Below are 42,756 nucleotides of genomic sequence, written 5' to 3'. Positions count from 1 at the left end.
GCTTGCCATTGACCAAAAGTTTTGTCACCTGTTGCTTCATTCGTTGTCACTGTTCGTGTAAAGGTGACTGTGTCTACATTGTCTGGGGCTGCTTCTTTGCCATCTTCATACACATAATGGATCATTCGCTTGACTTCTTTGGTTTCCGTAGATTCGACCATCTTTGGCGAGTACATGACAAATTCTTCAATATCTTCTGAATCGGCCTTTACGTCCATGACTTCATCGATAAATTCCCTATCTGTAAAGTAGTTGGCTATCTCTGGACTCTTGACTAAGTCAAAGGTTGTATCATCATCTCTTGCTTGCCATTCACCGAATGTTTCTTCGCCAGTGGCTAGATTCGTTGTCACTTCTCGAGTAAATTCAACTGTATCTACGTGATCTGGAGCAGCTTCCGTACCGTCTTCATGCAAATAGTGAATGATTCGTGCGACAATTTTACTTTCTTCCTTGGTTTCTATCAAGGGACTATAGATATACGTGACCGTTTGCGGAACTTTGCTAAAGACAACCTTCTCATCCCCATGGACTTCCTTCAATGTATAGTTAGGAATATCTTCAGGAACAACTTCAACTGTATCGCCAATATTTCCGCCAGTCAGTACATTAGGCGGCAATAATTCCTTACCATCTTCATCTAAGTAATTGACTGTGACTGGTGCTCCTTCAATAAACCAAGGCTGCCATACATAGGTATCAGCCATCGTCGCGCCATCATAGGTCAACACTAGTTCCTCTGACTTCAATATGTGTTCACCATATGGCGCATCTACGGTACCTGTCCCTACATTTTGCCAGTAACCGGTATAATAACTTGAATGGAATCCGTACATCCCACTTGGGTCAACCAAGTTCACCGGATAGGAATTGCCTGGCCAATTGTTCCACCCAACAAAACTGAATTTTGGTCCTAATTTTAATTCTCTTAGATAGCGTACATTTGCTAAAAACTGGTTCATCCCGGCACCTAAAGAATTTATGACACCGGTGCTATCAAAATTCGATAAATCTAATGTAGATCCGCTATAGCCATAAAACATACTATTCATCGTGGTTGCTTGACTCGTATCAAGATAAGTCAGTCCCACAATCTCATTCAATTGAGAGGGCACGGTGCCGTAGTGGGAGTAACTCTCAAACAACCCTGCTACATCTGCTGGCAAAATGACTGGCGCTGTGAGAACAACTTTTTTTATGACCATATTTTTAAGTTCTTCCGTTAAAGGAATCACTTGATCCACCGCAGTTGTCAATGTACCTGCTCCTACAGTCAAAACCCCTTCAATATCTAATGTTGCTGGCGCAGTCCCCCACATACCCGTCCACAATATATTTTCTGCTAGCGCAGATTTTACTTCCTGACTCTCATCAGCCGCCATACTGCTTTCTGTGTCTTCTTCTGTACTGGCGTTTTCTGCAGACTGTTCTGTTCGCTGATCAGGTTCCGTTTCTTCTACTTGAGTTGTCTCGACTGTTTCTTGTTCAACTGCTTTTTCTTTGCTCCCCGTTTCAGAAGTGGTCGTTTCCTCCGTTACTGCTGGTTCGGAAACTTGCTGTTCAGAAAGATTCTCACTCGTACTCAGTGTTGCTTCCTCTATCTCTGAAGTGCTGATTGTTTCGGCCGCAGCAGGGATGCTAACAACTGCTTGTGTGACAATTGGGCTTCCCAAAATAAACACTGACGAACTAACAAGAAGACGCGACAATAGTTCTTGCTTCGCTGATTTTTTCATTACTGTTCCCTCTTTCAATTTAAGTGAATAAGCGCAGCGATACTCTCCCCAATGCAAAAAAGCTGCCCGTTGACAACTACTTCTTACTTCTATGTAATACGTTCGTTGTTCTCATTCCTTATGCCTGCATTATTACATGGTTCTCGGATCAGGACACGACAATAAACGGCTTGAAAAATACAAAAAAAGTCCTATTTTATAAAAAGAAAATAAAGGAATATGAAGGGGGCGATCGCTAAAAGTGTATACAAAATACAATAAATAACACGTTATTGTCAGACTACACTCTATTTTTAACTCTTTCTTCTCAATAACTTACCACACTGATGGGAGTTCTGTGATTCTAAAAAAGATGTGTTAGATTAAAAAAAGAGGACTGATTCCTCAGCCCCCTTTTGCTTTGTCTGCTTTTTAATCAATGAAGCGTAAGCAACACCGTTATTCAAGAAAACACTGGCTTACCATTACTTTTGCCGATAGGTAACCATAAAGAAACGTTCCGTTTTTCTAAAATGCTCTCTTTATCGCACTATCCCTTAAAAGCTATCGCATCAATTTGAAAAAGAATCCCCACCTCGCCAGAATGAGCAAATTCTGTCTGAATCGATTTTCTAACAGGAAATTTCCCATGGAAGGTTTCTTTTAAAATCTTTTCCATAATCGGAATATCAAAAATATTTTTGAAAAGTACATCCATCTTTACCACATCTGCTAGTGCCAAATCCACCAATTTTAATCGCTCTTCTAATTGCTTCAGTGCTCCTACAATCTGCTTTTCGATCGGCTCGCCAATATTTCCCACGCAATAGCCAACAAAAACAAAATTTCCTGCTTCGATCACGCCCGAAAGCGCCCATTCCTCATTAATATCGTAACGTTTTATCATTTTCTTCTTTACTCCTTTTGCGTTTGAGCCATTTTTTTCACTACTTTTATAAAAAAAACTTCTATGCCTATGTTTTGCCAAAACACAGGAAATTCAATGATTACCGCAAATGAATGTTTCGTTTTTCAACCAAAAGAAAAACTCCTAGGACTACCATCATGATGGAAAGAGCCATTCCTACAGAAAACTCATCACGACTTCCAAAATGAAGAATCTGCCAAAGCCTTGTCAGCTGCTTTACATTTGCGGCTTTTACGATCAGCTGTAAAAGATAATAGAGGAAAAACAATAGGGCAGTGACACCGAATGCTTTTGCTGCCGTGTAGCAAACAAGCGCTTTTTCTTGTTCATCTTTCGTTTGGACAAAGGCATAGTATACCCAATAGCCCCCATATATTGATGTAAGAATAGACACTGTTACGATAAAATACTTTGTAAAAATATACCCTGCTTCCCCGATACTCATACCCATTCCTTCTCTTCTAGTACATTTAGTGTTCATTTTATGATGCTCTTCTACTTTGGCTCATATTTAACAGCTTATTGATTTTTTCTTTATTGCTTCAGCCAGCCTTTATTTACGGCATCATCTATAAGTTTTCTAACATAGTCCCAAACTTCTGGCATAATTTCTTTGATGACCTCGTTTCGTTTTAATTCGCGTTCAACATCAATGTTATTTTCTATCCAGGTATTCCCGTCAAAGTAGTATATCTGCAAGACAGGCTGTAACCTATCGATAGCCGATGCATATTTTGCTTCTACGGTTGCCATTTCCTCAAACTCTTCTCACAAAGCCATAAATTCATCATATTGTTCACTCGGTAATGTAGAAAATAAACTTGTAGCTGCTTCCCGTTCTCGCTGTACTTTATCCAGGTACCCAGCTTCATCATAACAATAGGTATCACCTGCTTCGATTTCTACCATGTCATGAATAATTAACATTTTGAGTACTCGCAACAAATCCACTTGCCCTTCGGTTGCGACATGTTCTGCAAGCAATAGTGCACATAATGTCAAATGCCAGGTGTGCTCTGCATCATTTTCTCGTTGGTTTCTATCATAGATTAGTGTCGATTGTCTAAGGATGGATTTAAGCTTGTCAGCTTCGACAATAAACTGGATCCTTTTTTCTATTGCATTCATTTGTGACCTCCACTTATTTGTTAAATGAATTTATATCAAAGGTACAGCTTTTTTCCACAGTGCCTCCAAAGTTGCATAAAAAGACTGCAGCCTTTTCTTTTGGTAAAACAATTACTCCTGCACAAACCTTAATGGAGTCTCCCTTCAAACTTCCTACAACACTTTTTTCTCACGAATGATCTTTGTTGATACTTAAACTACTCCACGGAAAAATGCAATGAATGGGGCGTAGGCGCGATCAATGTCAGTCCACATCTTTCTTTAAAATAGGTTTTGCTATCTTGTTTCGCCACTTGCAAAATTTCTGCTTCAGCAAAAGGGACCACATTGTCACTCCCCCGCAATTCACTGCATTCCAAAATAATCAAAATCTCTGCTTCTAATGTATTGATTCTCGCATACTGTTCAAAAAAGTTCTCGTGATTGATTTCTTGGATCGCTCGTTTGATTTCGAAGCAATTGGCAAGAATCTTTTCTTTGAGTTCTGGAAACTCTTCCTTGAAAAAAAGCCGCTCCGTTTCTTCCATGTAGAAGTTTAAATATTCTTCCATTGAATGGATCTTAAATGCTGACTCCATCTTTAGCCCTCCTGTTCTATTGATTGGTGAATCTTATGTAAAATCCTGTTTATATGTTTATCGTTGTAACGAATACGTCGATGCGTACTCTATGGAAATATTGATAGGAAATCGACCTTTAGGCTGAAATCACTAGCATTACGTTAAATAGAGGATTCGAACACTTTTTTTTCCCTTCGCTTTTTCGTAAAACGTTTCTGTTGACCGAGATCTTTATGCCTGCATTATTACATGTTTTTTAGGAAAGGAGACGCCAATCATTTGTTTGTTAGAAGCAAATAAAGTCCTGTTAGATACCTTCGGGTTGGATCGTATCAATTTTAGTTTCATAAAAGTAAACAAGCCCAAGAGCCGATTGAGCGATTGACAAACTACATAGGAAATCTGAGAAACGCTGTGCAAAACTTTTCGCTTCCCACTATAAAAAGGGAGGATTCTCTGGTTTTGAGAATCCCCCTTTTTTTCATACTGTGAAATTCACAGTTTTACGTATGTTTTTGACTAAACTCATTCTGGAACTTTTCAACTGCTTCAATCAGTTCAAGCCAGCGATCCCCCGTTGGAAAACTATTCCATTTAAAAAATTGGACGTTGGGGTTTTGGTCAATAAAAGCTTGCCGATTGACGGGGTAATCTGTCACGACAAAATCGGGATTTTCGGAAACAAATGAAAGTGTGTAACCGAACCAGCGTTTCAATCGTTCCTTTTGTCTGATTTCTTGGATTTTTCCGAATTTTGATTCGTGAAAAATACGAACCGTAGAACGATCAATTTTCGCTACCAGAGAAAGAAGCATACTATATTGAAAAAGCAAGCGATTGTTCGCTTCATACATGGTTGCAAAAATTGGTGATTGTTGCGCTAACGATTGGTACATCTCCTGAACAAGCGGAAAAATCTTAGGAAAGACACGGCGATAATCTTTGTCCGTGGTGCTTTTTCCAAAGGCATCGATCTTATTTTTCGATGCAAAAAGAAGCGAAACCGAATGAATATTCAAGGCATTGACCAACAAATAATCAATATTGCTTTCAGAAACGAGAAAAACTTTCTGAGCGTTTTCCGCAAATAGCCTTGCTGCAGCGATGGCTTGAGGAGAAAAATAAGCCCCAATTGTTAGCTGACTAGGAATCTCTTCAGGTAAGTACGTCGTCATGACAGAAAACATATAATACAAGAAGAGAAATTCTGTTTCTGGAAGCCCATTTAGAATCAAATTGTTTCTTAGCAATGGCTTGATCAGCTCTTCTTTAAATTCTTCAAAGGAAATCGTCAGATGCCTCATCTCCCTCATCTCTTGAGGAATCTCTTTTACAGGAAAGCCTCTTTTAAAACGATAAATACTCAATGCCAGCAATTGCACAAATTTCTCCTGATCAATCCCGCGATAAAAACTGGGATAACTTGTCAACTTTTTCTTCAATGTACTGACACTTTGTTTCGTCAATCCACTATAACGCGCGTTCGTTGCATCATAGATCTGCCAATACATGATGTGGAAAAAATGCCGAATGCGGTATTCTTCGCCCACAAAAAGCGGTTTTCTTTTTAGGTTCAATCGAATGTGATAATTTTCAAGAATCGTTTCTACTTCCTTTAGTTTTCTTTGAACCGTGCGATTGCTGACATAATGTTGTTGGGCGGTTTCTTCCAGCGACACATATTTATCACTGAAGAGTCTGTCTAAAATTTGAAATGGCATGCTTTCTGCTAGCATGACCGAATAAAGCTTAGACAAAAGAAAATTCGGCGCAAAATAAAGCGTCATCTCTCTACCTTCATGCAACGCAATCTCAAAATAAGGATACGCCTTTTGCAAATCGAGTGCTCGCTCAAAAACTAAGACGATTCTTCGTTTTGATAAGTTAGTCTTTTCAGCAAGGTCATTTAGTTTTTCACGCTCCACCGCCTGCTCAAAAAAATGCGCAAACAATTCATAAACATCTTGGTCTAATTTAGTTAAAAGAAATTTATACATAATAATACCTCTTAACTTTATTTTTAAGGTAATTATACTCCTTTCACGATCTATTTTCATTCAGTGTGAACTCATTGATTACTTATTTCATTTTATAAGAAGTTGTCTCTGAAACTATCACCTTCTGAATCATTTAGGATAAGCAAAAGCATGGCTACAACTACTTAGAACTACGAGTTACTGCATCTGGAGAGCATTGCTCTTTCTAACAGCTGGTTTAAGACGACAAAACAGTCCAAACCGCAATTTATCAAAAAATTATTTTATAATAATAAAAGTAAAAAAACGTATATTTTGCTACGATAATAAGAGAGTCGGTTTTTAGGAGTATTTACAATCGAATAGTTAGGTAGCCTTTGAGCATTTCAACAATTCCAAAAGCTTTTACTTTCTATCAATTACGCTTATATAAAGTTGAAAATTAGTACAGTTATTTTTAAAGTATCTTCGCCATAATCAAGCTAACTTCTTACATTATTTAAAAAGAATGGGGGGACAGGTGTTCATGCTTCGCTGAATGAACTGAAATCAATGAAAATATCAAAAAAAATAGTATGGTCAAGTGTTGCTAGTATTCTCGTTCTAATTTTAATAGGTCTCGCTGTCTTTTTCTCCCCTAGTAATAAAGCTGGGATCGTTGTCTCAAATGACTTTGGAAAGATCACCGTTCCGTTGCGAATAAATAGAACCTATTTAACTCAAACAAACACTGTCTTCTATCAGCCTGAAATACGCTCAGCCAAAACAGCTCTGGAGGAGGCGAATTTATTAGGAGAAAGTACACTTTCGATAAAAATCGGTGAGGAAGAAAAAGAAATTGTTTCTTATATTGATGCCAATGTTAAGAACTTCTCTCTAGAACTAAACGTGATAGACTATGACAAAACAACAGGAAAATTAGTCTTGACTATTGCCTATCGGGATGGATTGAATGATGAATTCAAGAACGTAACATTCGAAAGATAACTGATAAAAATCTCATATTCTCGCTCATAATTAAATAGGGTTAAACAAAGAGTATCCAGAAAATAATCAATTCTGGATACTCTTTCCTCTCTATTGAAAAGCTTTTAATTTTCAGTTTTTCTTTTTCGTCTCAAAATTACTACGAAAGAAAACAGAACAGTGATGACTCCCAAAAAGCCCATGATTCGTTGACCTGTAAGTTGTTCTCCTGTTGCAGGCAACTTATTTTTTGATTTGGTTTGTTTGTTTGTTTGCTTGCTGTTATTTCCTGAGCTATTCCCGTTCTCTTCTTCCGGCGTCTTGTTTTCTGATTCTGGTGTATCTTTTCCTGAATCTTCTCCCGGCTCATTCTCTTTATCAGCACTGTAAACATAAATAACTTCTTGGACGGCAGCACTGAAGGTACCTTTTGCATTTTTAGGCGTCTTTGAAACCCACCAGCCAGATATTTCTTTGGCGTTGCTTTCATAAGACAAGCCAACTTTTCCACTAAGGATCGTTGGTTCAGCTAATTGATTTCCTTCCATGTCTTCATATCTTACGATAACCAGTGCTGCATCACTACGTTCATAGACATAGGTAACTTCTTGCGCATTTTCACTATAAGTCCCGTTAGCGTTAGTTGGCATTTGGGAAACATACCAGTCTGGGATGGCTTTAGCTTTACTTGTATATGGTAAACCTATTTTTCCACTCAATACTGTCGGTGCAGATAGTTGATTCCCTTCTTTATCTTCATACTTGACCGTAACTGGCGCTGCATCACTTCGCTCATAGACATAGACGACTTCTTGTGCCTTTTCGCTGTAAGTCCCATTAGCGTTAGTTGGTGTTTGAGAAACGTACCAGCCTGGGATTGCTTTGGCTTCACTTTCATATGGCAGACCTATTTTGCCATTCATTACGGTTGGTGCTGCTAATTCATTGCCTTCTGTATCTTCATACTTGACCGTAACTGGTGCCGCATTACTACGTTCATAGACATAAATTACTTCTTGTGCCGTTTCGCTGTAAGTCCCGTTGGCGTTAGTTGGTGTTTGAGAAACGTACCAGCCATTGATTGTTTTGGCTTCACTTGTATAGGGCAAACCTACTTTGCCGTTCAATATTGTCGATGTAGATAGTTGATTGCCTTCTGTATCTTCATACTTCACGGTAACTGGCGCTGCATCACTACGTTCATAGACATAAACGACTTCTTGAGCTGTTTCACTATAAGTCCCATTAGCATTGCTTGGCGTTTGAGCTACAAACCAGCCTGGGATCGTTTTGGCTTCACTTGTATAGGGTAACCCTACTTTACCATTCAATACGGTTGGTGTTGCCAATTCATTGCCTTCTGTATCTTCATACTTCACGGTAACTGGCGCTGCATCGCTACGTTCATAGACATAGACGACTTCTTGTGCCGTTTCGCTGTAAGTCCCGTTAGCGTTAGTTGGTGTTTGAGAAACGTACCAGCCTGGGATCGCTTTGGCTTCACTTTCATATGGCAAACCTACTTTGCCATTCAATACGGTTGGTGTTGCTAATTCATTGCCTTCTGTATCTTCATACTTGACCGTCACTGGCGCTGCATCACTACGTTCATAGACATAAACGACTTCTTGCGCGACATCACTGAAGATCCCTATCCTATCCCCTTGGATCTCTTTCAGTGTATAACCTGAGATATCCTTTTCTTCCGTAGTAAAGGGGTCGCCTACATACCCTGATAAAGTGACATTTGGTGCAAGCGTCTGTCCGTTTTCGTCAAGATACTTGACCGTAACATCTTCTGCAGTATTCACATACTTCACAGGTACTTGATAATTCACTAAATATTGAATGGTACCTGTACTAGCAGCTCTCTCGGTGGATAAACGATTAGGAACAAGAGAAGTGATTGACAAATAGTCAACATTGGCGGGAATATTTTTAAATTGAATTCCTTCTTCAGTCAGTTCAAACCCATCATTTTCATATAAGGGAAAGCTATAGCCATTTTTATCTATCCCCCGAATCGAATAAGAATACTTTTTGTTGGACAAAGAAGAGAGCAACGCATTTCCTTGGGTATCAACCATCATACGGTCTTTATAAAGAACATCAGATTGGCCATCTTTTACTAGCATTGGCTCTAATAGTATTTTCTCCTGAGTCATAATAGATAGTTGGGAATTTTGATGGTGTTCTGGAGATAGCTCTAACTTAGAAAAATCCGTCATGCTACTTGCATAGACCGTCAGATAATCTGTTACCCATCCACTAAGATATTGACCAACCCCAATTAATTCTTGGGCTGTCAAATAGGCATCATAATTTCCTATGTGGATATTTGAAAAAGATCCTTTTGGAAAAATCTGTGCTAGTACATTAGGACGGGTAAACAATGTTGCATTTTCCGCCATAGTGATTTTGGGAACATTCGTAGCAATAATAGATGTCGTATATAACGCCTGCAAGTTGCTAGCGTATTCTAAACCAGTAAAATCGACTACTGTGTCTTTGGCTAAAGAAGAAAAATCTAACTGTTTTAGATTCACCATATCTTCTTGAGTGATTGTATCAACTGTTTTGTTTAACCCTTTCGCTACCTCATTTTGCAAATTCTTATCTGGCATCCAAGCGTCTAATGAAACGCTGCGATTAGATACCTCTTTCATTTCCGCTGATGATTCAGTTGCCGAGCTAGCTGTGTCTTCACTTGAATCAGGGAGGTTTTTTTCTGTACTCTCCGTCGAGCCACTTTTCTCATCATCATTAACCACTTCTTGCGATTCTGAGTTACTTGTGGTGTCACCGTTGATTTCTTCTTTTATACGAGAAGAATCGACTGTTTCAGTAGTCTCCTCCACTTTTTCTAATGTTCCTAATGTCGTTATTTCTTTGTTTGATGGAATGGTTTCCTGTTCATCAGCCATAACTTGTGCCAAAGGTGCCAACACAGGCTGACTTAACAAGATCGCCAATGACAAATAGCCCCAAAATTTCCTTTTCATAACATTCTCCTTTTATATTCGTTTAAATACGATACGCTTTCCTATCTTTCACCTATCGACAAACTTCCCCTTCTGATGATGGTGACGACTTGTTAATTACAACTTTTAGACACAGGATACTCCTGTTCATTTTGATAGTATTACATGGTTCATCATTCTGAACACGTCAACATTTGTATCAGAAATGACCAAACTTGTCAGGTTTTAACAAACAGGTTATTCAAGCAAACAGATCGCTCACTTCACCTGCTCCTTCATGCTCCAAGTTTGGCCTCAGTTAGCGTTATAATCACTGATTTACATTGTTTTTTGAATTTACACAAAAAAAGAGACACATAACATGCATCTCTTTGGGCGGCCCATTGTAAGTTCAGCCTATTATTGATTTTTTACTAGTTATCCCGATACTCGATCGTCAATCCTTTTAAAAAGTTGCGGGCATATTTGTCTAAACATGGCTTGTAATTGCGATGGCCTTCTTTTCGTAAAATGGCGCCTAATTCACCTTTTGAAACTTTGACTCCCGCTTGCTGGAAAATGTCCAGCATTTCATCTGTTGTTAGGGAAAGGGCGATTTTTATTTTCTTCAGCATCAAATTATTTACATTGCCATTGTTCAACTCCAAGACAGGTTCTGCAGCATCTGGCTTTGTTCCTCGTTGCGAGCGAATCAAACCATTTAAGAAACGCTCAAAGGCTTCATTGGTACATTCAATCTCATAGGTCTCAGGGTCTTTTTTCTTCAATAATTGTTTTACTTCTTCTTTTGTGAAAGAAGCGCCGCCAAGTTCAAAAATTTTCACCATGTCGGTATCCTTGATATCCAAAGCATAGCGTAAACGCGTCAAGCGATCATTGTGATTCATTCTATACACCATCCATTTCTTAGGTTGATTATAACAAATAAACCTAGACGAGTAATCCCGTTTTCGCTTTTTTACTCTAAGAACCCATTGTTTTCGTTCAAATGTATATCGCTTCTCTCATTCTACTTCCTCCGCTATACTTGATTTAGGGAGTAAATTTATTCTAACAAAACAATAAACAAAAAAAAGCATCTGTTACGATGATGTTTTGGATTGCTTTATTGTTTTTATTTTGTATACAAAAAGGAGAGGAAAGAAATGAAGAAATACGGGAAATTTTTGGTGATGATTGGGGTATCGACGGTGATTATGTTTTGTATGATGTATTTCAATGTCTACGCCCTCGATCATATCTTTTTCAGCCAAACCCGCCTGTTTATGGCACTTATGATGGGCGCGATGATGGCGATCATCATGCTGTTATTTATGTGGAAGATGTATGACAACAAGAAAATGAATATCGGAATTTTAGTTGTCAGTGTTGTACTCTTTTTTGGTTCACTGTTTATGGTCAGAAGCCAAACCGCCGTGGGAGATACGGCCTGGATGAAAGCCATGATTCCCCATCATTCGATTGCGATTCTAACCAGTAAAAATGCCGATTTGTCTGATCCAAGAGTAAAAGAACTTGCAGAAAAAATCATTGACGCACAGGAAAAAGAAATCAAAGAAATGAAAGAATTGATCGAAGAGTTGGAAAACAAATAGCCAGTTTGTGTGCTCACTCAAAGTACCAGCAGATCAACTTTATCGCCACGGTTGCGAAGCCCTTCAAGCAATGACTGAAGGGCTTCTTTTTTATCGTCAGTTGCTTTCTTTCTACTGAAAAACCCTGACCGTTATTGCATCCGTTCTTGTTTGACTTTCTTATCCACAACATGACGCTTGGCAAGCTCTTGTCGAATAGCCGCTAAATCAATCCCCATTTCTGCCATTAAAACCATTGTATGATACGCCAAATCAGCAATCTCATAAACGGTTTCTTGGCGGTCTTCCTTCATCGCCCCAATCACGACCTCGGTTGCTTCCTCGCCGATTTTTTTTAAGATTTTCTCACTGCCTTTTTCAAACAAGTAGCTGGTATAGCTGCCTTCTTGCGGCGTATCTTTACGACCTTTTATCAGCTCATACAACGCATCGATGGTCGGAGAGGATTCTGTACCATAAAGCACCTCTGTAAAGCAGCTTTCTGTGCCTGTATGGCAAGCAGGTCCGTCTTTTTTTACTTTGGCGACTAAGGCATCTTGATCGCAATCTGCGGTCAATGATACTAAATGCTGGTAATTGCCGCTGGTTTCTCCTTTGCGCCACAATTCTTGGCGACTGCGGGAATAAAAGGTCATCAATCGGTCCTTCAAGGTCAAGGTCAAACTTTCTTGGTTCATATAAGCCAAGGTCAAAACTTCATTCGTTTCCACATCCTGCACGATCACTGGAACCAATCCTTGTTCATCAAATCGTACTTGCACCATGTTATCCACTCCTTCTATTGCCTATCAAAACGCCAACGCTATACGATTCGTACGGGAATATCGACGGCCTGTAATTGTTTTTTCAGCGCCGGGATTTTTACCTCGCCATAGTGAAAAATTGAGGCCGCCAACCCTGCTTCAATATTTGGCAATTGAAACAGCTCGATAAAATCGGCACTTTTGCCAGCACCACCCGATGCGACGATCGGTAATTTGGTGATTTCGCTGACAGCTTTCAGCAAGTCTAAATCAAACCCCTGTTTCACGCCATCGGTATCCATGCTGTTGATGACTAGTTCACCAGCACCTAACTGCTCAGCTTGGCGAATCCATGCCAATGCTTCTAAGCCTGTATCTTCCCGTCCGCCTTTGGCAAACACATGCCAGTTCTCACCGACACGGCGAACATCAACGGATAAAACAACGCACTGGCTGCCATAGCGTTTCGCGCCTTCTGCAATCAACTCTGGTCTGCGAAGCGCCCCCGAATTGACGCTGACTTTGTCGGCGCCACAGTTTAAGACTCGTTCAAAATCTGCTACTTGATTGATGCCACCGCCCACCGTCAAGGGGATAAACACTTCTGACGCCACGCGCTGCAAAATGTCCGTGAATAAGCCGCGTTCTTCTGCAGAAGCAGTAATGTCATAAAAAACCAGCTCATCGGCGCCTTGTTCATTGTAAAAGCGCGCCAAAGTCACTGGATCATTGACATCTTTTAAGCCAGCAAAATTGACCCCTTTCACGACTCGCCCATCTCGCACATCAAGGCAAGGAATGATTCGTTTGGCGATCATGCTTCTGCCTCCCCTGCTGCTAAGACATCCGCCAATTGGAGACTGCCGTTATATAAGGATTTCCCGACGATCACGCCAGAGATGCCCAACTGTTTTAATCCTTTAATATCTGCCAATGAAGCCACGCCGCCAGAAGCCACGATGTCGCAATCCAATTGATTGAGTTTTTCGTATAGCGGCAGATTGATGCCTTCTCCTGTACCGTCACGCGAGATTTCGGTAAAGATGATCGTTTGCGCGCCCCATTCCACCAATTGTTGGCAAAAAGTAAACGCGTCTGTTGCCGTTTTCTCGAGCCAGCCTTCCACGGCCACTTTTTCTTCCTTGGCATCGACCCCAATCGCGATCTTATTGCCGTATTTCTTGAGCATCGCTTTTGTGAATGCTGGGTCTTTCTGGGCAATCGTGCCGAGGATCACCCGGTGAACGCCTGCTGCCAAACAATGCTGGATCGTTTCTTCCTCACGAATCCCGCCGCCAACTTCGACAAACAGATTGGTTTGCTGGACGATTTTTTTTGCGACATCAAAGTAATGGAGTTTGCCAGCTTTGGCACCATCTAAGTCGACGAGGTGCAGATAGTTGGCACCTTCTTCTTCAAATGAACGAGCAAATGCCACTGGATCATCCCCAAACACTTCTTTTTGCTCATAGTCTCCTTGGTACAAACGGACCACTTTTTGATCTAACAGATCAATTGCTGGAAAAATTTTCATAGCGGCACCTCCGTAAATGCTTTTAAAATCTTCAACCCGACAGCCCCACTTTTTTCTGGGTGAAACTGAGTGCCGAAGACATTGTCTTTTTGCACGATACCGGGAATTGCTAGACCATAGTCACTGTCTGCTATGACATACTCTTGGCAATCAGTAGCAAAATAACTGTGGACATAGTAGACAAAGTCTTGTTCCCCTAGCCCGCTGACGAGAGGACTTTCCTTTCTGACAGTCAGCCGATTCCAACCAATCTGCGGCACTTTCAGATTCTGTTTGGCTTCTTCAAAGGCGCTTTGCATGGAAACGTTCCGTCCTGGAATCAAACCCAGCCCCGCATGTGTGCCAAACTCCTCACTGCTATCAAACAACAGCTGCATCCCTAAACAAATGCCTAAAAAGGGTTTGCCAGCTGCTGCCAATTCTTGGATCGGTTCGATCAGCGACAACTCTGCCAACTTTTGGCGGGCATCGCCAAAAGCGCCTACGCCGGGTAAAAGAATGCGGTCGGCAGCTTTTAATTCTGCTAGTGAACGCGTGATTTGGCAGTCAACCCCCAAATAATCCAGCGAACGAGACAAGCTGAACAAATTGCCGACCCCATAGTCGATGATTGCTAACATAATACGCCCCTTTCCTTATCTCATCCCTCTGTGTGGAAGATACGTAATCATTTTCCCCTCATGAATCACTGGATCGTCCCTTTGGTTGAAGGGATCTCATCTGGGGCTGCTTGATTGATCGCTACTGCTTCACCTAAAGCCCGCCCAAAGCCTTTAAAACAAGCTTCCACAATGTGGTGGCTGTTTTTGCCAGCGATTTGATGGAGATGGATCGTAGCACCTAATTCACGGGCAAAAGCAATGAAAAATTCTTCAACCAATTCCGTATCAAACTGCTGCCCGATTTTTTCGCTCGGTATCGCCAACTCTACGACTGCCATGCCACGACCGCTAATATCGATCGCTGTCATGACTAAGGCTTCGTCCATCGGCAGCAGCATACTGCCATAGCGTTTGATGCCTCGTCGCTCCCCAAGACTTTCTGAAAACGCTCGGCCAATGGCGATGGCTACGTCTTCTGTTGTGTGATGGGCATCTACTTCTGTATCACCATCACAGACCAACGTCAAATCAAAGCGACCGTGGCGGACAAATAATTCCAGCATGTGGTCTAAAAACCCCACACCAGTCTTGATTGATTGCTGACCAGTACCATCGATCGTCAACTGCAGGTGGATCTTGGTTTCAGTCGTATTGCGGGTAACTTCTGCTTTTCTCATTCCTTCACCTCTTCTATGATCGTTGTTAACACCGTCATCAATCGTTCCATCTGGGCCCTCGTTCCTACCGTGATCCGTAAATACTCTTTGATGCGGGGCTGATTAAACCAGCGGACGAAGATTTTCTGCTCTTTCAGTGCCTGATACAACTCTTCACCAGCAATCGCAGGGTGCCTTGCAAACAAAAAATTTCCTTGGCTGTCGGTCTGCTCAAAGCCGAGTTTCGCTAGGGCTTGCTTGCTCCACTCACGCACGTGGATCGTTGCTTGGATCTTCTCATCGACATACGCTTGTTCTTGCAAAACGGCTGCACCAGCGGCTTGGGTCAAACTATTGACATTGTAAGGATTCAAGCTAAATTTCAACCGATTCAAGTCTTGGATCAGTCCTTCATTAGCAACCGCAAAGCCTAGGCGTGCCCCTGCCAGCTGCCGAGATTTCGAAAACGTCCCCACAACCAAGAGATTTGGGTATTGATCGATCAAAGAAACCATTGAAGAGCCGCCAAAATCGAGATAGGCCTCATCGACAATCACTAAGCGATCGGGATGCCGTTTTAGAAAGGCACAAATTTCACTTTGTTCTTGATAAACCCCAGTCGGCGCATTGGGATTGGCAAAAATAACGGTCCCTTTGAGCGAATCGTAGTCCGTTAACGCAATCGAGAAATCTTCTTGCAGCGGAACAACGGTGGCAGCGACTTGGTACAAGGCACTATACACTTGATAAAACCCATAGGTCACATCGGGAAAGGCGATGCCGTTTTCCGTGAAGCCTTGAAAGAGATAGGACAAGACTTCGTCACTGCCATTACCGAGAAACAGCTGGGCTGGTGTAACGCCAAGATAAGCAGCCAGAGGGGTTGTCACCACTTCAGCAGCAGTATCCGAGTAACGATTCAGCTTGTGGGCGGCATCGGCAACCGCTGCTTGAACACTTGGCGCTGGCGGATAAGGACTTTCATTGGTGTTCAGTTTAATAACGGCTTGCTCGTCTACTTGTTCCCCTGGTGTATAAGGAGTCAGCTTGTGATACTTTTGATGTAAAAAGGTCATTTTTCTCCCTCTCTTCGTACATTGATCGAACGGGCATGGCCGATCAAGTCTTCGGTTTCTGCGAACAATGCTACGGCTGGACCAGCCGCCTTCATGGCTGCTTCTGGGTAATACAAGTAGCTGCTTTTCTTAATAAAATCATCCACTGATAACGGTGAGTAAAAACGGGCGGTCCCTTCCGTCGGTAGGGTATGATTTGGCCCAGCAAAATAATCTCCCAGCACTTCTGGTGTATGATGTCCTAAAAAGACACTGCCCGCATTTTCTACTTGTCCCAACAAAGCAAAAGGATCTGCCACTGCTAATTCAAGGTGTTCTGGGGCGATTTGATTGGCAATGGTAAGAGCTTCGGTCAAATCTTTGACTAGGATCAACTTTCCGCTAGATTCAAGCGCTGCAGCAGCAATGTCTTTTCGGGGCAGTTCCTTCAGCTGCAAGTCAAGCTCTACTTGGACTTGTTCAATCAAGGCTGCTTCTGTTGTGACTAAGATGGCTTGCGCTAAGATATCATGCTCGGCTTGTGCCAAAAGATCCGCTGCCAGCCAGCGAGGATTTGCGCTGGCATCGGTGATGATCAGCACATCGCTGGGCCCTGCGATCATATCGATATCAACTTCGCCGTACACCATTTTTTTCGCTGTGGCGACATAAATATTTCCTGGTCCCACGATTTTGTCGACTTTGGGAATCGTTTCTGTCCCATAAGCCAATGCCGCTACGCCATGGGCACCACCGACTTTGTAGATTTCATCCACTCCAGCAACGGAAGCTGCCGCTAAGATAGCAGCTGGAACTTTTCCTTGGCTGTCCGTCGGTGTGATCATAACGATTTTTTTGACCCCGGCGATTTTTGCGGGCAGGACATCCATCAAAACCGTACTAGGATAAGCTGCTGTGCCGCCAGGAACGTAGACCCCGACTTTTGCTAGTGGCAAGACCCGCTGTCCCATCACAACGCCATTTTCCTTCGTCAAGACAAAGCCTTGCTGGACTTGCTTTTGATGAAATGCCAAAATGTTTTCCTTCGCCTGTTCCATCACCTCAAGCAGCTCAGGGGAGACGGCTTGGACAGCCGTTTCAACCTCCTCAAGACTGACGGTTAAGGAAGACAAGGTCACTTGATCGATTTCTTCAATTAATTGAAACAACGCCTGATCTCCTTGCTGCTGAACACGGGCAATGATTTGGGCGACAACGGTTGAAACATCCTTCGTTTCCGACTGTTTCCTTGCCACAATCGTTTCGATCGTATCTTTTTGGGTCGAAAAAATTCTCATAATTGCTCCCTCACCTTCTCAATCACTGTTTGAATGCGTTCTTGCTTGAAACGCCACGTGGCGTGGTTGATCACTAAACGCGCTGAAGACGGCGCGATGTCTTGGATCACTTCTAGATCATTTTCTTTTAGTGTCGTCCCCGTTTCGACGATGTCAACGATCACATCGGAGAGACCTAACAAAGGAGCCAATTCAATGGATCCATGCAGTTGGATCAATTCCACCGAGCGACCTAATCCTTGATAAAACTGGCGGGTGATCTGCGGATATTTTGTGGAGACCCGCAGCGGTCGGGAGAAATCTTCCTCGAAATCCGTACGCGCAGCTACTGCCAAACGGCAGACCCCCATATGCAAATCAAGAAATTCGATGACTTCTGCCTTGCTTTCCATTAAAATATCTTTGCCTACGACACCGATATCCGCCACTCCGTGCTCCACATAGATCGCCACATCGCTCGGCTTGACTAAGAAAAAGCGCAGCTTGTTTTCTTCATCACAAAAAATTAGTTGGCGATTGTCTTTGAAGACGCCTTGCGCAGCGACTCCAGCTTTCGTGAATAAATCGTATACGGCATCCCCCATGCGGCCTTTAGGTAGCGCAATGTTCAAATAGCCTGAACTTTCGTTGTCAGTCGGCAACTTTTGCCCTACATGATTGAGCTTCATACCAAAACCGATCGCCCCTTGCTCTTTGCCTTGGCGACTCATCAAGCGATCATAACGGCCGCCATATAAAATCGTCTCTCTTGCTTCTTCGATGAATCCTTGAAACAGCAAGCCACTGTAATAATCGGCATCATTTAAAATTGAAAAATCCAGCCTTATCCGAATGGAGGCTGACAGTTGTTCTTTTTGCAATGCTTGATACAGTTGTTTTAGTTCTGTTAAACCAGCTTGTGCTTGGGGATAATCAGCCATCAGCTCCTTGGCTTTTTGATACTTGGTTTCAAAATCACCTGACAAACGTACCAGTTTCGCCAATTTTTCAGCTTCTGTTGCTGACAAGCCAGCCTTTTCAGTCAGTGCATCCATGCCATGGGAACTCTTGTCCCGCAGGCAGTGCAGTACCTTTTGTCGATCCGCTTCGGGGAAGCGTTGGCAGATGCCATCCAAAATCCCCATATGAGACAGATCCAAGGTCCCTTTTCCCACCTGAGCCAAACTTTCCCAAGCCAGTTTTACAACCTCCAGTTGATCTTCCCATGTGATTTGGTCAATGAGCTCCAAACCGATTTGATCGATCTTTTGGTATTCCCCTGCTTGACGATCCTGTCGATAGACATCTTCCACATAATACACTCTGCGCGCTTCTCCAGAAGGTGTATTTTTGGCAATCGACAAGGTGACATCGGGTTTTAGCGCCATCGTCCTGCCATCCGTGCCTGTAAACGTGATGATGGAAGAACCACGCAAGAACTGATCACTTTGCTGATAGTTGCGATACTCTTCAAAATTGTTCGAGTGATAAGGTGAAAAATGATGCTGCGTATACAATTTTCTTAATTTCAGTTCGACTTGTTCGGCTGGTTTTAATACATTCCATAACTCTTCCACACTTATCACTCCTATTTCATGCCACTGATTCGGCTTTCTCACTGCTAAAGTCACGCTTTATCATCGATTCACCATCAGTTTTTCTAATAATACTAATGGTTTTGCCATAAATAAGCAATGGTATTTTTCGAAATATTCTGGAATTTTTAGTCGATTTCAAGAGAACATAGCGATGTCGTTTCTTTGTTGACGATTATTCCATCGAATCTGGAAGTCAGTTTTCCTTTCTTAATGAAGTAACTTAGTACTTGTGCATCCTCCATCACTTAGTTGCTCAACCATAAAAAAGTCCGAAATATACGACCATCTTGTTTCAGAAACTCGTTATCGATTACTCTATCTTTTGTACCGTACAAAGAATTGGCGCAAATGAAGCGATGATATGAAAATCACCCAAAACGTTCATTGTTGTACTTATCGCTTATATTACGGCACAAAAAACACACAGCAGAAGAATCAGAGAAAACAGCTAAATAGTACATGCTCTATAGCTTAATAAGGAGAGAAAAGTAAATGAACAAACTTATAGGAAAACAAATCTCATGGAACAACGCTTTACTAGGAACGGTCCTCGCAGGTATCGGTTTGGTCGGTCTTTTGTATGCCCCTGCCATCGTCAGCATCTTCTCATTGTCGATTGCCAGCTATTGGGCATTACGGCTAGTTTACGGTAAAGAAGCAGTCAAGCAGCTCTTTGGAAAACCCATCGCGCCAGTGAAGACGATCAGCAAGTATTTTCTTTTAAACATCCTGATCAGCTTTCTCGTTTCTCTCGTTTTGCAATACGGACTAAAGTGGGATCTTCACGGAAACCCTGTGAACGAAGGCTTTCAGTGGTTGACTCTGCTAGTTATTCCAATCATGTTACTTGGAGAAGAACTCTTTTCCATCTTCTTTTTAGCGATTTTTTCTAGTAAATGTACCTTGCCAGTTGCCAGCATCCTTTCCGCGATCATCTTTGGCTTGGTTCATTACAGCACTTATGACAACGGCAATGTTTTCCATACCTTGGTTCATATTCTTTTCATTCAAGGGGTGGCGCGCTTGCTATTTAACCAAGCTGCCATCAAGAGCAACTCGATCCTGACTAGTTGGGGCACACATGTCTTGTTCGACCTGTTTGCTATTTTAGTGGCTTATCTGACTGCTTGAGAAAAACGAAAAAGACTGATTCAATTGAAATCAGTCTTTTTTGATACAACAACTAGTTGCCTGAGTATTCCTCCCTGAAAGGAAGCATTGATCGCTTTTGTGCCTTTCACGAGGTTGGGTGTTTGTTCTATTCGCTGTGTTTCATAAGAAAATGTCCTTACTTTTTAAAGGGATCCTCTTTTACTTTCTCACAAATTTCTGCTTCACTGTACACCTTCATCAGCCGCTTGACTTCGCCTTCGATATTAAAACGCAGGGCTTCTGTCGCCTTCAGGTTTTTCAAAGCTTGTTCAAGATAACAAAAAAAGGTCGTTTCCTTCATTTACCCAGCCTCCTTGTCAATCGTTGGTTTTACAGGTCACTTTAACAACGTCGCTCAACTCCTGATCAATTCCTCTAGGAAACAAAAGAATTGTGCAGACATCTGCTTCTTAGTGGTTACACCAGACCGTGCTTTTGGAGTGCTTGCGCAATCCCGCCGTCTTCTGGACGAGCCGTCAGCTCGTCAGCTACTGCCAATAGCTGTTCACAGGCATTGCCCATCGCAATTCCTGTCGCAACGGCTTCAAACATTTCGACATCATTATGGCCGTCACCAAACGCCAAGGTATCTTTGTTATCGATCCCTAGATGGTTCAAGAGAAAATCGATGGCTGTTTTCTTGTGGATATTCTTGATGCCGATCTCGCCACTGTCTTTGCCAAAAACAGGAACTGTACTGCGAATCATTTGGAATTGTTCGTGGTATTGGTCATGAACCTGTTCATAAGGAATGGAATGATTGATAAAGGAAACTTTGTTCACGTCATCGTAATCGATTTTCGCTTCGTCCTCAATCAGTAAATCAAGGAACCACTGAATAGTTTGAACGCGTTGTTTTCCTGCTTCACTTTCAACAGGCTCACCTGCTAAGACGATCTCAATCAACCGATTTCGTAAATTGGTACTTGCAAATAATCCTTGATTCGATTCCAAGTAATACTCGATTTGGTTTGCTTTTAAGAAATCGATCAGTCTTAATAAGGCTTCCTTTTCAAAAACTTTGTGCAAAATCACCTCATCGTGCACCTCGCAATAACCGCCGCCGGCACCAATCATTCCACTTAAAGGCAGTGCCAGTACATCTTCTGTGATTTCGGCTTTTGAACGACCTGTACACAAGAAAAACTCATGCCCCTTCTTATGTGCCGCTGTGATCGCTTGGCGAGCACTTTCTGGTACGTTTCCCGCATCATCGCACAATGTTCCATCTACATCTAAAAAGACAATTTTCTTCGTCATTTCATTCCCTCTTTCCTAACCCAATCAATAAAACGCTCACATGAACATATTTGCTGAATCCAAGATGTCACCATCAGCCGCTTGCTATTAGTATAACAAATCACAAGATAACCTCGCTAGACTATTTTACTGACTCATACATAAACACGCTCTCGTTTTTTCTCGATGCCCTTTATCCTTGATGATCGTCAAATGGCTTTCATTTGATCACTTTTAAGGTGACTTATCCTTTGCGTAGCTTACTCTTCACTTAAATAAATCAACCCCCATTTAGGTAGTTGGTTAGTTGCATGACCCGTAAGCTCGCGATAATAGTACCGTTTGTCATGCTTGATCATACTGATAATTTCCTCTTCCTTCATCCCCAGCTCTTGACATAAGTCAGTTTTGGTATTGGTCACAAGTTCCAGTAGAATTTGGATCTGTGCGTCCACAGCCAGAAGCGCTCGAAAGGTATCAAATAAGTTCTTTGTTCGATCATAGTAAATGTCTTCGAAGTCAACACAAAGTTCCTTATAATAAGTAAAAAGTTTCGGATAGGCTGTCAGTACCCCAGCGCTTAACAATACTTCCTTTGAATAAGACAGATAATCCTTCGGGTCATTTATTTTTTCTGATAACACAGAATCACTCCTTTCCATCCATGGCTTTTCTTCAATGATAGCATTGATCCCTCATTTGATCGTAATGATTTCCATCCTCGTTAGTTGCCCTTACATCCCTTCACATAAAACAAAGGCTTTATCTTCTAGTATTTCAAATCACATGAAATCCTTGGGTGGCATCCCTTTCTGCGCTCACCTCCAATGCATGATCTAAGAAAATCAGTTACTCTCATTATAGTTTTTTGTTTCTCCAAGCTTATAATTCCTTTTTGCTCTAGCAGAGGAATAAGAGAGAAAAATCCAGCGTACCAGCATTGCTGTATCAACAAGAAGAAAGATCAAAAGGAATCTATTTGCAGTGATTTTCCGATGATTACACGATCAACCAAAAGAACGAATGGAAATGAATGCTTTTAACCAATGCTGTGGCGCCTTCATTCCCACGACAGCACAAAAAACCAATGATCGCTGGTTTCGATCATTGGTCAAAGTTCTCAAATTGCATGTTGTAAAAGCACGATCTGTCCTTTCTTTTTGGATCATGCCAAGATATAAGCGAGGCTAAAACGTCCTCTTACACTGTGAGCACAAAAAAGGATCATGCATATAGAAAATCTAAAATCTCACGTGGCGCGTCTACCAAAGCATCTGGGTTTTCTTCAGAAAGCTTTTTCGGATCGTGGCTGCCCCACGTAACGGCGATCGTTTTGACACCCGCGGCTTTTCCCATTTGGATATCAAAAATAGCATCTCCTATCATGATCGTCTTTGTCGGGTCAAATTGATAGTGTGCCACGACTTTATTGATTCCTTCGGGATGAGGTTTGTAGTGGGTCACCGCATCAGAGCCGATGATTTCTTCAAAGAACGCGACAAGGTCCTGAGCAGCTAGGTTTCGTTTGACAACCGCTGTCTTCTTACTTGAAACGACGAAACAAGGTACCTTTCGTTTGTTTAAGATTTCTAAGACATGGGGAATTTCTGGAAATACTTTCAAGGTACTTTCTTCATAGGTTTGGTAATAGGCTCGGAAAATCCGAATCAATTCCGTTGCGGTTTCTTGATCTAATGGCTGTTCAGACATTTTAAAAAATGATTCTTCGATCGGTATCCCCATATAATGTTCAATGACTACTTCACTGGGTACTTTGAGTCCCATCTCTTTAAAAGCTGCTTTTGTCGCCTTCACACTACATTCTTTTGAATCCAATAAAGTTCCATCTAAATCAAATAGCACACATTCAACCTGCTTCACGATATTTCCTCCTCCAAAAGGTATTCCATCAATTTTCTACAAATGCTTTTTTCATTTACCCAGTATTTCTTTCCATTACTGATTATCTCTATTTTATCACTAAAAAAAAGCATTATCATATTTTTCCATAACCTTCTTCATTTATTGCTAATATACTTATATAAAAAACGACTCGCTTTGAACACAGAGTCGTTTCTACAAGATAGGCAAATTTACCTGAAGGCCTATTTATCAGGCATAAAAAGTTAAACCCATTTTTAGCTTTTTTATTGCAAGATATATCCTTTGCCCCAAGCGGTACGGACGCGTTTTTCAGTATAGTCGTATTCATCTAATTTCTCATTGATTCGTTTCGCCAAAATCGATAGCTGCGATTTTCGGGAATTCGTGCCGCCGTTGCCCCAAATTTTCCAGCAAAGGTCCTCTCGGTTGATAAATTGCTCTTCTGCTAGATTATTGAAAAAGATCTGTTCTTGCAGACTAAGAAATTTAGGGAACGATTCCTTCGTTACTGATGCCTTTTCTAACTTGCGAGTATTTGGTGGCAAAGCCGCCAAAAATTCTCTCAACTCGACAAATGACCGATTAAGATAGGTCGCATTTTCCGCTTTTTCCAGTATCATTTCTTGTTCGTCATTCCCTGGCAAGATTCGAACGATCCGCTGTTGATAATAAGGAGCCAATGTCTGATTGAGCAATAAAAATTCTGGATCAGCAATTGTTTCACTGACAAATAAACAGTCAAATAACTTGGCACTTTCTATCAACCATTCCTCCTCTTCGGTACTTCTGCCCACGAACACTTCATGGCTCAAAATCTGCAGCTCCCGCTGCAAATCAATCTCATATGATATATTTTTCGTCAATATGATAATTCTCATGATACACCCTACTTTCCTTTCTTATTTATTCAGAAATGAGTTGGAAATGATTTCTGAATACTTTATGTTGACATTATTACTTATTTTTATCAGCTTGAGGTGTCATTTTTTGTTCATAAATGGTGATCTGGTGTCATGTTTTAAAAAATAGATCGACTTTCATTTCATGGTTCATACTCTTCGATAGCCAATAAAAAAGCAACCTGTTAGCCAGATTGCTTTCTTGCCCTCACTACTCCCACTTCAAATCCAACAGCTCCAGCATTTCATGGTAGGCGGTTTCGATCCGCTGGCGCTTTTCTTCAGGGACATTTTTGGCATATTGCCCATCTGGCAGATAATCTTCGGCAAGGTAGACTTGAAAATCAAAGGCCTGCAAGACGCCGTATTCTGGATCATAATAGGTACGATCAGGGATCGGTTCTTTGGAGACCCAAGTCGGATGCATGGCAATCTTGCTTAAATAGGTCCGCTGCCCTTCTTTGGAGATTTCAACTTCTGGGATAACGCCTCGTTCGGTCCAATAGTTGTTATTGACGGTTTCATAACGTTGATTCGACAATAAGTTTCCCATTGAATAAATGATAAATTTCTTTTCACCGTCCTTTTCGATGATTTCGGTTGGTTCTGCTACATGCGGATGGCCGCCGAAGATAATATCAGCACCAAAATCGATCATCTTCCGATAAACAGTTTGTTGTTCTTCCGTTGGTTCTAAAGAATACTCGACACCAGACTGAGGCATCACGATGGTGATATCCGCCAAGCTTTCCGCTTCTTTGATCTCTGCTTCCACTTTATCTAACGACAAGTCTTTCAAATAGGTGTCATACTCTGCTTGAGTTAAGCTTTCTTCAAGGCCATTGAAGCCATAGGCATAGGCCAAGAGAGCAACTTTGATCCCGTTGACTTCTTTGACCAGGATTCCGCTATTGTCGACCGTGACACCAATCGTTGCCAAGCCTTGGTCGTGAAAAGCAGCCGCCGTTGTTTTGATTCCTTCGATCCCTGTATCTAAAATATGGTTATGGGCAAGATCAATCACATCAAAGCCCGCGTCTTTGATACTGGCAACGGCATCGATAGGGGCGTTGAATAAGGGAAAACCGCCAAGCGGTTTATTAGGATTGATGGTTCCTTCAAAATCACCTAAAGCAAGGTCCGCCGATGCAATCAGCGGTTTGACTTGCTCAAAATCATTGTCAAAATCATAACGCTTCCCATCGTAAGCGCTTAAATAAACAGGTGTATGATAAAGCATATCGCCACTAGCTGTCACTGTGATGGTTTTTACTGCTGGCTTTGTTTCGGTAGAACTACTCGTTTCTTGCATTGGCTTTGTTGCCTTTGTCGTTTCTGCTGTATGACGCTGTTCGGGGATGCTTGTCACTTGAATCACTAGATAAATCACTCCAAGTATGATTGCCAGCAACGCTGTACTTACCCCCACAATGATCCGCTGGCGTTTCTGACGCTCCCGTCTTCGTTGTTGTCTCATGCCCTCACCCTTTCACTCTGCTTTATCAAAAACCTATCTTCGTTTACGTTCTAACGAGGTTCCCTGCTCCCTTTCCTGCGATCCCCACTAAATAATATCTTTTCATTAAATAATTATACTATATTTGAGATTCCTTTAATAGGTCATTTTGTAAAGAATAAAAAAACAGCCCGATCGTGATCGAACTGTTTGATTCGCTTCTGAGTTGTTTGATTCGCTTCTTTTATTCTTTTCTATAGTAGCTCTGACCTCAGAAATTTTTGCTTCCTGAAGCTATTTTCTACTTTGCTTCCTCATGCTTCACGGGACAACTGCTATGACAATCAGAACAATAATCCTTTTTCACCATGCGGTACACTACACGGGTGCCATAGCCAAAAATCAGGCCGCTTAGAATTATTGTAGCAATCATTTTTCGCCTCCTACGACTTGGATCAAGGGTGCACTCCCTCGGAATGGTTTCTTCAACAGAGCAAATACCAATAGCCCAGCAATGAGGATTGCCGCGAAAACACCCAGCGTGAGGTGTCCGCCTTCAAAGATGACGTGCCCGAATTGGTAGACCAACAAACTAGCGCAGTACGCCAAGCCACATTGATAGCCGATGGCTAACCATGTCCACTTGCTGTCCCCCATTTCACGGTGGATCGCACCGATAGCAGCAAAACAAGGGGCACATAGTAAATTAAAGACGAGAAAAGAGTATGCCGCCACAGCAGTGTAATCGCCGCGCAACACTTGCCAAATCTCCGTCCCGCTTTCTGACAACTCCCCGGTTTGTCCGTAGAGGATCCCAAAGGTGCCGATCACATTTTCTTTGGCGACCAGGCCAGTGATCGTCGCCACGGCGCCTCGCCAGGTTCCCCAGCCTAGGGGAGCAAAAAGCGGCGCCAAAAGTCGTCCGAAAAAGGCCAAAATGCTTTGGTCTTCTGTGACCCGCTGCAAGGCAAAGCTGTAGCTGGAGGTAAACCAGACAAAGATACAAGCCACAAAAATTATCGTCCCGGCTTTTTTCACAAAAGCAATGGCTCGATCACAGGCACTTTTCAAAATCGTTGTGAGCTGCGGCAAGTGATACGCTGGCAGTTCCATAATAAATGGTGCCAGATCACCTGCAAACAGCGGTGTTTTTTTCAAGACGATCCCTGAAAAAATCACAGCACCCATGCCGACAAAATAGGCCGATGGGGCGACCCAACTATACTGAGGGAAAAAGGCTCCTGAAATCAATGCGATGATCGGCAATTTGGCAGAACAAGGCATGAAGGTCGTGACCATCACCGTCAACCGACGATCCTTTTCATTTTCAATCGTTCGGCTTGCCATCACCCCCGGCACCCCGCAACCGGTAGCGATCAACATGGGGATAAACGACTTGCCAGATAGACCAAACTTGCGAAACAGGCGGTCCATGACAAATGCCACCCGTGCCATGTATCCGCAGTCCTCCAAGATAGCCAAACAAAAAAACAGCACGAAGATCTGTGGCAAAAAGCCTAAGACCGCACCGACACCTGCCACGATGCCGTCTAAAATCAGTTCTTGCAGCCACTGGGCGACTTGCAGCTGTTCTAGCCAGTGCGCTGCTGTTTCGGGAATCCAGCTGCCAAATAATACATCATTGACCCAATCAGTACCAATCGTACCAATCGTCTGAATCGATAAATAGTAGATTCCCCACATAATGAAGGCAAAAATCGGTAGTGCCAATACGCGATGGGTCAACACACGGTCGATTTTGTCGCTGAAGGCTAAGTGCTGATCTGTTTCCTTGATGACTGCCAGCGCCAACAATTCTTCAATGAAGCCATAGCGTTCATTGACGAGAATGGCGTCACTGCTGTCTTTAAAGATCAGCTCTAAAATCGAAATCGTCTCCTGAAGGACTGCCTGCTGGGAATCAGTCAGTTTACACATCGTCTGAATCGCTTCATCTTTTTCAAAGAGTTTTATGGCAAACCAGCGTTTTTGCTGCTGAGGGATCGTCTCTGGCAAAATCGCCATGATCTCGGTCAAGCCAGCTTCTAGACGAGCATCGTAGCGGGGAGGAAGCGGTTGTGTATTGGCTACATGCTTCGCTGCCTCGATCATTTTGGTTAAGCCGCGTTGCTTCAAAGCACTGATCCCTACTACGGGAACCCCTAGACCGTAAGCCAGCTTTTCGAAATTGATCTGCAAGCCTTTTTTCTTTAATAGGTCGATCATGTTGATGGCTGCCACAGTCGGGACATTCATTTCTAATAATTGCAATGTTAGATACAGGTTGCGCTCCAGGTTGGTTCCATCGATAATATTGATCACCGCATCCAATGATGCTTCCATCAAATAATTGCGAGAAATCAGTTCTTCTGGTGTGTACGGCGACAAGGAATAGATCCCTGGTAGATCTTGGATCAATACTTGTCGGTCTTTTCGCAGTCGCCCCGCTTTTCGTTCCACGGTAACGCCTGGCCAATTCCCCACTGTTTGTTTGGCACCGGTCAATTGATTGAAGGTACTCGTTTTCCCGCTATTGGGATTTCCTGCTAATGCAAAGTGATAGGTCATTACGCTTCGACTCCTTTTTCGACAAAAACCAACGCTGCTTCTTGCTTTCTCAAAGACAATTCATAGCCGCGGAGCCGAATCTCCATCGGATCACCCAAAGGAGCCAGCTTCACCACTTCCAAATGGACGTTTTTCGTAAGCCCCATATCCATCAATCGACGGCGCACCGCTCCTTTGGCGGCGATCTGATTGACCTTCCCGCTTTCACCGACTTGTAGCTGATCCAAAGAGGTAATGATGGTTTGCTGCTGGGTTTCTGTGACATCGATTTGTTCCATGACCCGTTCATCTAAAGCGATCCGCGTCCCTTGGTGTAAAATGATGCCGCCTTTGCGATCTTTTTGTACCACAACGATTTCAACGCCCGTGCGAATACCAAGATCATTTAAATGAGCCGTGATTTCTTTGGTGGTTGCCAACGAGTCGATTTTGTATGTTCCAGAAGCCCGAGTTTGCGCCATTTTCATTGCTTCTTACTCCTTTTGTGAAGTGTTGTTATAATTAACCTACTTTAATTGAGAATGATTATCATTATAATAGAGCCATTTCCATAAGAAGTCAATCTGTTTTGGGTCTCACTTTGAATCTTCCTTCACAATACGGATTTTTTTTACTCATTTTGATTGCATATCCCCTGTATTAATTACGCAAAAACCTTGTAATTCTAAGTATTTTCCGCTTTTTTTCCTTGCATAAAAAACACAGAAACACTATAAATTGTGTATGCCGAATTCACAAGCACAAGATATAGTGTTTTTTCGTTGACTTTCTCCGAGACTTATTTATACTAGGTTTATAACTATTACAACTCGGAGGAAACAATTATGAATATCAAACTATTTTCGAAAAACAACTGCATGCAATGTAAAATGGCGAAACGCTTTTTAAGTGAAAATCAGATTGCATTTGAAGAAATCAATATTGATAATGAGCCTGAAGCATTAGAATTTTTGAAAGAACAAGGATTCCAAAGTGTGCCAGTCATTACCTCTGATGCGCAAACGATCATCGGTTTCCGTCCAGATCAACTACGTCAATTAGCGAGCTAAGATTTTTCTCAATGTGATGCTTTTGAGGGATTTGTCAGTCGTCCAGACCGCAAGTCCTTTTTTATACGAACAAAACAAGAAAAGAGGTTAGCCATTTATGAGCTTGAAAGAAATCAAAGATGTCAGTTATTTCAAATTGAATAATGAGATCAACCGTCCAGTAGATGGTCAAATTCCATTAAATAAAGACAAAGAAGCCTTAGCGGCATTCTTTAAAGAAAACGTTGAACCAAATACCTTAACCTTTGCGACTGCAATGGACAAAATCAATTATTTGATTGAAAATGATTATTTAGAAGATGAATTTATCAAAAAGTATCGCCCTGCCTTTATTGAGCAATTGTATCAATTCTTAGATGAGCAACACTTTACTTTCAAATCATTTATGGCTGCTTACAAGTTTTATTCACAATACGCATTAAAAACGAATGATGGTACCGCGTATCTAGAACGTTACGAAGATCGGGTGGCTTTCAACGCCCTTTACTTTGCGGATGGCAATGAAGAGTTAGCAATGAGCTTGGCAGATGAAATGATCTACCAACGTTACCAACCAGCAACCCCTTCTTTCTTGAATGCAGGACGCAAACGTCGCGGTGAGTTGGTTTCTTGTTTCTTGATCCAAATCACTGATGACATGAACGCGATCGGTCGTGGGATCAACTCCGCGCTGCAACTTTCACGAATCGGTGGCGGTGTCGGGATCACGTTATCAAACTTGCGGGAAGCCGGCGCGCCTATCAAAGGCTACGAAGGGGCAGCAAGCGGTGTGATGCCTGTAATGAAATTGTTTGAAGATAGCTTCAGCTACTCAAACCAATTGGGTCAACGGCAAGGGGCTGGCGTGGTCTACTTGAACGTCTTCCACCCAGACATCATCAGCTTTTTATCAGCGAAAAAAGAAAATGCGGATGAAAAAATCCGTGTCAAAACCTTATCATTAGGCGCGATCGTACCTGACAAATTCTACGAATTGACGCGCAAAAATGAAGAGATGTATCTCTTTAGTCCCTACAGTGTCGAAAAAGAATATGGCGTGCCCTTCTCTTATGTCGATATCACCAAGGAATACGACAACTTAGTCATGAACCCACGGATTCGCAAAACCAAAATCAGAGCCCGTGATCTAGAAAACGAAATTTCTAAATTGCAGCAAGAATCTGGTTATCCTTATATCATCAATATCGATACAGCAAACCGCAGCAACCCAATTGATGGCAAGATCATCATGAGTAATCTTTGTTCCGAGATCCTTCAAGTCCAAGCACCATCTGAGATCAACGGCAAACAAGAATACGAAGTTTTAGGAACAGATATCAGCTGTAACTTAGGTTCCACCAATATCGTGAACTTGATGGACAGCCCTGACTTTGGGAAATCTGTTCGAGCAATGACTCGTGCCTTGACCTTTGTTACTGATGCGTCTGACATTGACGTAGTACCATCGATCCAAAATGGGAATGCCTTGAACCACACGATCGGTTTAGGCGCAATGGGCTTGCATACCTATTTTGCAAAAAATCAAATGGAATATGGTTCACCAGAATCCCTTGAATTTACTGATCTTTATTTCATGTTGTTGAACTATTGGACATTGGTTGAAAGCAATGCCATCGCCAAAGAAAAAGGCGAAGTTTTCCATAACTTTGAAAAATCAGCGTATGCAGACGGCAGCTACTTCACCGATTATATCCAAGGTGACTACCAACCAAAATCGGAAAAAGTCAAAGCATTGTTCGAAGGCGTCTTTTTACCAACTGGTGAAGATTGGGCAGCCTTGGCACAAACCGTCAAAGAAACCGGCTTGTATCACCAAAACCGCCTAGCCGTTGCACCAAATGGTTCGATCTCTTATATCAATGATACGAGTGCCAGCATCCACCCAATCACACGGATGATCGAAGAACGCCAAGAAAAGAAAATCGGCAAGATCTACTATCCAGCACCTTACTTGAGCAATGAGACGATCGGCTACTACAAATCAGCCTACGATATGGATATGCGCAAAGTGATCGATGTTTACGCAACTGCTCAAAAACACGTCGATCAAGGTATGAGTATGACCTTGTTTATGCGTTCAGATATTCCAGAAGGTCTTTACGAATGGAAAGAAACGACAAAACAAACCACCCGTGATTTGAACATTTTGCGTCACTACGCTTTCCACAAAGGCATCAAATCGATCTACTATGTACGGACCTTTACAGATGATGCAGAAGAGATCGGCAGCAACCAATGTGAAAGCTGCGTCATCTAATCCAACTTTTGCCTGAAAACGAACCAACCGCCTGCCCCTGCTCTTTCTTGACAGCGGGTCGGCTGTTGTCTTGATACGATTATTGGAGGAACCGACTATGGGTAAGACTTACTATGAAGCAATCAACTGGAATGAGATCGAAGATATCATCGATAAATCCACTTGGGAAAAATTAACAGAACAATTCTGGTTAGATACGCGGATCCCTTTATCAAATGACCTTGATGACTGGCGGACGCTATCTCCATTAGAAAAAACAACGGTGGGCTACGTCTTTGGCGGCTTGACTTTATTAGATACCGTTCAATCAGAAAGCGGTATGGATCAACTGCGTAAAGATGTCCGCACCCCACATGAAGAAGCGGTCTTGAACAACATCCAATTTATGGAATCTGTCCATGCAAAAAGCTATTCATCGATTTTCAGCACCCTGAATACAAAAGCGGAGATCGCTGATATTTTTGAATGGACCAACACCAATCCATATTTGCAAAAGAAAGCCGAACGAATCAATGAGATCTACAAAAATGGCACACCGCTAGAGAAAAAAATCGCCAGTGTATTTCTAGAGACCTTCTTATTCTATTCAGGTTTCTATACACCCCTTTACTACTTAGGCAATAACAAACTAGCGAACGTAGCGGAGATCATCAAATTGATCATTCGTGACGAATCCGTTCACGGCACGTATATCGGCTACAAATTCCAATTAGGTTTCAACGAATTACCAGAAGACGAACAGCAAAAGCTGAAAGACTGGATGTACGACTTGTTGTATGAGTTGTATGAAAATGAAGAGCGTTATACCGAAGAATTATACGATGAGATCGGCTGGACCGAAGAAGTCAAAACCTTCTTGCGTTACAATGCCAATAAGGCTTTGATGAATCTAGGTCAAGACCCGCTTTTCCCAGATACCGCCAACGATGTCAATCCAATCGTCATGAACGGTATTTCAACTGGTACCAGCAACCACGACTTCTTCTCACAAGTTGGGAACGGGTATCTGCTTGGTTCCGTAGAAGCGATGAAAGACGATGACTACTTCATCGGACTTGATTGATCTGCTGACAAAAAAACACCTTGTTTCTCGCCAATTGAGGGTGAGAAACAAGGTGTTTTTTAGTGAGCCAACTGGTCTTTGATAAAGGTCAACGTTTCTGTCAAACAGGCCTGCGCTTGGGGCAAGCTATAATCAAATTGGTATTCGTGGGTCACCGTTTCCGAATCCTCTTTGTAAAAGTGACTCGTCACGGGAATATCAAGAGCTTGCAGCTGGTTGGCAAAGGCAATGCCTTGGTCTTCAAAGGAATAGGCATTGCCATCCGTGATATACGTTGGTGGAAAATCAGCCGTCAATTTATCCACCAGTGAGATCTCCTGCAGTTGGGGACTATCTTGCCATTCTTTTTTTCCTAATAACGACCAAGCCACCGTTTTGACAAAGAATTTCATAAAGCGATCATCTGAAGAAGTCCCGGCGATCTGCTTCAAATCAAGCGGTCCGCAATAGGAAATAAACCCTTTCAGGGCCGATGCAGGAATGTCTTGATCAAAGGACATTTCCTTCGCATACGCTGGATTGGTTTGCAGCGCCACATATTGCCCAGCGATTTGGGCTCCTGCAGAATCCCCGCCGAAGAAGAGTTGATCGAAATCCAGCATGGGGTATGCTTGGGCATCTGCTTTGATCGAGTCTACCGCTTGGGCTAATTGTTTGACCTGTCCAGGATAATGCAGACTTGGTGCCCATTCATAATTAATCGAAATCACAGCGGCTTTGGTTTCATCGACGACATAGGTCGCAAACTCTTTGACCCCTTCTTTGTCTCCGCCGACATAGCCGCCCCCATGGACCCAAAAAATGACTGGAACAGGGCCTTGTGCCTCTTTGGGATAGTATAGATCAAAGGTACTACGTTGATAATCCGATTGATACGTCAAGTCCTGTTTGACCGTCACATTCGGCAAACTTTTTTGATAAGCTGCCTCATCCTTGATGGTCACTTCTTGGTTAAACAGATGACCGATCAAAAAAGCCCCCGGTCGTGGGGAGAGTTGAAAAGCCAGAAAAACGGCAGCTAAGAGTCCGATCAGGACCATCGCCACCCACATGAAAAAGCGCAGAATTTTTTTCACGCAAAAGCTCCTTCCTTCGTTCTGTTTCAGCTTTTTCATTTAACCATGTTTTTTTAGCAAATTCAATGACAATCGCTAAAGATTAAAAAAGGATGATACCAATAGGCATCATCCTTAAAATAACATCGTTTATAATGGCAACATCATAAACAAACCAGCTGCGATCGCTGCCCCGATCATTGGACCGATGATTGGTACTAACGCATAGCCCCAATCGGAAGTCCCTTTGTTTTTGATTGGCAAGATTTGGTGAGCGATCCGTGGTCCTAAGTCCCGTGCCGGATTGATGGCATAGCCTGTTGGTCCACCAAGCGACAGCCCGATCGCTAAGATCAAGATCCCAACGACGATGGGATTTAATCCATCCGTAAAGGTATTGGCACCAAAAGCCAATAAGCCAAAGACTAAGACAAAGGTACCAATCACTTCAGTGATGGTATTCGATACTAAATTACGAACTGCAGGCCCTGTTGCAAAGGTACCTAAAATCGCGCCTTGGTCTTTTGTTTCATCCCATAATGGCAAGTAGTTGAGCCAAACGAGGATCGCCCCTACGATCGCACCAGCAATTTGTGCCAGCATAAACGGTACAGCCAAGCTCCAAGAAAAATTCCCCGTCATCGCCATGCCTAATGTAACGGCTGGATTCAAGTGAGCAGGTCCCATGTACCCTGAAACGTAAACGGCAATCGTTACCGCTGTCGCCCAGCCCATTGCGATCACGATCCAGCCAGAGGCTTCTGCTTTACTCTTTTTCAGATTGACAGCCGCACACACACCATCCCCTAACAAAACCAAAATAGCCGTTCCTAGAAATTCACTAAAGATCTGGGTTGTTTCATTCATCTTTTTTTCCTCCTTTTAAGGCTGTTAAATCTGATTCTGCGATCACTTGGTTCAATTCTGCTACATGGGCTGCTTTTTCTTCCTCGCTCCAGCCAAAGAAGTCGGTCATAGCTGCAACGACACCGGCTTTGACTTCATCTAAGGTGTCTCGCATAAATAGGATATGGTTGGTCCGACGCAATAGATAATCGACAGGCGTCAGAACCATTTCTTCATGCAAGGAATAGTTCAAGGCCGTACTTTCTTTTTCATCTAAGCCCTCAAACTTCGTCTTGTAGTTCAACACTTGGGGAAGATTCGACCCATAAAGATGAGCCAAATACGTCGCAGCTGCTTCATCGAATCCAGCGGCTTGCGCTTGGTCAGCCAGCTTCGCTAAGTCTTCCTCTACATTGGCTGCATCAAGCTCACCACCAGAAACTGGGTACGTGGTTGAATCCACTAACTCGAAGGATGCACCGCTTTCTTGGAGCAATTCATTGATCCGTTTGACTGCTCCTTCCGCCATCAAGCGATAATCGGTGATTTTTCCCCCTGCCAACGTCAATAGTCCGTCTTTTGAGCGTTCCAAACTGCTGCCGCGAGAAACTTGCGATGGATCCACTTTGCTGGCTTCTACTCGTTCTTGTGCTTGTTTTACGGCTTTTTCTACGACTGGTCGCTGCCGCTCATCTTCAAGATACTCTTTGACGCTTTCAACGATCTGCTCAAAGCTTTCATCCGATAGTTTGCCTTTACCGCCGCCATTGTAATCAGACCCGCCATTATTCACAATCAACGGACGCAATCCTGCCCAGCTCGCTTCGATATCATCAAGGGTGATCTGAGCGTGAGGGAAGCGTTCATTCACGATGGTCAATAGATAATCAACATCTTCTTGCGTGACCGTTGGATGGGCGAAATCGCCTGTATAATCCGTATCGGTTGTGCCAAAATAGGTCTTATTTTCTCTTGGTACCACGAAAACCATCCGACCATCATTTTTCCCAGTATCAAAATAGGTTGGTTGCGGCACTTTTAGTTTTTCCCGATCGACCACTAAATGGACACCTTTCGTCGGACGCATTTGTGGCGGCAACTCATCATTCTTGTCTAATTGACGAACGATGTCTGACCAAGGGCCTGTCGTGTTGATCACGACTTTGGCGTGAACCTCAAAGCGCTCGTTTGTCAGTTGATCCTCCACTTCTACCCCATTGATGATGCCTTGCTCATCATGTAAGATGCCGACGACTTTGGCTTTACTGATCATTGCTGCCCCATCGACTTGTGCTCGTTTGATGTTTTCGATCACCAAGCGGGCATCGTTGTTGCGAAAATCAAGATAGACACCGCCACCGACTAAGTTTTCCGCCTGCAGCTGAGGTTCGCGTTCTAAGACCTCTTCTTTCGTCAGCAGATAATTTTCGTATTTACTGCCTGTCACATTCGCTAAGCGATCATAAAGATCCATCGCCACTTTGACAGAAAACAAGGAGAAGGTTGCCCCTGGTTCATCATAGATTGGCAAAAGCATCGGATCTGGTTTCGGGATATGCGGAGCAATTTGCTGCACGATCGCGCGCTCCCGCACGGTGTCAGCGACCACTTCCACGTCAAAGGTTTTCAAATAACGAATACCGCCATGAACGAGTTTGGTGGACCGCGAAGACGTTCCTTCGGCAAAATCCTGCATTTCCAAAAGCACCGTCTTCATCCCAGCGGCTGCGGTTTGAACAGCAACCCCCGCGCCAGTGATCCCACCACCGATGATCAATACATCATAGGTGGTCTTTGCCGCTTCTTGAATGGTTTGCTTCCGATCTTTATGTGAAAAGGTCATGGCTTACTCGCCTTCTTTCTTCGCTTTGAATTTGAAGGTCTGAGTAGCTGCTACCGCTTGTTTCCAGCCTTCGTACAAATTGTCTCTTTCTTCTGCTGGCATTTCTGGTGTAAACATTTGCCCTTCTTCTGCCATTGATTTCAATTCATCCAAGTCTTTCCAGAAGCCAACCGCTAGCCCTGCCAAGTAAGCTGCACCTAATGCGGTTGTTTCCAGATTCGCAGCTCGTTGCACGTCAATGTCTAAAATGTCCGCTTGGAACTGCATCAATAAATCGTTTTTGGCTGCACCGCCATCGACTTTCAGCAATGGGATATCGATGCCAGAATCTTTTTTCATCGTGTCGATGACATCTTTTGATTGATACGCAACAGCTTGCAATGTTGCCCGAACAAAATCTTCCTTCGTCGTCCCACGAGTCAAGCCAAAGACGGCTCCTCTTGCATCTGAATCCCAATAAGGTGCGCCCAATCCAGTAAAGGCAGGCACCACATACACTTCATTATCGCCTTTTGCTTTGGCAGCTATTTCTTCTGATTGCGGAGAAGACTCGATCATTCGTAGACCGTCCCGCAGCCATTGGATCGCTGATCCAGCAACGAAGATACTCCCTTCTAAGGCATAATAGACTTTGCCGTTGATGCCATACCCGATGGTCGTCAGAAGGTCATTGTCAGACAATTGTGGTTCTTCACCCGTATTCATGACGATAAAAGCCCCAGTGCCGTAAGTATTTTTGATCATGCCTTTTTCAAAGGCCATTTGTCCAAAGAGGGCGGCTTGTTGGTCCCCAGCCATTCCAGCGATTGGTACTTCACTGCCGTAAAAATGGTAGCTGCGGGTGTGACCATAGACTTCTGAGTTGCTTTTGACTTCTGGCAACATCGAGCTTGGAATGTTCAAAAGATCCAAGATTTCTTGATCCCATTCTAATTTATGGATATTGTAAAGCATCGTCCGACTAGCATTGGAGTAGTCGGTGACATGGACTTGTCCATCTGTCAGTTTCCACACAAGCCATGAATCGATCGTTCCGAAAAGTAGCTCGCCATTATCCGCCTTTTCTTGTGCCCCTTCGATATTGTCTAAAAGCCAGCGCACCTTGGTCGCTGAGAAATACGCATCAATGACTAACCCAGTTTTTTCATGGATCATCTCTGTATGGCCATCTGCTTTTAATTGGTCAGCGATCGGTGAAGATTGGCGGGATTGCCAAACGATTGCATTTGCGATCGGCTGGCCTGTCGTTTTGTCCCAAACCACTGTCGTTTCACGCTGGTTGGTGATCCCGATGCCGGCGATTGCTTCTGGTCGGATACCTGATTCAATAAATGCCCCTGCGATGACTGATTGGACAGAGTTCCAAATTTCGTTGGCGTTGTGTTCTACCCAACCCGATTTTGGAAAGTATTGCGGAAACTCTTTTTGTGAACTACCGATTTTTTTCCCATTACGATCAAAAATAATTGCTCTTGAACTAGTGGTTCCTTGGTCGATCGCCATTACATAATTTTTTTCTGCCATTTGATTCGCTCCCTTTAGTTTTTTATACGCTTTTCTTGTTAGCGCTTTCTGACTTGCTTTTATTTTAGCTGAACTTTCGCTATGTGGTTCGTCAATTTTTTTTCAAATTTCTAAGAAATTGACGAAATCCACTATTGAAAGCGTTCGCGGATCATTTTTTTGATCGTTTCCCGATCATAAGCGGTACCTAGTTCACTGATTCGATAAGTCGGTGTTTTCGTCTCGATAGCATAATTTGCCAAGATCAAGTCATATTCTTGTTCTGGGCGATAGCGTTCTACGACTACGCCATTCAAATTTTTGAGATACAGCAGCCACATGTAGTAGAGGGCTTCTTTAAACAGTTCATCCATTTTCAAAGCGATCCCGACGCGAAACTCCCGATTGATTTGATAATCGATGATCGTGATCACACTCAAGTATTTGACCATCGTCATCATCAACAAACTATTTTTATCAGATGGCTTGATATCAAGCTCTGCTAAAGCCTTATCCAATAGTTCGTGACTGATTTGCTGGATGTTACGACTGGATAGCTGCGCTTCTAACTGCCAAATATTTTCTCGATCAAAAACCTCCACATCCCCTTTGAAAAAATACACGCGGCTGTGGATCTGCAGCAGGTGACCATAACAAGTGGCTTCGATTTCACGGGGAACAAACGATGGGCGGTAGAGATGCAAAATATGTTCCAAAATCAAGGTATCCGTCAAGGCAGTTGGCGTAAACCGAGAACGCTGCAGCATATACACTTGCAGATCGTGTTCGGATAACACCGAGAACGACAGTAAAAAGACAAAGTGCAGCATCGCCTCCTCTTCTCTGACTTCTAATGCATAATGGCCAAACCCACGAAATACCAACTCCCGTAATTGCTGAAACAAAGGATCTTTCGTGTAGGGTACCATTTTCTCCCGTAAGACTTGAAAGGATTGAGTAGCAATTTTCAGTCGCGCCTTCATGATCCTCAGCCATAGGGACAAGCGCTGTTGGGCTTCTTTCGTGAAGGTCATGTTCAGACCTCGTGTGATCAGACCGACGTATTTTTCATCGATCGGCAGCGGCTGACTGTCGAAAGAATGGACATACCAAAAGAGTTCAAAATAGAAATAACGAATTTGCGTTTCTTCCCCAATCAGCTTTCCTTGCCAGATCTCTAACTCGAATTCTGCTAGCAAGCCATTTAGCTCTTTGATTTTGCGAAACAAGGATGACTCGCTGACCGCTAATTTTTGTGCCAGCTGGACAGTGGTCACCTCTTGATGCTGCAAAAGATGCTCGAGGATTTGAAATTTCAATGCTGAACGATAAAACGCCCATTCGATTTGATTAAGGGAAAAAGTGGGACTCATTTCAAAAACCAGGACACCTTTTCGATAATACAACTGACACTGCTCTTGGTAGTGAGCCAGCTCATCTTGCAACTCCTCCACATATTTTTCCAAGGAAGGCTTACTGATGCCAAGATAGCTCGCCAGCTCGTGCAGCTCCATTTTTCCGCCCACCAGTAAAAGCTTTTTGAGCAGCTGCAATTGCTTTGCTTCTTTTTTTTCTAATAACTGATCAAGTCTCATCGGCATCACTTCCCGACCATAGAAAAGTTTCGTCGATTACATTAGTGAACCGTGGATGGAAGAAAAAGTCTTTTTGGGTCAACTCCTCCATCGTTGCCTGCTGCTCGATCGCAAACGCTAGTAAATTGATTTTTTCCAAAATATTGGCTTTTGATAAAAGCTGCGCACCAACGATTCGGCCGCTGGCTTGTTCGATCATCACTTTTCCATGAACCTGTATTGGATCAAACAAGGAACTGGCGGCAGTAAACGTATGACAGACGATCGGAGATTCGAAGAAAAACCGATCCGACTCGGTCAAGCCGGTGCTTGCTAAGTACCACCCAAACAGTTGCGTACCGACTGTCCGCAATCCGCCACGAAACGGGATGGTTTTGCTTGCCAGATTGCGAGCTGCTGCGATCCCTGAGCGAACAGCATTGTTGACTAAGGGCATATAGACCGTATCTTTCGTAATAGCATTTGGAATTTGGATCAAATCGCCGACCGCAAAAATATCCGTGGCAGAAGTTTCCAAGTGGGCATCTGTCCAGATGGTTTGATCACTGTGTAATTCAAAGACCGCAAATGCCTCTGGCAAGCGAGGATGAACGTTGACTGTCGTCAATACCAGATCGCTTTCATAGCCTTGATCGGCGGTTTCGATCCGAAAGCCTGTTTCCGTTTTAACGACTGCCAAAGTTGGCTTGGACCAATGCAGCTGCAAGTTGGGGATTTTTTCGATCTCCGTTAAAAAGGGCTGCAAAAAATCGTGATCAAAGTACTTGAATAAAGGATATGACATTGATTCGATCACACTGACTTTTTTTCCGATCGCAGTCAAGGTATTCGCCGCTTCCATCCCCGCTTGACCAGCACCTACGATGGTAATCGACTCTGCTTGGGGCAATTGCTGCAAGAAATGCTTGGCTGCCTCATATTCCTTGTAGGTCAGTAGTGCTTCTTCTGGTTGTGGCAAAACAGTGGAATCTTGACTGGAGCCTGCTGCCAAGACGAGTCGATCATAACTAAGTTCTCGCTTATCCGTTCGAATCCGATGATCCGAAGGAAAAATCTCCAGAAGCGTTTCTTCTAAGGCAACGTCAATCGTTTCTGCCTCCAGCTGCTCCTTCGTACAAAAGAATGCTTCTTCCAGCGATGCGATCCTGCCTTCGATCAGCAATAACAAACCGCTTGGAACAAACCCAAGATGGGCTTTTTTTTCTATCAATAAAATCTCTGCGTCAGGGTATAATCGGCGTGCTTCACGGGCGCAGCTGACACCCCCAAAGGACCCGCCTATGATAATGATTTTCATTGGATCACCTCTCTCCCTTAGCTTAAATGAAACGCTCTCATTTGACGAGTAAAAAGCTATCAGGCTGACTATTTTTTTGTTAACTGCGGTAAAATAAATGAGACCTATGCTACACTATACGCAAAGGAGTGTTCAAATGGTTTTCTTTTATCAATTCATGCTGGGATTGTTTGCCAGCATATTCGTTGCAGCGGCAGCATTCGTCTTTCAGTGGCTGACTGTTTCTGGCGCACTGGCTGCGATTCTTTGCGGCACACTGGTCATTGGCTTTGGTCCGTGGTACAGCATCTTTTTGATTGGCTTTTTCTTTGCCAGCTCTGGCATCATTGGTCTTTTAAAGAAAATGCGCAGCCAGCCAGAGTTAGCTGTGCTTGCCAAAGGTGCTCGCCGTGATGCAAAACAAGTCTTTGCGAACATCGCACCAAGCATCTTTGCTCTACTGCTTGCCTTTTGGACGAAAGAACCGCTATTCCTTTGGGGATTTGTGGCGGGAATCGCTAGCTGTACGGCTGACACTTGGGGCTCAGAAATCGGCGTGCTGAGTCCAAGTCCACCGCGTCACTTACTAACGGGAAAAAAATTACCACCAGGACTTTCCGGTGGTGTCAGTTGGTTGGGAACTGCCGCTTCCCTAGCAGGGACTCTCTCCATCACTGGTTTATTCGCAACAGCCTTATGGTTGAACGGCAAGCCGTTCTCCTTTGATCTCTGGTTGACCTTGACTGCCTTAGGCTTTGGCGGTAGTCTCTTGGACAGCATACTGGGCGCAACGATTCAGGTGCGCTATCAATGCCCTGTCTGTCACCAATACACCGAAAAAAAAGTCCATCACGACGTTGCCACCAAGCAAGTCGGCGGTCTTTCCTTTGTAACGAATGAAGGGGTCAATTTGCTGACTTCAATAGTGATCGTTATTGTATCGGTCTTGCTAACTGCCTATTTTTTCAAGTAATCAGGCAATCCACTGCGATGACAGTTCCTTCATACAAAAAACCTTCGAGAGCTACACATTTGTGTTTCTCTTGAAGGTTTTTATTTGTTTAGTGAAAGAATGATACGGGTGCTCACTCCATAAGGAGCCTGCTTAAGATGCAGGCGAATGATTCATCACTTTATAATAAGCAAAATCAGCATAGGATTGATGTTGGTGTGCATCCACGGCACCAATAAAATTAAACAATCCTGTGAAGCCACCTATTTCTCCAGGCATTCCATTGACTCCTTCATCAGATAAGTAAGCCACTGACAGATCTTGGAGCAAAACTTGCCAAGTCTCTTGTTCCTCTAATCGATAGTAGACGTTTGCGATCCCGTGATCGTATCCAATTTTCAGCTGAATATTTCCTTCGGGAACGACGACGCGCGTATTTACATATTCGATCCTTTGTCCTAATTTTGCTTGTAAGAGAGTCAAATAAGGACATCGCTTTTCTTCTGAATAGGTAACATGAGCATATAACCAATTGTTTGAATCATAATAAAGCCCAAGTCCTGCTGTTTGTGAATAATGGTTCGGTTGAAACTCCAACAAGGTCTCCACCTCATAGGTAAAAGAGGTTGCTCGTGTTGCCATGATGGCAGGATTCATCTGTGAAAACAAGGAATTGCCCCCATAGATCCGTAAGAACCCCTGCCGCTTTTGCGTACTGACCCATGACTGATGCTGTTGGCGATACGGTGTCATAAATTCTAACAGATACTGCGGCTCTTGAAATGAATCAAATAAATCAGTGTTT

The 42,756-nt window shown here is 43.0% G+C and carries 38 protein-coding genes and 1 pseudogene (1 of these 39 only partly in view); 7 read left to right on the top strand and 32 right to left on the bottom strand.

Annotated features, from left to right (window positions below; genetic code table 11):
* From A5878_RS17655 to A5878_RS03600, 6 genes and pseudogenes are all read right to left on the bottom strand, one after another.
* Positions 1–1,736: MucBP domain-containing protein (locus A5878_RS17655; protein WP_256925799.1), on the bottom strand; the 1,736-nt coding region annotated here is incomplete at its 3' end.
* A gap of 529 nt (positions 1,737–2,265) precedes the next feature.
* Positions 2,266–2,622, bottom strand: coding sequence for a RidA family protein (locus tag A5878_RS03620; protein WP_015509114.1), 357 nt, complete (start codon positions 2,620–2,622; stop codon positions 2,266–2,268).
* A 100-nt stretch (positions 2,623–2,722) separates the two neighbouring features.
* Complete coding sequence (locus A5878_RS03615; protein ID WP_074536376.1) at positions 2,723–3,088, bottom strand: hypothetical protein; 366 nt, start codon at positions 3,086–3,088, stop codon at positions 2,723–2,725.
* An 89-nt stretch (positions 3,089–3,177) separates the two neighbouring features.
* Positions 3,178–3,771, bottom strand: a pseudogene (locus A5878_RS03610) (HD domain-containing protein).
* Positions 3,772–3,968: 197 nt separating this feature from the next.
* Positions 3,969–4,349: a hypothetical protein gene (locus A5878_RS03605; protein ID WP_005225213.1), complete on the bottom strand. Its 381-nt coding sequence runs from the start codon at positions 4,347–4,349 to the stop codon at positions 3,969–3,971.
* A 485-nt stretch (positions 4,350–4,834) separates the two neighbouring features.
* Entirely contained in the window at positions 4,835–6,328 is a 1,494-nt protein-coding gene (locus A5878_RS03600; protein ID WP_086294614.1) for a helix-turn-helix domain-containing protein, read from the bottom strand.
* Between the two features lie 531 nt (positions 6,329–6,859).
* On the opposite strand from A5878_RS03600, the gene A5878_RS03595 reads away from it, so the two are divergent.
* Complete coding sequence (locus A5878_RS03595) at positions 6,860–7,294, top strand: hypothetical protein (protein ID WP_086294613.1); 435 nt, start codon at positions 6,860–6,862, stop codon at positions 7,292–7,294.
* A 104-nt stretch (positions 7,295–7,398) separates the two neighbouring features.
* Here the strand turns inward: A5878_RS03595 and A5878_RS03590 are convergent, their stop codons facing one another.
* Positions 7,399–10,275, bottom strand: a complete 2,877-nt coding sequence (locus tag A5878_RS03590; RefSeq protein ID WP_086294612.1) for a MucBP domain-containing protein — start codon at positions 10,273–10,275, stop codon at positions 7,399–7,401.
* A gap of 392 nt (positions 10,276–10,667) precedes the next feature.
* The gene (locus A5878_RS03585) at positions 10,668–11,141 is read right to left on the bottom strand and encodes a DUF1456 family protein (protein ID WP_074536375.1); all 474 of its coding nucleotides are present in this window, start codon (positions 11,139–11,141) and stop codon (positions 10,668–10,670) included.
* Between the two features lie 258 nt (positions 11,142–11,399).
* Here A5878_RS03585 and A5878_RS03580 point away from each other — a divergent pair, with 258 nt between their 5' ends.
* Entirely contained in the window at positions 11,400–11,849 is a 450-nt protein-coding gene (locus tag A5878_RS03580) for a DUF305 domain-containing protein (protein ID WP_005225207.1), read from the top strand.
* Positions 11,850–11,980: 131 nt separating this feature from the next.
* On the opposite strand, the gene hisIE is transcribed toward A5878_RS03580, so the two are convergent.
* From hisIE to hisG, 8 genes are all read right to left on the bottom strand, one after another.
* Positions 11,981–12,613: a bifunctional phosphoribosyl-AMP cyclohydrolase/phosphoribosyl-ATP diphosphatase HisIE gene (hisIE, locus tag A5878_RS03575; RefSeq protein WP_086294611.1), complete on the bottom strand. Its 633-nt coding sequence runs from the start codon at positions 12,611–12,613 to the stop codon at positions 11,981–11,983.
* A gap of 38 nt (positions 12,614–12,651) precedes the next feature.
* Positions 12,652–13,410, bottom strand: coding sequence for an imidazole glycerol phosphate synthase subunit HisF (gene hisF, locus A5878_RS03570; RefSeq protein ID WP_074536374.1), 759 nt, complete (start codon positions 13,408–13,410; stop codon positions 12,652–12,654).
* A complete protein-coding gene (hisA, locus tag A5878_RS03565; RefSeq protein WP_015509107.1) occupies positions 13,407–14,126 on the bottom strand; it encodes a 1-(5-phosphoribosyl)-5-[(5-phosphoribosylamino)methylideneamino]imidazole-4-carboxamide isomerase in 720 nt (239 codons plus the stop codon). Before hisA ends, hisF begins: the two co-directional genes overlap by 4 nt.
* Entirely contained in the window at positions 14,123–14,746 is a 624-nt protein-coding gene (gene hisH / locus A5878_RS03560; RefSeq protein ID WP_086294610.1) for an imidazole glycerol phosphate synthase subunit HisH, read from the bottom strand. Before hisH ends, hisA begins: the two co-directional genes overlap by 4 nt.
* A gap of 65 nt (positions 14,747–14,811) precedes the next feature.
* The gene (gene hisB, locus A5878_RS03555) at positions 14,812–15,405 is read right to left on the bottom strand and encodes an imidazoleglycerol-phosphate dehydratase HisB (protein WP_005225202.1); all 594 of its coding nucleotides are present in this window, start codon (positions 15,403–15,405) and stop codon (positions 14,812–14,814) included.
* Positions 15,402–16,460 (bottom strand): histidinol-phosphate transaminase, encoded by a 1,059-nt coding sequence (gene hisC, locus A5878_RS03550; RefSeq protein WP_074536372.1) that lies wholly within the window; start codon positions 16,458–16,460, stop codon positions 15,402–15,404. The genes hisB and hisC overlap by 4 nt, the downstream gene beginning before the upstream one ends.
* Positions 16,457–17,737, bottom strand: coding sequence for a histidinol dehydrogenase (hisD, locus tag A5878_RS03545; RefSeq protein WP_081343889.1), 1,281 nt, complete (start codon positions 17,735–17,737; stop codon positions 16,457–16,459). Before hisD ends, hisC begins: the two co-directional genes overlap by 4 nt.
* Complete coding sequence (gene hisG / locus A5878_RS03540; RefSeq protein ID WP_074536370.1) at positions 17,734–19,293, bottom strand: ATP phosphoribosyltransferase; 1,560 nt, start codon at positions 19,291–19,293, stop codon at positions 17,734–17,736. The genes hisD and hisG overlap by 4 nt, the downstream gene beginning before the upstream one ends.
* A gap of 513 nt (positions 19,294–19,806) precedes the next feature.
* On the opposite strand from hisG, the gene A5878_RS03535 reads away from it, so the two are divergent.
* Positions 19,807–20,445: a type II CAAX prenyl endopeptidase Rce1 family protein gene (locus A5878_RS03535; RefSeq protein ID WP_074536369.1), complete on the top strand. Its 639-nt coding sequence runs from the start codon at positions 19,807–19,809 to the stop codon at positions 20,443–20,445.
* A gap of 157 nt (positions 20,446–20,602) precedes the next feature.
* Here the strand turns inward: A5878_RS03535 and A5878_RS17445 are convergent, their stop codons facing one another.
* From A5878_RS17445 to A5878_RS03495, 9 genes are all read right to left on the bottom strand, one after another.
* Entirely contained in the window at positions 20,603–20,767 is a 165-nt protein-coding gene (locus tag A5878_RS17445; RefSeq protein ID WP_164888623.1) for a hypothetical protein, read from the bottom strand.
* Between the two features lie 116 nt (positions 20,768–20,883).
* Positions 20,884–21,726: a Cof-type HAD-IIB family hydrolase gene (locus tag A5878_RS03530; RefSeq protein WP_074536368.1), complete on the bottom strand. Its 843-nt coding sequence runs from the start codon at positions 21,724–21,726 to the stop codon at positions 20,884–20,886.
* A 239-nt stretch (positions 21,727–21,965) separates the two neighbouring features.
* Positions 21,966–22,367 carry a hypothetical protein gene (locus tag A5878_RS03525; RefSeq protein WP_074536367.1) on the bottom strand — a complete coding sequence of 134 codons (402 nt, stop codon included), beginning with the start codon at positions 22,365–22,367 and terminating at the stop codon, positions 21,966–21,968.
* Between the two features lie 562 nt (positions 22,368–22,929).
* Positions 22,930–23,586: an HAD family hydrolase gene (locus A5878_RS03520; protein ID WP_074536366.1), complete on the bottom strand. Its 657-nt coding sequence runs from the start codon at positions 23,584–23,586 to the stop codon at positions 22,930–22,932.
* Positions 23,587–23,852: 266 nt separating this feature from the next.
* Positions 23,853–24,467, bottom strand: a complete 615-nt coding sequence (locus A5878_RS03515; protein ID WP_005225192.1) for a hypothetical protein — start codon at positions 24,465–24,467, stop codon at positions 23,853–23,855.
* A 232-nt stretch (positions 24,468–24,699) separates the two neighbouring features.
* Entirely contained in the window at positions 24,700–25,965 is a 1,266-nt protein-coding gene (locus A5878_RS03510; protein ID WP_086294609.1) for a CapA family protein, read from the bottom strand.
* 280 nt (positions 25,966–26,245) lie between these two features.
* A complete protein-coding gene (locus A5878_RS03505; RefSeq protein ID WP_086294608.1) occupies positions 26,246–26,377 on the bottom strand; it encodes a FeoB-associated Cys-rich membrane protein in 132 nt (43 codons plus the stop codon).
* The gene (gene feoB / locus A5878_RS03500; RefSeq protein WP_015509067.1) at positions 26,374–28,512 is read right to left on the bottom strand and encodes a ferrous iron transport protein B; all 2,139 of its coding nucleotides are present in this window, start codon (positions 28,510–28,512) and stop codon (positions 26,374–26,376) included. Before feoB ends, A5878_RS03505 begins: the two co-directional genes overlap by 4 nt.
* A complete protein-coding gene (locus A5878_RS03495; RefSeq protein WP_060793026.1) occupies positions 28,512–28,979 on the bottom strand; it encodes a ferrous iron transport protein A in 468 nt (155 codons plus the stop codon). Before A5878_RS03495 ends, feoB begins: the two co-directional genes overlap by 1 nt.
* A 357-nt stretch (positions 28,980–29,336) precedes the next feature.
* Here A5878_RS03495 and nrdH point away from each other — a divergent pair, with 357 nt between their 5' ends.
* The 3 genes from nrdH to nrdF all read left to right on the top strand — a co-directional run bounded on the left by nrdH (position 29,337) and on the right by nrdF (position 32,881).
* Positions 29,337–29,561 carry a glutaredoxin-like protein NrdH gene (nrdH, locus tag A5878_RS03490; RefSeq protein ID WP_005225182.1) on the top strand — a complete coding sequence of 75 codons (225 nt, stop codon included), beginning with the start codon at positions 29,337–29,339 and terminating at the stop codon, positions 29,559–29,561.
* A gap of 97 nt (positions 29,562–29,658) precedes the next feature.
* Complete coding sequence (gene nrdE, locus A5878_RS03485; protein WP_086294607.1) at positions 29,659–31,818, top strand: class 1b ribonucleoside-diphosphate reductase subunit alpha; 2,160 nt, start codon at positions 29,659–29,661, stop codon at positions 31,816–31,818.
* Positions 31,819–31,915: 97 nt separating this feature from the next.
* Positions 31,916–32,881 (top strand): class 1b ribonucleoside-diphosphate reductase subunit beta, encoded by a 966-nt coding sequence (nrdF, locus tag A5878_RS03480; protein WP_005225180.1) that lies wholly within the window; start codon positions 31,916–31,918, stop codon positions 32,879–32,881.
* Positions 32,882–32,940: 59 nt separating this feature from the next.
* On the opposite strand, the gene A5878_RS03475 is transcribed toward nrdF, so the two are convergent.
* The 6 genes from A5878_RS03475 to A5878_RS03450 all read right to left on the bottom strand — a co-directional run bounded on the left by A5878_RS03475 (position 32,941) and on the right by A5878_RS03450 (position 41,020).
* Positions 32,941–33,996: an alpha/beta hydrolase gene (locus A5878_RS03475; protein ID WP_086294606.1), complete on the bottom strand. Its 1,056-nt coding sequence runs from the start codon at positions 33,994–33,996 to the stop codon at positions 32,941–32,943.
* Between the two features lie 90 nt (positions 33,997–34,086).
* A complete protein-coding gene (locus A5878_RS03470; RefSeq protein ID WP_005225178.1) occupies positions 34,087–34,803 on the bottom strand; it encodes an MIP/aquaporin family protein in 717 nt (238 codons plus the stop codon).
* Positions 34,796–36,625 carry a type 1 glycerol-3-phosphate oxidase gene (gene glpO / locus A5878_RS03465; protein ID WP_086294605.1) on the bottom strand — a complete coding sequence of 610 codons (1,830 nt, stop codon included), beginning with the start codon at positions 36,623–36,625 and terminating at the stop codon, positions 34,796–34,798. Before glpO ends, A5878_RS03470 begins: the two co-directional genes overlap by 8 nt.
* Positions 36,626–36,628: 3 nt before the next feature.
* Positions 36,629–38,149, bottom strand: a complete 1,521-nt coding sequence (gene glpK, locus A5878_RS03460; protein ID WP_005225176.1) for a glycerol kinase GlpK — start codon at positions 38,147–38,149, stop codon at positions 36,629–36,631.
* A gap of 131 nt (positions 38,150–38,280) precedes the next feature.
* Positions 38,281–39,723 (bottom strand): helix-turn-helix domain-containing protein, encoded by a 1,443-nt coding sequence (locus A5878_RS03455; RefSeq protein WP_015509062.1) that lies wholly within the window; start codon positions 39,721–39,723, stop codon positions 38,281–38,283.
* The gene (locus A5878_RS03450; RefSeq protein WP_086294604.1) at positions 39,713–41,020 is read right to left on the bottom strand and encodes an FAD/NAD(P)-binding oxidoreductase; all 1,308 of its coding nucleotides are present in this window, start codon (positions 41,018–41,020) and stop codon (positions 39,713–39,715) included. The genes A5878_RS03455 and A5878_RS03450 overlap by 11 nt, the downstream gene beginning before the upstream one ends.
* A 136-nt stretch (positions 41,021–41,156) precedes the next feature.
* On the opposite strand from A5878_RS03450, the gene A5878_RS03445 reads away from it, so the two are divergent.
* Positions 41,157–41,972, top strand: coding sequence for a DUF92 domain-containing protein (locus A5878_RS03445; protein ID WP_086294603.1), 816 nt, complete (start codon positions 41,157–41,159; stop codon positions 41,970–41,972).
* Between the two features lie 132 nt (positions 41,973–42,104).
* Here A5878_RS03445 and A5878_RS03440 read toward each other — a convergent pair whose 3' ends face one another.
* Positions 42,105–42,756, bottom strand: the final stretch of a protein-coding gene (locus tag A5878_RS03440; protein ID WP_167823073.1) for a family 43 glycosylhydrolase. The gene runs 1,019 nt beyond the window's last position; only the last 652 of its 1,671 coding nucleotides appear in the window; the start codon falls outside the window, past its right edge; it ends in the stop codon at positions 42,105–42,107.

The organism is Enterococcus sp. 3G6_DIV0642, from assembly GCF_002140635.1.
Taxonomy (GTDB): domain Bacteria; phylum Bacillota; class Bacilli; order Lactobacillales; family Enterococcaceae; genus Enterococcus_D; species Enterococcus_D casseliflavus.
The sequence above is the reverse complement of the archived record's forward strand: the minus strand, read 5'-3'. Positions and strand labels throughout refer to the sequence as shown.

Coding starts and splice junctions, on each gene's coding strand:
- hisC (WP_074536372.1), bottom strand. CDS start 16,460: ATGACCTTTTTACATCAAAAGTATCACAAGCTGACTCCTTATACACCA.
- A5878_RS03470 (WP_005225178.1), bottom strand. CDS start 34,803: ATGAATGAAACAACCCAGATCTTTAGTGAATTTCTAGGAACGGCTATT.
- nrdF (WP_005225180.1), top strand. CDS start 31,916: ATGGGTAAGACTTACTATGAAGCAATCAACTGGAATGAGATCGAAGAT.
- glpK (WP_005225176.1), bottom strand. CDS start 38,149: ATGGCAGAAAAAAATTATGTAATGGCGATCGACCAAGGAACCACTAGT.
- A5878_RS03455 (WP_015509062.1), bottom strand. CDS start 39,723: ATGAGACTTGATCAGTTATTAGAAAAAAAAGAAGCAAAGCAATTGCAG.
- A5878_RS03585 (WP_074536375.1), bottom strand. CDS start 11,141: ATGAATCACAATGATCGCTTGACGCGTTTACGCTATGCTTTGGATATC.
- A5878_RS03525 (WP_074536367.1), bottom strand. CDS start 22,367: ATGGAAAGGAGTGATTCTGTGTTATCAGAAAAAATAAATGACCCGAAG.
- A5878_RS03615 (WP_074536376.1), bottom strand. CDS start 3,088: ATGAGTATCGGGGAAGCAGGGTATATTTTTACAAAGTATTTTATCGTA.
- hisH (WP_086294610.1), bottom strand. CDS start 14,746: ATGTTAGCAATCATCGACTATGGGGTCGGCAATTTGTTCAGCTTGTCT.
- A5878_RS03510 (WP_086294609.1), bottom strand. CDS start 25,965: ATGAGACAACAACGAAGACGGGAGCGTCAGAAACGCCAGCGGATCATT.
- A5878_RS03515 (WP_005225192.1), bottom strand. CDS start 24,467: ATGAGAATTATCATATTGACGAAAAATATATCATATGAGATTGATTTG.
- A5878_RS03495 (WP_060793026.1), bottom strand. CDS start 28,979: ATGAAAATGGCGCAAACTCGGGCTTCTGGAACATACAAAATCGACTCG.
- A5878_RS17445 (WP_164888623.1), bottom strand. CDS start 20,767: ATGAAGGAAACGACCTTTTTTTGTTATCTTGAACAAGCTTTGAAAAAC.
- A5878_RS03590 (WP_086294612.1), bottom strand. CDS start 10,275: ATGAAAAGGAAATTTTGGGGCTATTTGTCATTGGCGATCTTGTTAAGT.
- nrdE (WP_086294607.1), top strand. CDS start 29,659: ATGAGCTTGAAAGAAATCAAAGATGTCAGTTATTTCAAATTGAATAAT.
- A5878_RS03595 (WP_086294613.1), top strand. CDS start 6,860: ATGAAAATATCAAAAAAAATAGTATGGTCAAGTGTTGCTAGTATTCTC.
- nrdH (WP_005225182.1), top strand. CDS start 29,337: ATGAATATCAAACTATTTTCGAAAAACAACTGCATGCAATGTAAAATG.
- A5878_RS03475 (WP_086294606.1), bottom strand. CDS start 33,996: ATGAAAAAGCTGAAACAGAACGAAGGAAGGAGCTTTTGCGTGAAAAAA.
- hisB (WP_005225202.1), bottom strand. CDS start 15,405: ATGAGAAAAGCAGAAGTTACCCGCAATACGACTGAAACCAAGATCCAC.
- A5878_RS03535 (WP_074536369.1), top strand. CDS start 19,807: ATGAACAAACTTATAGGAAAACAAATCTCATGGAACAACGCTTTACTA.
- A5878_RS03530 (WP_074536368.1), bottom strand. CDS start 21,726: ATGACGAAGAAAATTGTCTTTTTAGATGTAGATGGAACATTGTGCGAT.
- A5878_RS03450 (WP_086294604.1), bottom strand. CDS start 41,020: ATGAAAATCATTATCATAGGCGGGTCCTTTGGGGGTGTCAGCTGCGCC.
- A5878_RS03445 (WP_086294603.1), top strand. CDS start 41,157: ATGGTTTTCTTTTATCAATTCATGCTGGGATTGTTTGCCAGCATATTC.
- hisA (WP_015509107.1), bottom strand. CDS start 14,126: ATGAAAATTTTTCCAGCAATTGATCTGTTAGATCAAAAAGTGGTCCGT.
- A5878_RS03600 (WP_086294614.1), bottom strand. CDS start 6,328: ATGTATAAATTTCTTTTAACTAAATTAGACCAAGATGTTTATGAATTG.
- glpO (WP_086294605.1), bottom strand. CDS start 36,625: ATGACCTTTTCACATAAAGATCGGAAGCAAACCATTCAAGAAGCGGCA.
- hisIE (WP_086294611.1), bottom strand. CDS start 12,613: ATGGTGCAAGTACGATTTGATGAACAAGGATTGGTTCCAGTGATCGTG.
- feoB (WP_015509067.1), bottom strand. CDS start 28,512: ATGACCTATCACTTTGCATTAGCAGGAAATCCCAATAGCGGGAAAACG.
- A5878_RS03580 (WP_005225207.1), top strand. CDS start 11,400: ATGAAGAAATACGGGAAATTTTTGGTGATGATTGGGGTATCGACGGTG.
- hisF (WP_074536374.1), bottom strand. CDS start 13,410: ATGATCGCCAAACGAATCATTCCTTGCCTTGATGTGCGAGATGGGCGA.
- hisD (WP_081343889.1), bottom strand. CDS start 17,737: ATGAGAATTTTTTCGACCCAAAAAGATACGATCGAAACGATTGTGGCA.
- A5878_RS03605 (WP_005225213.1), bottom strand. CDS start 4,349: ATGGAGTCAGCATTTAAGATCCATTCAATGGAAGAATATTTAAACTTC.
- A5878_RS03505 (WP_086294608.1), bottom strand. CDS start 26,377: ATGATTGCTACAATAATTCTAAGCGGCCTGATTTTTGGCTATGGCACC.
- A5878_RS03620 (WP_015509114.1), bottom strand. CDS start 2,622: ATGATAAAACGTTACGATATTAATGAGGAATGGGCGCTTTCGGGCGTG.